Consider the following 56,571-nt stretch of genomic DNA (forward strand, 5'->3'; position numbering starts at 1 on the left):
CCAACGCCAGGGCGATGTTCTGCTTGAGGATACTCGACGTTTGCCGCGACAGACGAATGAATGCCGGAATCTTGCGCAGATCATCGTCCATCAGCGCCACGTCGGCAGTCTCGATTGCCGTGTCAGTGCCGGCTGCGGCCATGGCAAAGCCGATTTCGGCGCGGGCCAGGGCCGGGGCGTCGTTGATGCCGTCGCCGACCATGCCTACCCGGCGGCCTTGGCCGTAGAGGGTTTCAATGGCTTGCAGCTTGTCGGTGGGCAACAGATCGCCCTGGGCCTGATCGATGCCAACCTGCGCCGCAATCGCCTGGGCGGTGTGGGTGTTGTCGCCGGTGAGCATCAGGGTCTTGATGCCCAGCGCGTGCAGTTGCTGGATGGCTTCGCGGCTGCTGTCTTTTACCGTGTCAGCCACGGCGAACAACGCCAGCGGGCCGGACTTGTCGAGCAGCAACACCACGGACTTGCCTTGTTTTTCCAGGGCGAACAGCTTTTCTTCCAGCGCCGGCGAGCACAGGCCCAGGTCTTCCACCAGACGGTGGTTGCCCAAGTGGTAGGTTTCGCCGTTGATGTCGCCACGCACACCGCGACCTGGCAAGGCCTCGAAGTTATCCACAACGTGGCTTGGCAAGTTTTTATCCACAGCTGCCTTGGCGATGGCCAGCGACACCGGGTGGTCGGAGCGCCCGGCCAGGCTGGCCGCCAAGGCGGGTGCGCTGTCTTCGACGTTGGGGAACAGCGCCAGGTAATCGGTTTGCACCGGTTTACCGTGGGTGATGGTGCCGGTCTTGTCGAGGGCCAGGTAGTCGAGCTTGTAACCACCCTCCAGGTACACGCCGCCCTTGATCAGGATGCCTTTGCGCGCCGCAGCCGCCAGGCCGCTGACGATGGTCACCGGGGTGGAAATCACCAGGGCGCATGGGCACGCGACCACCAGCAATACGAGGGCGCGGTAGATCCAGTCGAACCACACGCCGGCCATGAACAACGGTGGGATAATCGCCACGCCCAAGGCAAACAGGAAGACTGCCGGGGTGTAGACCTTCGAGAAGCTGTCGACAAAGCGCTGGGTCGGCGCCCGTGCGCCCTGGGCCTGTTCCACCGCGTGAATGATGCGCGCCAGGGTCGAATTGTTCGCCGCTGCGGTGACCTTGTACTCAAGGGAACCGGCCTGGTTGATGGTGCCGGCGAAGACCTTATCGCCTACGGTTTTTTCAATCGGCAGGCTTTCGCCGGTGATCGGCGCCTGATCGATGGTGGATTGGCCGGCAGTAACTTCACCGTCCAGGCCTATGCGTTCGCCGGGTTTTACCCGCACGATCGCGCCCAATTCAATACTTTTTACCTCCTGTTCAAGCCACGAACCATCGGCCTGCTGCACCGTGGCCTGTTCCGGCGTCATTTGCATCAGGCCGCTGATGGCATTACGCGCACGGTCCAGAGACTTGGCTTCGATCAACTCGGCCACCGTAAACAGGAACATCACCATGGCCGCTTCCGGCCACTGGCCGATCAGGATCGCACCAGTTACCGCGATACTCATCAGCGCGTTGATGTTCAGGTTGAGGTTTTTCAGGGCGATCCAGCCCTTTTTATAGGTGGTGAGGCCGCCGCTGAGGATCGATACCAGCGCCACCAAGGCAATTACCCAGGTCGGTGCCACGCCCGTGAAATGCAACACTTCGGCGCCCAATGCACCTACGCCCGACACCGCCAACGGCCACCAATGTTTCTTGGCAGGCGGCGCGGCAGCAGGTGTCCCCTCTTCGATAGGGTCGGCTTGCATGCCGATGGATTTGATCGCCGCGATGATCGGCGCAGTGCTCGGCAGGTCATGGGTGACGCCGAGGATGCGGTTGATCAGGTTGAATTCCAGCTGCTGCACACCGGCAAGCTTGCCCAGTTTGTTCTGGATCAGCGTCTGTTCGGTGGGGCAGTCCATGGCTTCGATGCGGAAAGTGCTCAGGCGCGAGCCGGCCGTCGGCGCTTCGCTGAGCGTAACCACAGCAGGCGCTACCTTGCTGGAACAGCAGGAATCGCCATGGCTGCCATGCTCATGTTTTTTGACCGGGGTCAGCGTGGCGCCGTGGTCGTGGCTATGTTCGTGGCTATGGTCATGATCATGGTCGTGCTTGTGATCATGTTTTTTCGGGGTGTGGATGGAATCGCTCATTCTGTCGCGTCCGTAAAGGTGCCTGTTGCCAAGTAAAGACCCTGTAGCCACTATAGGGTCAAGCACCCATTTGGAGATTGCTGCGATGAAGATCGGTGAATTGGCCAAACTGACCGATTGTCAGGTGGAAACCATCCGTTATTACGAAAAAGAAGGCCTGCTGCCGCCCCCGGCGCGCACCGATGCCAATTATCGCGTGTACACCCAGGCGCACACCGAGCGGCTGATCTTTATCCGCAACTGCCGCAGCCTGGACATGACGCTTGAAGAAATCCGCAGCCTGCTGGGGCTGCGCGACAGCCCGCAGGACCAGTGCGAGAGTGTGAATGCGTTGATCGACGAGCATATCCACCATGTGAAAGCGCGGATCGATGGGCTGTTGGCGTTGCAGGCGCAATTGCTCGACCTGCGCCAACGCTGCGGCGGTGGGCCGGATCTGGACCAGTGCGGGATTTTGCAGCGGCTGGAGGTCAGCGGCAGTGTGGCGGCCAGCGAGGCTGAGCCTTCGCATGTGGGCAGAAGCCACGGGCATTAAGGTGTATACAAAACAACTGTGGGAGCTGGCTTGCCTGCGATAGCGGTGGATCAGAGGCATTTGTATCGCCTGATACTTCGCTATCGCAGGCAAGCCAGCTCCCACATAAGCCAGTTGCCACATTTTTGACCGAGGCGGTCTTTAGATGGCGACGTCAGCCTTGATGCTCGGATCGGCGTCGTAGCCCACAATCTCGAAATCTTCGAACTTGTAGTCGTAAATCGACGCCGGCTTACGCTTGATTACCAGTTCCGGCAGCTTCTTCGGCGTGCGCGCCAGCTGCGTACGGATCTGTTCCATATGGTTGCTATAGGCATGGGTGTCGCCGGTGGTGACGATGATCTCGTGCGGGATCAGGTCGCATTGCTGGGCCAGCATATGGGTCAGCAACGCCAGCGCGGCGGTGTTGTACGGCAGGCCGAGGAATACGTCGGAGCTGCGGATGTACAACTGCATCGACAGATGGCCGTCATGCACAAACGCCTGGTACAGCAGGTGGCACGGCGGCAGGGCTTGCTTGCCGTTGCGCGCGTTTTCCTGCGGGCTCTTGGTTTCGTCCGGCAGGTATTCGACGTTCCAGCCGTGGAACAGGATGCGACGGCTGTTGGGGTTGTTCTTCAACGTGTCGACCATGTAGTCGATCTGGTTGATGGTGCCGCCGTCCTTGGTTGGCCAGGCGGTCCACTGCTCGCCGTACACCGGGCCGAGGTCGCCGTCTTCGGTGGCCCATTCGTCCCAGATTTTCACGCCGTTTTCGTTCAGCCACTGGATGTTGGTATTGCCGCTCAACATCCAGATCAATTCGTTGGCGATGCTTTTGAAATGAAGCTTCTTGGTGGTCAGCAGCGGGAAGCCGTCGGCCAAGTTATGCCGATACTGACGGGCAAACACGGCTTTGGTGCCGGTGCCGGTGCGATCGCCCTTGGTCAATCCATTGGTCACGACGTCGTTCAGTAGTTCGAGATATTGCTTCATGTTTTTACCCGTATCAAAGAAGCCGAGGCTCGCAAAAGCCTCGGCATTCGAATTTAAAGCGCGGCGTTCTTGATGCCTTGCGGGCGATTGTAAGCCCACCACAGCAGGCCCAGGCCCGCCAGGATCATCGGCATGCTGAGAATTTGCCCCATGGTCAACCAGCCCCACGCCAGGTAGCCCAGCTGTGCATCCGGCACGCGGACGAACTCGACGATGAAGCGGAAGATCCCGTAGAACAACGCAAACATGCCGGAAACCGCCATGGTTGGGCGTGGCTTGCGCGAGAAGATATAAAGAATCAGGAACAGTGCCACACCTTCCAGAGCGAACTGGTAGAGCTGCGACGGGTGGCGTGGCAGTTGCGCCGGGTCGCTGAAGGGTGGGAACACCATGGCCCACGGCACGTCGGTCGGCTTGCCCCACAACTCGGCATTGATGAAGTTACCGATACGCCCGGCACCCAGGCCAATCGGCACGAACGGTGCGACGAAGTCCATCAGTTGGAAGAACGACTTGCCGTTGCGGCGGCCGAACCACCATGCGGCAATCATCACGCCGACAAAGCCACCGTGGAACGCCATGCCGCCCTTCCACACTTCGAAAATCAGCGTCGGGTTGGCGATATAGGCCGGAAGATCGTAGAACAGCACATACCCCAGGCGTCCGCCGACGATCACGCCCATCGACATCCAGAACACCATGTCGGAGAGCTTCTCCTTGGTCCAGGTCGGGTCGAAACGGTTCAGGCGCCGGGAAGCCAGCAGCCAGGCACCGCCGATGCCGATCAGGTACATCAACCCGTACCAATGGATTTGCAGCGGACCGATGGCCACGGCCACCGGGTTGATCTGCGGGTAAGGCAGCATTGCGACTCCTCGTTAAATCATTAGTCATGGCGCACCGGACCATGCCGGTGTGGGATTAAGCCTGCGTTACAGCCGCAATTTCAAATTAAGAAGGTTAGACACGCCCAATAGCCCGGCATGTTAACGGATGGAAGGCGCTCGGCCCAACTTCGATACGATGGATAGCCATCCGCTGTATGGGTAGAGTGAACAAAACACAAAGGGAACGCCTTATGTGCCTGATTGTTTTCGCCTGGCGGCCGGGCCACGCCCAGCCGCTGATCGTCGCGGCCAACCGTGATGAGTTCTACGCCCGCCCCAGCCTGCCGCTGGCTCAGTGGCCGGATGCGCCACATGTCTACGCTGGTCGCGACCAGGAAGCCGGTGGCACCTGGCTTGGGGTGAACGCCGAGGGGCGGTTTGCTGCCCTGACCAATATTCGCGACCCGCACCAGCCGCCTGCACGTAAGTCCCGAGGGGAGTTGGTGGCGCGATTTCTCAGTGGATCGCTGCCAATTGACGAATATTTGGCCGATGTTAACGGCCGTTCGATTGAATACTCCGGTTTTAACCTGCTGGTAGGCACGCGGGATGAGCTGTGGCATTACAACGCCAATGAGACCGAGCCGACGCGGTTGGAGGCTGGGGTTTATGGCCTGTCGAATGCCGGCCTGAATACGCCCTGGCCCAAATTGCTCAAGGCCAGGGCGGCGTTGGGTGAATTGCTGGAACACCCACAGCCGCAGGCCTTGCTGGAAATCTTGAGCGACCCGCAGACCGCACCATTTGCCGACTTGCCGGACACCGGCGTGGGCTTGGCGACCGAAAGCCTGCTCTCCAGCGTGTTTATCGCCAGCCCCAGTTATGGGACGCGGGCGAGTACGGCGTTGATTGTGAATGCCGATGGGACGCGGCAGATGGTGGAGCGCAGCTTTGGGCCACTGGGTGGGCGGCTGGGAGAGGTCGAACTGAACATTTGATGGCGCTTGGGCTGCCGTCATCGCAGGCAAGCCAGCTCCCACATTTTGAACTGTGAACACAGTCAAATGTGGGAGCTGGCTTGCCTGCGATAGCGGTCTAGAGGGTTTTTGCAGAAGCCGGGTTGATCATTCGCGTCAGCCCCAGGTTCTTCAGCGCCAGTTGCAGCGAGCTGTGGATAACTTGCGGGTTGTCGATGGTCATCAACTCGGCCAGCAGGTCCTTGGCCATGCTCAGCTCAACCTGACGCAACATCCACTTCACCTTCGGCAAGTTGGTGGCGTTCATCGACAGGCTATCAAAGCCCATTGCCATCAACAGCACCGCTGCCGCCGGGTCGCCGGCCATTTCACCGCAGATGCTCACCGGCTTGCCTTCGGCATGGGCGTCGCGCACCACATGCTGCAGGGCTTGCAGCACTGCCGGGTGCAGGTAATCGTAGAGGTCGGCCACCCGTGGGTTGTTGCGGTCCACGGCCAGCAGGTACTGGGTCAGGTCGTTGGAGCCGACCGAGAGGAAGTCCACTTGCCGCGCCAGTTCTTTGGCCTGGTACACCGCCGCCGGAATTTCGATCATCACGCCAATCGGTGGCATCGGCACGTCGGCGCCTTCGTCGCGTACTTCGCCCCAGGCGCGGTGGATCAGGTGCAGCGCTTCTTCCAGCTCGTGCGTGCCGGAGATCATCGGCAGCAGGATACGCAGGTTGTTCAGGCCTTCGCTGGCCTTGAGCATGGCGCGGGTCTGGACGAGGAAAATTTCAGGGTGGTCGAGGGTTACACGAATACCGCGCCAGCCAAGGAAGGGGTTGTCTTCCTTGATCGGGAAATACGACAGTGACTTGTCGCCGCCGATGTCCAGGCTGCGCATCGTCACCGGCAACGGGTGGAAGGCGGACAGTTGCTCGCGATAAATCGCCAGCTGCTCCTTCTCACTCGGGAAACGTTGGTTGATCATGAACGGCACTTCGGTGCGGTACAGCCCCACACCTTCAGCGCCGCGCTGTTGCGCTCGGGCCACATCGGCCAGCAAGCCGGTGTTGACCAGCAGCGGCACACGGTGGCCATCGAGGGTGACGCATGGCAGCTCGCGCAGCGAATCGAGGCCCAGCGCCAGTTGCTTCTCTTCTTCCACCACCTCGGCGTATTGCTTGCGCAGCAGCTCGCTGGGGTTGGTAAAGACTTCGCCACGATGGCCGTCGACGATCATGTCGATGCCGTCGACCTTGGAATACGGCAGGTCCACCAGGCCCATTACCGTCGGAATACCCATGGCCCGAGCCAGGATCGCGACGTGGGAGTTACCCGAACCCAGTACCGACACCAAACCCACCAACTTGCCCTCTGGTACTTCGCCGAGCATGGTGGCGGTCAGTTCTTCACTGATCAGGATGGTGTTGTCGGGGTAGACCAGGTTGGTGGTGCGGTCTTCCTGCAAGTAGGCCAGCAGACGGCGGCCGAGGTCGCGCACATCCGAGGCGCGCTCACGCAGGTAGGCGTCGTCCATCAGTTCGAAACGGTTGACGTGATCGGTGACCACCTGGCGCAACGCGCCCTGGGCCCACTGGCCGGTCTTGATCACGGTTTTGACTTCGTTACCCAGGGACGCGTCGTCGAGCATCATCTGGTACACGTCGAACAGCGCGCGCTCTTCGGGGCGCAGTTGCGTGGCCAGCTTGGTCGACAGGTTGCGCATGTCGGCGCGCACGCCTTCCAGGGCAGTCTTGAACAGTTTGATTTCAGCGTCGATGTCATCGACGGTCTTGTCCGGCACCACATCCAGGTCGGCTGGCGGCAGCATGACCACGGCCGTACCGACCGCAGCGCCCGGCGAACCTGGCACGCCGACGAACTTGGCTTCCTGGATGCCCTTGCCCTGACGGCCCAGACCACGAATCGAACCCGTCGCCTCAGCATGGGCAATAACCCCGGCGAGCTGCGCGCTCATGGTCACGAGGAAGGCTTCTTCGCCTTCATCGAACTGGCGGCGTTCTTTTTGCTGGATGACCAACACGCCGACAACGCGGCGGTGGTGAATGATCGGTGCGCCGAGGAACGAGGCGTAGCGCTCTTCGCCGGTTTCGGCAAAGTAGCGATAACGCGGGTGATCGGCCGCGTTTTCAAGGTTCAGGGGTTCTTCACGCGTCCCCACCAGGCCCACCAGACCTTCATTGGGCGCCATGCTGACCTTGCCGATCGAGCGCTTGTTCAAGCCCTCGGTGGCCATCAGCACAAAACGGTTGGTCTCTGGGTCCAGCAGGTAAACCGAGCAGACCTGGCTGCCCATGGCTTCCTTGACGCGCAACACAATAATCCCCAACGCCGCCTTGAGATCCTTGGCGGAGTTAACTTCCTGGACGATCTTGCGCAGCGTATTGAGCATGGCTCGGGGTCGAACTCCGTCGTCAGTCGCGCGCTAAAAGGCGCGGGGCAAGCTCTTTGAGAGCGCGACGATAAACCTCGCGCTTGAATGTCACCACCTGGCCCAACGGGTACCAATAGCTGACCCAGCGCCAGCCATCGAACTCCGGTTTACCGGTCAAATCCATTCGCACCCGCTGCTCGTTGGAGATCAGGCGCAAAAGAAACCATTTCTGCTTCTGGCCGATGCACAGCGGTTGGCTGTGGGTACGCACCAGGCGTTGCGGCAAACGATAGCGCAACCAGCCACGGGTACAGGCCAGAATTTGCACATCTTCGCGCTCAAGGCCGACTTCTTCATTCAACTCACGGTACAAGGCGTCTTCAGGGGTCTCGTCGGGGTTGATTCCGCCTTGAGGAAACTGCCAGGCATCTTGGTTGATTCGGCGAGCCCATAGCACCTGTCCGGCATCATTCGTAAGAATAATCCCGACATTAGGACGGAAACCATCGGGGTCGATCACGGCAACAACCTCGCAAACGCATGTCGCCGCATTGTTCCACAAAGGTTGTTCCAGCGGCAACGAGGCTTCTTACCTTATGTGCACTCTTGTGAAAAGACCGTATTCTGGACGCCTTTTTACAGACTTTTCAGCGAGTAACTGCAATGCGCCTGGCTTTATTCGACTTGGACAACACGCTTCTCGGCGGTGACAGCGATCACGCGTGGGGCGATTACCTCTGTGAGCGTGGGATTCTTGACCCGGTGGCCTACAAAGCCCGCAACGACGAGTTTTACCAGGATTACCTGGCCGGCAAGCTGGATAACGCCGCCTACCTGAACTTCAGCCTGGAAATCCTTGGCCGCACCGAGATGGCCCAGTTGGACGAATGGCACCGCGACTTCATGCGCGACTGCATCGCCCCACTGATGCTGCCGCTCGCCCTGGAACTGCTGGCCAAACACCGCGCCGCTGGCGACAAGCTGGTGATCATCACCGCCACCAACCGCTTCGTGACCGCGCCGATCGCCGAGCTGCTGGGGGTTGAAACCTTGATCGCCACTGAATGCGAGATGGAAAACGGCCGATATACCGGGCGCAGCACGGATATCCCGTGCTTCCGTGAAGGCAAAGTGACGCGCTTGAATCGTTGGCTGGAAGAAACCGGGTACAGCCTGGAAGACAGCTACTTCTATAGCGATTCGATGAATGATTTGCCGTTGCTGGAGCAGGTAGCGCATGCGGTGGCGGTGGACCCGGACCCGAATTTGCGTGCCGAAGCCGAGAAGCGTGGCTGGCCGGTGATTACCCTGCGTAGCTGATGACGCTATCGCAGGCAAGCCAGCTCCCACACTTTAGATGTATTCACAGATCAAAATGTGGGAGCTGGCTTGCCTGCGATGAAGCCGGCTCGGTCCCAAGCCCTAAACCGGCTTGGCCACCATCAAATAGAAAATCACCAGAAACGCCAGAAACGCCGGCCAGCCCAGGCCAAACCACCAGCGCATATAGGTCGCGGCCTTGATCGGCATCGCCGTGCCATCGCGCAGCGCCTGCTCCGCCATCTTGTGCACACGAATCTGCAGCCACACCACCGGCAGCCAGCAGACACCCGCCAGCACATACAACGCGAACGTCCACTGCAACCAGCTCTGCTGCATCGACCAGCCCGCCAAGTACATCAAGCCGATGCCACTCAACGGCTGAAAAACCGCCGTGGTCGTGGTAAATGCCCAATCCGCGAACACCAAGTGTTTGAAGGTGACCGCGATCACTTCCACCTTGCCGCTGCGCCAGGCGCGCAAGGCGTAATACGCCGAGCCCGCACCCAGGCCAAACAGGATGGTCGAGGACAGGATATGCAGGGTTTTCAACAGCAGGTAAGCGTTCATCGGCGGGGCTCGGTCGAAAAAGGTTCAGTCCAGAGAAGGTTCAGTCCAGAGGAGCCAAAGGGTCGCCACCATGAGTACCAGATTTTTGGCGACCGCCGCGTAAGGATCAAACCAGTAATGGGGCAGGACTATGCTGATAATCACGGTATAGCCGCCCATCAACAGTAATTGCAGGATCAGCGCCGACCTGCGCCAGCGCGCAACCAGCAACCCCAGGCCCAACAGGCCATCACACACCGCCCCGGCGATCACGGCCACTGTCGCCCAAGTGCCCTGCACACCGGCCTCGGCCATGATGCGCAGGCCCCAGGCGTAACCCGGCCCAACGCAAACCGCCGCCGTCCCCAGCCAGATCAGCACCAATACCGCCAGCATCAGCGGGCGAATGGTGCGCTGGCTGCTTTGGGCCGCCGTGGGCCAGCCTTGCAGGCGTGAGGCTAACGGCGCGGCGGTGTAGCCGCAGACCGACGCCAGCACCTCGGGGTCGGCGACGTTATCCCGCTGAGCCAGGGCAATGCTTTGTGAGTTCAAGGCGCGCCAGCCCAGGCGATCACCCAGCCAGCCGCCCAACCCCAGCAATGGCGCTTGCAGGTATCGGCCTGCGCGCCAGCCTTGAGCGACGCGCAGGTGATCAATGACTTGAGCGAGCCGCATCGGTGCTGGCCCCACCAACGGCAGTACCAATGATTCGGCAGGCCACTGGCGCAACACGGCCAGCACCGCGCCGACCAGGTCGTCGATATGCACCGGCTGCAGTTGAGCGTTGAGGTCCAGCAATGGAATCAGCGGCCAGGGCGACAGCCCCGCCAACCAGGCACTGCTGGCGCCCCCCTCGCCCACCACCAGCGAAGGCCGCAGCACCACGGCGGGTACGCCAAGGCTCAGCAGATAGTCGTCAGCAGCGCCTTTGCTGGCAAGAAATGGCACATCCGATTGCGCTGAGGCGCCGAGGGCAGAGATCTGCAACACTCGCACACCGTGATGGGCGGCCAGATCAAACAGCGCGCGGGCGCCCTGATCCTGGACGCGGCTCAGCTCGGCCGCATCCACGCTCAACAACCCCGCCGCATTGATGACTAAATCGACCGACTCAGGAAACACCCAGCAACCTGGGTCGGCAGCCAACCGGCCCAAATCCAGCGCCTGCCATTGCACCCCTGGCCAGCCCTGACTTCGAGGCTTGCGACACGTCGCGATCACACTGTGCCCAGCCTGCTGCAGGGCACGCAGCAAGTGGCCACCGACAAAGCCGGTGGCGCCGACAAGCAGAATATTCATGCGGTTAAACCGGCTTGGCGCCCATCAACCCGGCAATCGCTACAAACCCCACCAGGCTGACCACCGCCAGCACCAGGGTGAAATTCAGGTTGCCGCCACCGCCCAATCGCAGGCGATTAAGCCGCGCCACCAGCCAGAACCACGCCAGCGCCGCCACGGTGTAGAGAATGCTGGAGCCCAAAATCCAGGTTTGCCCCAGCGGCCAGCCGAGCAAATGCACCAGCCACCAGCCGGTGAACGGCATGCTCACCACGCACACCCCCATCAGCAACCACACGAACGCCCAGGGGCGTTGCACGGTAACCGTCGGGCCGGCGCTGCGTTTGCGCCAGGCCAGTACCGCCAGCCCGAGGCCGCTGAGCAACAGCAACACGGTGGCGGTGATGTGAATAACCTTGAGGGTGGTCAGCGTTTCCATGGTCTTGATTCCTTAAAAGGCCGCCCAGTCAGCGTAGTCGCTCAACCGAGGAACAGCTGGTAAGCCGGGTTTTCGCTTTCATCCCAATACGGGTAGCCGATTTCTGCCAACGCGGCCGGCACCAGGTGGCGCTCGTCTGTCGGCACTTGCAGGCCTGCGACCACACGGCCGTCGGCTGCGCCGTGGTTGCGATAGTGGAACATCGAGATGTTCCAGCGCCCGCCTAATTTGTTAAGAAAGTTGAACAACGCGCCCGGACGCTCGGGGAACTCGAAGCGAAACACCAGCTCGTCGCTGACTTTGGCTGCATGGCCACCCACCATATGGCGAATGTGCAACTTGGCCAGCTCGTTTTCGGTCAGGTCCAGCACCGGGAAACCCTGGCTTGTGAGGCTGGCGATCAACGCGCTGCGCGGGTCGTTTTCCGGGTGAGTCTGCACACCCACGAAGATGTGCGCCTCGCGGCCGGAGTGGTAGCGGTAGTTGAATTCGGTGATCTGGCGCTTGCCCACGGCCTCGCAGAACGCCTTGAAGCTGCCCGGTTGCTCGGGGATGGTCACGGCGATGATGGCTTCGCGGCCTTCACCCAGCTCGGCGCGCTCGGCCACATGGCGCAGGCGGTCGAAGTTGACGTTGGCGCCGGAGTCGATGGCCACCAGGGTCTGCCCGGTCACGCCACGGGTCTCCACGTATTTCTTGATACCCGCCACGCCCAGCGCACCCGCAGGCTCGGTGATGGAGCGGGTGTCGTCGTAGATGTCCTTGATGGCCGCGCAGATTTCGTCGGTGCTGACGGTGATCACTTCGTCTACATAGTCTTTGCAGATATCAAAGGTGTGCTGGCCGATCTGCGCCACCGCCACGCCATCAGCAAAGATGCCGACCGTTGGCAGCACCACGCGCTCGCCTGCGGCCATGGCGGCTTGCAGGCAGTTGGAGTCATCCGGCTCGACGCCGATGATCTTGATTTCCGGGCGCAGGTATTTCACATACGCCGCAATCCCGGCGATCAGCCCGCCGCCGCCCACGGGTACAAAAATCGCGTCCAAAGGCCCAGGGTGCTGGCGCAGAATCTCCATCGCCACGGTGCCCTGCCCGGCAATGGTGTGTGGATCATCGTAAGGGTGAATGTAAACGTAGCCTTTTTCGTCGACCAGTTTCAGCGAGTAGGCCAGGGCTTCCGGAAAGGAATCACCGTGCAGCACCACTTTGCCGCCACGCGAGCGCACGCCTTCGACCTTGATCTCCGGCGTGGTCTTGGGCATCACGATGGTGGCTTTCACCCCCAGCACCTTGGCCGCCAGGGCCAGGCCCTGGGCGTGGTTGCCCGCCGAAGCGGTGACCACGCCGCGCGCGCGTTCTTCGGCGCTCAGTTGGGTCAGCTTGTTGTAGGCACCGCGAATCTTGAACGAGAACACCGGCTGCAAGTCTTCACGCTTGAGCCAGACCTTGTTGCCCAGCCGCTCGGAGAGCTGGCGCGCGGTCTGCAAGGGGGTTTCTACGGCAACGTCGTAAACGCGCGAGGTGAGGATCTTTTTGACGTACTGTTCAAGCATCGGAAAGCATCACTGGGCGGGTTGGGCAGGGCCAAGGAGTCTAACCCAGCGTTTAGCCGGGCGACCACACGAATCCCGAGGTTTTGTTGGGTTATACTCGCCGCCCTCGATAATTCCCCGCCCGTTCCGGAGCCCGCATGACCCAGGATCAACTCAAACAGGCAGTGGCCCAGGCCGCCGTCGATTTAATCCTTCCTAAACTCGACGACAAAAGCATCGTCGGTGTCGGCACCGGCTCCACCGCCAACTGCTTTATCGATGCACTGGCCCAGCACAAGGGTGCCTTCGACGGCGCCGTAGCCAGCTCCGAAGCCACCGCCGCGCGCCTCAAGGGCCATGGCATTCCAGTGTATGAGCTCAACACCGTGAGCGACCTGGAATTCTACGTCGACGGCGCCGATGAAAGCGACGAGCACCTGAACCTGATCAAAGGCGGCGGCGCAGCCCTGACCCGCGAGAAGATCGTTGCGGCCGTGGCCAAGACCTTTATCTGCATCGCCGACGCCAGCAAGCTGGTGCCGGTGCTCGGCGCCTTCCCGCTGCCGGTGGAAGTCATCCCCATGGCCCGCAGCCACGTGGCCCGCGAGCTGGTGAAACTGGGCGGCGACCCGGTGTACCGCGAAGGCGTGTTGACCGACAACGGCAATATCATCATTGATGTGTTCAACATGCAGATCACCAACCCGGTGGAGCTGGAGACGCAGATCAATGCGATCGTTGGCGTGGTGACCAATGGCCTGTTCGCGGCGCGCCCGGCGGATGTGTTGCTGCTGGGTACTTCTGAAGGCGTTAAAACCCTCAAGGCCTAAAACTCAAGGCCTGGCTTTATGTGGGAGCTGGCTTGCCTGCGATAGCATCACCTCGGTCTGACTTAAAGACCGAGGCGTCTGCATCGCGGGCAAGCCCGGCTCCCACACAAGCCAGCTCCCACAGGAGGCCTCATCGTTTAGAAGATCCATGTAACAAAACCGCTACTTTTCGCAGCACCCCCGCCCAAAACCGTGCGCCATGTCACGGCATCCCACGCCGTTATTGGTATCAAATCCGTTACAAATGACAGCCAGGCGACCCAAGCGTTTAACAATGCGCCACTTCGCGCTCGCCCAGGGAATGAGGCGCGCATTGTGCAAAGGGTCTGAGCTGAAAAACTTCAATCACCTCAAGGAAGACCTTGTGATAAAGCCCCTCGCCCTCGCGATCAGCGTGGTCGGCAGCCTGCTGTCGGCGCAAACCCAGGCCTACGATTACGGCCAGCACGCCAATACCACCCTGGAAAAGCTGATCAACGATTACCCCGGCCGGTATCGCGGCACGGCCAATTTCGCCGGCGCGGCAGATTGGATGCAAAGCCAGATGGGTTCGGCCTACAGCCTCAGTCGACAGAACTTCACCTGGAACAACGGCACTCGCGCTGCGCAAAACGTGGTGGCCTATGCTGCGGGCACTAAACCGCAATACGTGGTGATTGGCGCGCACTTCGACACCTACTTCGGCCGCCCGACCTTGCAAGGCCTGGACGATAACGGCTCCGGCGCCAGCGTGCTGACCGAAGTGGCGAAGAACCTCGGCGGCTTGCAGCTGGAAAACGGCCTGCAAGTGGTCGCCTTCGGCGCCGAAGAGGAAGGCCTGCGCGGCTCCAAAGCCTTTGTCGATTCACTCAGCGCCAGCCAACGCGCGAATATGCTGGCGATGATCAACCTCGACAGCCTGATCACCGGCGACATGATGTACGCCCACGCAGGCCAGAACAGCACCGCCAACCCCGCGCTGGCATCGCTGCGCGAACACACCTTCCAGATCGCCAGGGAATTGAACATCCCGTTGTTCACCAACCCCGGCCTGGACCCGCAATACCCCAAGGGCACCGGCTGCTGCAGTGATGGCGAGCCGTTCGAACCGCTGAAGATCCCGATTCTGTATATCGAAGCCACCAACTGGGAGCTGGGCGATCTGGACGGCTACACCCAGACCAACAACCCGAAAATCCCCGGCGGCTCCACCTGGCACGACCCGGCAGAAGACAACAAAACCGTGCTGGCCAATGCCTTCGGCCAGGAACGCATCGACCAGCGCCTGCGCGATTACTCGCGCCTGCTCAGCCGCCTGGTGTTGGAACTGACCAACGCCGACCTGCTGGCCTCGACCGCTTCGGGTGGCGCCGTTGCGCGCAACATGCAGGACCACCTGCAACGCCAGCATCAGGCAATGGTGCGCCTGCATGATCGCCGTTGGTTGACCTTGCAAGCGGCCAGCCGCGAGGTCGGAAGCTTCGATGGCGAAATCGGCATGGACGGCGAATACACCCCGGACAGCGGCTTCGACAGCCCGCTCAACCGCGATGCCCGACGCCTGGGCGTACACGCCTTGGGCGACTATCAGCTCACCTCCAGCCTGAATATCGGCGCCAGCCTCAGCTACCTCAATGGTCGTGACAAGCTGCAGCAGCGCGGAAAACTCGACAGCGACACCTGGCAGGCCGCGGTCTATGCCTTGCTCAACGATGGCGGCCCAAGCTGGCTGGCGGGCGATTTGAGCATTGGCCATACGCGTTTTGAGGCCAAGCGCAACCTGCTGATCCAAGCCAATAGCGGCCCGGTGCTGCTCAATCAACAACTGAGCGGCAACACCGACGCACTGTCCCTAGGCGCACGCGTACTCGGCGGTTATGACTTCGACTTCGGCGCAATCAAAAGCGGGCCGTTTGCCGGCCTGGACTACAGCCATTCGCGTATCGACAAGTTCCACGAGAAACAGAACCTGCGCACCGCGCTGGAGTACGAAGAACAGTCTTTCGACTCCCTGGAAGCCAGCCTCGGCTGGCGCGTGCGCGGTGCCGTCGCCCTGCCCTATGGCTTGAGCCTGCTGCCATATGCCGACATCGCCTGGGTCAAGGAGCTGGCCGATGGCCGTCTCGATGACCTGCAATTGACCGCCCGCGCCGATGGCCAGGCGCGCACCGCCAAGCTGGGTTCAGTGGACAAAAGCTTTGGCCGCGCGCAAATCGGCAGCCAGTTGGCGATCACCCCGCAGTTGGGTGTGTACGCCGAGGTCAACAGCCGCCTTGGGCACGCCGAGGGCAGCCAGACCGGCTACTCCCTGGGCGTGCAATGGATGTTTTGATCAGGGCTTTTTGAACACGTAAAACAGGTTCGGCTCGCTGACCAGGTACAGCGAGCCCTCGTCATCCATGGCGATCCCTTCGGCCTGAGGCACGCGTTTTTTCAGGCCATGGCGCCCGTTGAGCAGGGAAAGACTGCTCAACGGGCGACCATCGATGTCCAGTTCCAACACCAGGAACGACTCATCCGACAGCGCCAGCAAATGCCCGCTGCGCTCGTCGTATTGCAGGCTCGACAGGTCGCGCACAAACAGCCCGGCATCGCGCTTGGGGTTGTTGATCACATGCACCGAGTAGGTTTTTTCCGGCTTGAAATGGGGAAACCCGTGCACCTCGTAAATCAGCATCGGGTCGCGCTCCTTGGCCACGAACAAGCGCTTGCCCACCGAGTCATAGGCCAGCCCTTCGAAACCCTTATTGCCGCCAAGGTGTACGCCCAAGGTCATCTGCTCCGCATCGGCGGCGTCGAGAAATTGGGTGTCGTCATTCACGTGCACCTTGATCAGCCGCTGCTGGGCTTCATCGCTGATTACATAAATGTTGTCGCTGATGAACTCCACCGCCTCGGCATCACCGAAGCCCACCAACGGGATACGCCGCAAAATCCTGCCGTCCAGCGACAATTCAATCAGCTCGGCGTTTTTGTTAGTCACCGTAAACAGGCTTTTGCGTATCGGGTCGTAAGTGAGGGCCGAGACATCATCGTCGAGCCCTTCGATGACCTTGGCTTCCAGGCTTACCCGGTAATCATTCAGGCCAATGGAGCGCTCATCGGCAGGATGGCGCCAGTGTTGAAGGTTGAACCAGGCCCGCTCGAACAAGCGAAAGTTCTGCGCGACCGCCCCGGCAATCACCAGGGCGAGCAGCAACAGGATAAAAAACGCGGGTTTGGGGCGGGCGAGTCGACGCATCAGGCAAGCTCAAAGTCAAAAAGTGGCGAATAAGTATCACGCCCGTCTGAATTTAAACTTAAACGCAGTCGACTGTCTGGCGAATGCCGCTGATAGCGAAGTATCCGACGTAATCGTCGGCTATTTCTGCTTCTCGAAACGATAGAACAGGTTGGGTTCGCTGACCATGTACAAGGTGCCGGCTTCGTCCATGGTGACGCCTTCGGCACGCGGGATGGTGTGTTTGAGGCCATTGAAGCCGCCGAGCAGGGTCATGAAGCTGACTTGCTCGCCCTGCGCGTCCAGCTCCAGCAGCAGGTGGGAATCGGCCGACAGCACCAGCAAATGCCCGGTGCGCGGGTCGACGGCCAGGGCCGAGAGGTTACGCATGTCCAGCTCGGTGCTGGCGATCTTCTGCTTATCGCCGGTCAGCGTGGCGCCATCGCTTTTCCAGGTGAACAACGCCGGTGGGCGCTCTTCCCCGAGCACGATCTGCTGGTTGCGCTTGTCCCAGGTCACACCTTCAAATGCCTTGTTCTGGTCCTTGGACGGGCCAAGGTCATAGTGCTTGAAGTCGGCATAGTTCAGTTGCTGGGTGCTGGCGTCGACGTTCACCACGCTCAAGGTGTGCATGCGCTCGTCGACAATGGCCATCAGGCCGTTTTCCATCACTGTCACGCCTTCCGGGTTGTTCCAGCCGTTGAGCGGCATCTTGCGCAACACATCGCCTTGCAGGTTCAGCTCAACCAGGAAAGGGTTTTTGCCCATCACGGAAAACAGGGTTTTGGTCTGCGGGTTGTAGGACAGGTCCGAAGCCTCGTCCTTTTCCATGCCGGGCAGCAATTTGCCATCGATCACCGCGTGGTAATCCGGCAGCCAGACGCTGGCCTGGCGTTCGGCCGGGGTTTCGAACCGCTCAGCGATCCACAGCACCCCACGGTCGTCCCAATGCATCGCCCAGGCAACGCCATACACAATGGCCCCGACCAGAAACAGCCAGGAATACCAGCGCAGGGCAAAACGTGAACGGGGCTTGGAAGTGAGGGTAGGCAGGGACACGGCCATTGAGCGCTTTTCCGCAGAGTCAGCTTTAGGTGATAGCACAGGATCAACAGGCCCGCGCGCAGGAGGCTGGGGATTATCCGGATGGCGTGTGAAAAAAATGCAAAACCAAGCGCGCGTAAACCAGTGTGGGGATTTGTGTGGGAGCTGGCTTGCCTGCGATGCAGACGACTCGGTCTTTCAGTTAGACCGAGGCGAGGCTATCGCAGGCAAGCCAGCTCCCACAGTTGATTGCATGCAGCCTTTAGCGAACGACGCTTTCGAAACGGCTACCGCCACCCAATTCCAGCACCAGCTCATCGCCCACATTCAACGGGCCTACACCGGCTGGAGTGCCGGTGAGGATCACATCACCCGCCTGCAGCGAGAAGCAGCCGGCCATGTGCTGGATCATCGGGACGATCGGGTTGAGCATCTGCGAGCTATTGCCGTCCTGGCGCACTTCGCCGTTGATGGTCAGGCGAATGCCGATGTCGGTCACGTCGGCAAAGGTGCTGCTGACCACAAAGGGGGCAATCACGGCGGCGCCGTCAAAAGACTTGGCGATTTCCCACGGCAAGCCCTTGGCTTTCAGCTCGGCTTGCTTATCGCGCAGGGTCAAATCCAGGGCCGGAGCGAAGCCGGAGATGGCATCCAGCACTTCTTCACGGCTGGGCTTGGTCGACAACGGTTTGCCGATCAACACCGCAATTTCCGCTTCGTAGTGCACCGAACCGCGCTCGGTCGGAATGGCGAAACCGCCTTCCAGCGCGACCACGCAACTGCCCGGCTTGATGAACAGCAACGGCTCGGTCGGCACCGGGTTGTCCAGTTCCTTGGCGTGTTCGGCGTAGTTACGCCCGATGCACACCACTTTGCCCAAGGGAAAGTGGATGTTGGTGCCGTCGACATACTTGTGCTGGTAGCTCATGAAACGACTCCTTCAGGGCGGTTAAACAGCGAAGATCTTGCCAGGGTTCATGATCCCGTTCGGGTCGAACACCGCTTTCACTGCTTTCATGTATTCGATTTCAACCGGGGAACGGCTGTAGGTCAGGTAATCGCGCTTGGTCATGCCCACGCCGTGTTCGGCAGAGATTGAGCCGTTGTACTTCTGGACGGTCTCGAACACCCACTTGTTCACGGTGGCGCACTTGGCGAAGAACTCATCCTTGCTCAGGTTTTCTGGCTTGAGGATGTTCAGGTGCAGGTTGCCGTCGCCGATATGGCCGAACCAGACGATTTCGAAGTCCGGGTAGTGTTCGCCGACGATCGCATCAATTTCCTTCAAGAACGCTGGCACTTTGGAGACAGTTACCGAAATGTCGTTCTTGTACGGCGTCCAGTGGGAAATGGTCTCGGAGATGTACTCGCGCAGTTTCCACAGGTTGTGCAGCTGGGTTTCGCTCTGGCTCATCACGCCGTCCAGCACCCAGCCCTGCTCTACGCAGTGCTCGAAGGTTTCCAGGGCGTGGTTGGCAACTTCTTCGGTGGTGGCTTCGAATTCCAGCAGCGCGTAGAACGGGCACTCGGTTTCAAAGGGAGCTGGCACATCGCCACGGCCCATGACCTTGGCCAGGGCTTTGTCGGAGAAAAATTCGAAGGCGGTCAGGTCCAGCTTGCTCTGGAACGCGTGCAATACCGGCATGATCGAATCGAAATCGGTGGTACCGAGCACCATCGCGGTGAGATTTTTCGGCGCACGGTCCAGGCGCATGGTGGCTTCGACCACAAAGCCCAACGTCCCTTCGGCACCGATAAACAGCTGGCGCATGTCGTAGCCGGTGGCGTTCTTGATCAGGTCGCGGTTCAGTTCCAGCACGTCACCCTTGCCGGTGACGACTTTCATGCCGGCCACCCAGTTGCGGGTCATGCCGTAGCGAATCACCTTGATCCCGCCGGCATTGGTGCCGATGTTGCCGCCGATCTGGCTCGAACCCGACGAAGCGAAGTCCACCGGGTAGTACAGGCCTTTTTCTTCGGCGACGTTCTGCAATTGCTTGGTGACCACACCCGGCTGGCACACGGCGGTGCGGTCGGTGAGGTTCACGTCGAGAATCTGGTTCATGTAGTCGAATGAGACGACCACTTCGCCATTGGCCGCCACCGCAGCGGCCGACAAACCGGTACGACCACCCGATGGCACCAGCGCCACCTTGTGTTCATTGGCCCAACGGACGATGGCTTGGACCTGCTCGATGGTCTTGGGAAAGACGATAGCGGTCGGCGCGGGGGCGAAGTGCTTGGTCCAATCCTTGCCGTAAGCCTCCAGGGAGTCTGCATCGGTCAGCACTTTGCCAGGCTCAACCAGGGTCTTCAGCTCATCAATCAGGGCAGGATGGGTCATCGACGGAACTCTCGAACAATTCATGGTCATCCTGAGAACGCTTCACGTCGCAGGAATGGGTGTTTAGCGGGGCACGTATGCTAGCATACCGCCCCCGCAGGACAGAGCCCAAGGGCGTTCTGCGGTGACGGCTTTCCTGCCGTCCGGGTCAGCTCTTGTGCACTGATTCAAGGCACTAACTGCTCGATTCCCTGCCATTTTTCTCCGGGATACAGGTTTACGCAGATGAGCAAGACTTCTCTCGATAAGAGCAAGATCAAGTTCCTTCTTCTGGAAGGCGTCCACCCATCGGCTGTCGACGTACTGAAAGCCGCTGGGTACTCCAGCATTGAGTACATCACCAGTTCTCTGCCGGAAGCCCAGTTAAAGGAAAAGATCGCCGACGCGCACTTTATCGGCATTCGCTCCCGCACTCAGCTGACCGAAGAGATCTTCGACCACGCCAAGAAACTCGTGGCTGTCGGCTGTTTCTGCATCGGCACCAACCAGGTCGACCTTAACGCTGCGCGCGAGCGCGGTATCGCGGTGTTTAACGCACCGTACTCCAACACCCGTTCCGTTGCTGAGCTGGTGCTGGCCGAGGCGATCCTGCTGCTGCGCGGCATTCCTGAGAAAAACGCTTCCTGCCACCGTGGCGGCTGGATCAAAAGCGCGGCCAACTCCTTCGAAATCCGTGGCAAAAAGCTGGGTATCGTCGGTTACGGCTCGATCGGCACGCAGTTGTCGGTGCTGGCCGAAGGCTTGGGGATGCAGGTGTTCTTCTACGACACCCTGACCAAGCTGCCATTGGGCAACGCCACCCAAGTGGCGAGCCTGACCGAGCTGCTGGGCATGTCCGACATCGTCACCCTGCACGTACCGGAAACCGCTGAAACCCAGTGGATGATCGGCGAGAAGGAAATCCGCGCCATCAAGAAGGGCGGCATCCTGATCAACGCGGCACGCGGCACCGTGGTTAAGCTGGACGCCCTGGCCGACGCGATCAAGGACAAGCACCTGATCGGCGCCGCTATCGACGTGTTCCCGGTAGAGCCACGCTCTAACGACGACATCTTCGAAAGCCCGCTGCGTGGCCTGGACAACGTGATCCTGACTCCGCACATCGGCGGCTCCACCGCTGAAGCTCAGGCCAACATCGGCCTGGAAGTGTCGGAAAAGCTGGTCAAGTACAGCGACAACGGTACCTCGGTGTCTTCGGTCAACTTCCCCGAAGTGGCGCTGCCGGCTCACCCTGGCAAGCACCGTCTGCTGCACATCCACCAGAACATCCCTGGCGTGATGATGGAGATCAACAAGGTCTTCGCAGAAAACGGCATCAACATCTCAGGTCAGTTCCTGCAGACCAACGAGAAGGTTGGCTACGTGGTGATCGACGTCGACGCCGAGTACTCGGACCTGGCGCAAGAGAAGCTGCAGCACATCAACGGCACCATTCGTAGCCGCGTGTTGTTCTAACGCTTTGAACGCTGCACAAAAAAGGGAGCCTTTCGGGCTCCCTTTTTTTGTCTGAACAAATCTTACTTGACGTTAACCGTGATGACTTTCGAGGCTACAGTCGGGTTGAACTGCATGTGCAGTTTGTCGCCAGCTACCAGTTGCAAGGTGTGCTTGCCTGGGGTGAGGGTCAGCTCGGTCTCGGTCTGGGCCTTGCCGTAGTGGATCACGGTGTCGGTGGCCGGGATCGGCACACTGGCGTCCGGCAGTTCTTTCTGGTCGATCAGCAGGTGGTGGTGGCCGGTGCCTGGGTCCTGGCTGGTCGCTGGCGCCAGTTTCAGGCCTTCCATACCGAACTTCACAGTGAAGGTTTTATCGACGGTGGCGCCGTCTTTTGGCGACACGATAAAGACTTTGGCGCCTTCCGGTGGTGCGCTGCGCGGGATACCGTCAGCGGCTGTGGCCAACATCGAAGCACCCAGCAAGAGGCTGGCCAGGGTTGCACGGGACAAAAGGGCTTTCATTCGCTTCTCCAGTTTTACGGTGAAATCTGTAGGGTTATGACAACTTCGCGACAAATTGCTGTCCAAGGCACTCAACACCATAGCAAGCGATGCTCAATGGCGCCTCGCACGCACAAATTCTTTAGGAGCGACCATGCGCTTTGTGCCTGGCCTTGTACTTTTACTGCCCCTGTTGAGCCCACTGGCTCACGCCGAACTGATCGATGACGTGTTTGATCGCGGCGAACTGCGCATCGCCCTGGAGGCCAACACCCCGCCGTACAACTTCAAGGACGGTGACAAGCTAACCGGTTTTGAAGTGGAGCTGGGTGAACAATTAGCCAAGGAAATGGAGGTTCGCCCCTCGTTCATCACTGTCGATGACGCCGACCTGTTGCCGGGTGTGGAAAGCGGCAAGTTCGACGTGGCCATCAACCATATCGCTATGACTGCCGCGCTGCAGGATCGGTTCGATTTCAGTGAGGCCTATAAGCAAACACCTGAGCTGGCCATTCCATTCCAAAAAGGCAACCCGGCATTCAAAAGCAGCCTGGACAATGCATTACAGCGGGTGAAGGCCGATGGTCGCTTGAAGGCGCTGACGCAGAAGTGGTTTGCACCTGAGTGAAACACCGTCGATGTGGGAGCTGGCTTGTGTGGGAGCCAGCTCCCACATTTGATCTGGGTTGAACCTCAAAGTTGTGCCAGGGCAATTGCCGCCTCAGGCAACTCCAGCTCACTGAACACCCGCACGCCATGGCGCTTGAGCAGCGCCGCCGTCACGCCCTCGCCGCTGACCTTCACGCCGCTGAAGGTGCCGTCATAGGTCAGCAGATTGCCGCAGGACGGGCTATTGGCCTTGAGAATCGCGATGCGGATGTTATGCCGCTGCGCCAACGCCAGTGCCTGGCGGGCGCCGTCGAGGAAGGCGGCGCTGAAGTCTTCGCCCTCGGCCGTCAGCACTTGCGCACGCCCTTCCCACACATCAATGCCCTGCCCGCCCGGGATCTCGGCGGAGGGACGCGGTGTCGGCAAACCGCCTGATACTTCCGGGCAAATCGCAACCACCCGGCCTTCGGCCTGCCAGGCCGCCAATTGATCGAAGGGGCCGCTGGCGCCACCGTCGTAGCGCACCTTGTGCCCGAGCAGGCAGCGGCTGATCAGAATCTTTTGCATGGTTAAAACGGCTCGTTACCGCGTCGGCGAAACCAGCCGGTCAGGGACAGGCGTTCGCGCGTGGCGGGCAGGACTTCGTGGGGCACCTCCCCGGACAGAAACACCACCAGGCTACCGCCGGTGGGCACCACATCGTATTCCACGCCGCCCTTGAGGTACATGCGCAACTGGCCGCCATGCTCAGGTAACCAGGCGTCATTCAAATAGACCACTGCCGAGACCATGCGCCGGTCATCGTCGCGAAAACGGTCCAGGTGCTTGAGGTAAAACGCCCCTGGCGGGTACATCGCGAAGTGGCTTTCGAAATCTTCCAGGCCCAGGAACAGGCTGCGGTTCATGGCCAGGCGCAGGCTGTCCATCACGCTCATGTAGCTCTCGCAGACAGCGGCGTCGCCCTCCTCCAGCCACTGGATATGGTCGCCGCGAATACCCTCGCGTATCTCCTGCGCCGGGCCGCGTCCTACAGCCGCCGGGGCCAATTCACCCTCAGCCGCACGTTTACGGCACTCAGCCGCCAACTCCAGGGTCAGAGCCTGGGGCAGGAAGCCGTTCTGCTGCGACCAACCTTTTTCGGCCAGGTCGTCGACAATGCGTTGCAGCAGCGGATGATCGAGGGATATTTGCATGGCGCGCATAGTATCCATACGCCTATGAATCCGACAGAGCCGCCGAGCGTCTGAACACACTTTAGTCAGGTGACTGATAGGATTTCTCGACAAATCCTACGCCCGACACGGACAATAGTGGCCGACTGACAGGAGTCCCTATGCGTCGTTTGTTTTTTTCCTTGCTGATGTTCTGCGTTTTGCCCGCCTGGGCAGACGGCCATGACCAGTTGTACAAGGTCGCCGGCTGGGCCGAACAACGTGCGCATTTTAATGACGCCCTGAGTGCCGCACAGCAACGCTATCGCAATAGCCTGCCGCCGGCGGTGTACCAGGCGCTGGTGGATAACAGCAATAAACGCTTCGCCGCCCAGGCCGTGGACCAGCGGGCCGAGGCGCAATTGCGCAAAAACCTGGCGGACCCGAAACCTGCCCTGGCGTTTTTCCAGTCGCCGTTGGGTCGCAAAATCGTTGCAGCTGAATTGCTGGCCACGCGCCGCGACCAGTTGGCAAAAAATGCCAAGGGCCTGCCGCACATCGAAGCCGACGCCACCCGCAGCCTGATCATCGGCCACCTGGCCCAGGCGCTGCCGGCCCGTGAAGCCGGCGCAGAAGTCAGCCTGGCGATTGCCGGCGTAGCAGCCGACAGTTTGAGCCAGATGATTCCCGGCCTGTTGGGCGGCGGTCAGGCGCAAGGCATGTTGAACGGCCAACGTGAGCGGCTGATGCAGCAGATCGGCAATGACCTGAACAACACGCTGCTGTACGTCTACCGAGATTTGTCCGACCCGGAACTGGAAGAATTCGCCACGTTTGCGGAGTCACCTGAAGGTCGGGCGTATTACAAGGCGGCGCTGGCCGCGATTCGCGCCGGACTTGCAGTAGGTCAAAGCACTTCCAGCCTGACGCAATAAGTAATGTGGAAACAGGCTTGTGTGGGAGCTGGCTTGCCTGCAATGGCGGCGTGTCAGTTAACACCGCTATCGCAGGCAAGCCAGCGCCCACATTTGAACGGTGTTACTTCAGATGATCCGTCAGGAATTTGAAGTACTCTTCGCGAATCTCGGGAATCTCATTGGCCAAGTGATGCCGACCACGCGGCAGCATCAGCACCTGCGGCTGGTCGAACTTGCTCCGCAGCACCTGCAAGTTGTGCTGCCAGTCCACCGTCATATCTTCCTCTCCCTGCACGATCACCGGCCGCCGTGGGCTTTGCGGCGCAGCTTCGATGCGTTTGATCCAACGCGCCAGCGCGCCCACCCACGCGGTCGGCAGTTGGCGCGGCTGCAACGGGTCGGCTTCCAGAAAGGGTTTGAATTCAGGATCGTGGGTGTTCTCGCTGAACCGCCGCGCAATGCCGTTGACGAACGGGCGCAGCAGGTAATAGCTGACCTGCGACCAACCCCATGCACGCGGCCGTACCAGGGGCGAGAGCAGGAAGGTCTTGCCCTGGGCCGGGCTGTCGGCGCCGTGGTTGAGCAAATGGTCCACCACCACCGCGCCGCCGGTGCTTTGCCCGAACAGGTGCCACGGTTGCGGCAGTTGCAAGCTGTGGGCCTGCGCAAACAGCGCCTGCACCACGTCCTGGTACACCGCAAAATCGTCAATGCTGGCGCGCTCGCCACTGGAAAGACCGTGGCCCGGCAAGTCGCAGGCGATCACCACAAAACCTTGATCCAGCGCCCAGTCCACCACATGCCGGTACAGGCCCATATGGTCGTAGAAGCCGTGGTACATGAACATTGTCGCCACCGGCGCAGACGGCCACCACACCTGCGCTACCACCTGGAAGCCATCCACTTCAAAACGGCCCAAACGGCTCACGACGGGTACTTTGCGCGCCGCCAGGTCCAGCCCATAGAAACGCTGGTAGACCCGCGCCTCGGCGCTGAGCGGTTGCGCATCCACCAGTGGCCGCAAGCTCTCGCGCAGATGATCGGGGTCAAAACTCACAGGCATAAAGGCTTCCAGACTGACGGTGAAGATGAATATCGAGCTGCGATATTCATCTGTCAGGGCAAGCATGGCAAGCTACGCGACCTTCGAGGATAGTTCCGAATGCGACAACCCTACCGCTCCGCCTTGTTTGCCGGCCTGCTGTTGGTCATCTGCGCCGGCGTGCTGTGGGCGGCTTATGACTGGTTCCAGGGCCGCTATTTGCGCGCATTCAGCGAACACACCGCGGTGTTTTCCGGTGATGCCCTGCGCCTGCCCGCCGAACTGGCAGGCCCAGGCCCGATTCGCCTGGTGCACTTCTGGGACCCGGCCTGCCCCTGCAACGTCGGCAACCAGCAGCACCTGGGCGAACTGATCGAGCAATACGCTCCCCAGGGCGTCGAGTTCTATGCCCTGCAAAAAGCCGGCAGCCACGGCCAACTGCCCGACAATTTGCGCAAAATGAAACCGCTCAATGCCCTGCTCGGCGCCGACCAAGTGCCGGCGACTCCGGCCGTAGGCATTTGGGATCGCAGCGGCAAACTCGCGTACTTCGGGCCGTACAGCGAAGGGCTGACGTGCAATTCGAGCAACAGCTTTATCGAGCCTATCCTCAAAGCCCTGGAGGCCGGGCGCGAAGTCGATGCCACCCACACCCTGGCGGTGGGCTGCTACTGCCAGTGGAGCAAGGCGTCAAACTGAACGCTGGCTGTTTGACCGGCAAACTCCGATAACCTGGCCGGCAGGCTCCTGTATTGTAAGCGTCCAGTGACATTGCAAGCATACGCGAGACTCCATGAGCCAGTTAACCATCATCCTCTGGATGCTCAACGTTATCGTCGATACGTCCGGCCAACTGGCGTTCAAAGCCGCCGCCTCGGCCAGCGCCGAGCATGACGGCCTCGCCCACTGGAAACACATGCTCAAGCGCCCGTGGATCTGGCTGGGGGTGATCTGCTATGTCTTCGAATTCGTGTTGTGGCTGGCGTTCCTGACGCTGGTGCCGTTGTCGGTCGGCGTGATGCTGGGTTCGATCAACATCGTGGTGATCATGATTGCCGGGCGTTTCCTGTTCAAGGAAAGCCTGAGCAAATGGCGGTTGATCGGCATCATGCTGATCGCCTGTGGCGTGACCGTCGTAGGGTTTGAATGATGAAACGTTTTTATATCCTGGGTTTTCTCGCGCTGATCATTTTCGACACCTTGGCGCAGGTCAGTTTCAAGTTTGCCTCAGTGCATGCTGAACCGTTGACCATGGACGTCGCGTGGCTGGCCCGGGTGTTTGGCGCACCGTGGATCTACGGCGCCTTTGTCGGCTATATCGGCGCGTTTTTTACCTGGATGACCTTGCTCAAATACGCGCCGGTAGGCCCGGCGTTTGCGGCCTCGCACCTGGAGTTGATCAGCGTGACGCTGATCTCGGTCTGGCTGTTCGATGACACCCTGACCTGGCCGAAAATCATCGGCGGCGCACTGATCATCGCGGGCATCCTGTGCCTGGCGCGCAGTGAAGACAAAGAGAGCAAAACCGTCGAGGCCGAACCTTCGCAGCCTCTGGTGTCATGAACAAAGAAATCCCGCCCACCGCCGGCCTGCCCTTGCGCGGGCGGGATTTGCTCAGTTTATCGGGCGACCTCGCCCAGTCGCTGGCCCGCCAGTTTTCGATTCCACGGCCTGCACTGCCCTGCTCCGGCACCGCCGCGCTGATCATCGCCCTGCGCGTGTTGCAGCAACGCATGCCCGGCCGCACCCGGCTGATTGTGCCGGCGTACACCTGCCCGCTGGTGGCATTGGCCGCGCATTACTGCCCGCCGTTGCGTGTGGTGCCCTGTGATTTGCAGCCCGGCAGCATTGACCTCGACGAGCAACACCTCAAGCAGCTGTGCGACGACAGTACCCTGGCCGTGGTGGTCACCCACCTGGCCGGGCGCGTGGCGGATGTGGACGCCGCCAAGCGTATTGCCGAATCAGTCGGTGCCGCCGTCATCGAAGACGCCGCACAAGCCCTCGGCGCCCTCGACGATGGCCGCAGCGTCGGGCTCAAAGGCGATGTGGGGTTTTTCAGCCTGGCGCTGGGCAAAGGCCTGACCACGGCCGAAGGCGGCGTGCTGTTCAGCCGCGACCCGGTGCTGCATCAGGCATTGCACCGCCAGTGCGCGCAGGACCTGCCCTTGAGCCTGCGCTGGGAGCTGCAACGCAGTGCCGAACTCTGGGGTTACGCGCTGCTTTACCAACCGCGCGGCTTGCACTACGTGTATGGCAAGGCGTTGCGCACGGCGCTGGCACAGGGTGATGAAGTGGCCGCCGTGGGTGATGATTTTTCGGTCAACGATATCCCGCTGCACCGCCTCGGCGGTTATCGGCAAAAGGTCGGTGCCGCCGCACTGGCGCGCTTGCCCGACTACTTGCAACAAGGCCGTACCCGCGCCTTACGCCGGGCGGCGCGCTTGAATGACTTACCCGGCGTCGCGGTGATCATGGACCGGCTGGGGCAGCAAGGCACCTGGCCGTTTTTGATGGTGCTGATGCCGTCTGCACAGGCGCGTGATGCCGCCATGGCGAAATTGTGGACGGCCGGGCTGGGCGTGACGCGCCTGTTTATCCACACCTTGCCGGACTACCCCGCCGTCGCCCCTTTGCTGCAACCGGGCGGCGACATTAGCCAGGCCCAGGCATTTGCCAGCCGCACACTGTCGATCAGCAACAGCCATTGGCTGACGGACGAACACTTCGAACGCGTATTCGCCCAGCTAAAAGCTATTGTCGCCACCCCTGATTGATACGCGCCACCAGCCGGCCATTCAGCTCGTTCTGCTGCTGTTGCCAGATCTGCACCTGCGCCGGCGGCAGTTCTTCCTGGCCATCGGAGGCACTCAACCAGCGTTTGAACTTGCTCTCATAGTGGTAAGCCGAGACATCGCCGGTGATGTCCGCTCCGATGATCCGGCCCTGGCAAGCGTCGATCAGGTCGTTCAAATGCTGCTCCAGAAACTCGCCCTGGTCCCAATTGGTGTTGACCACTTCGGGGCTCAGCACGTCTTTGTCGATGGACAGGTAAACCGGCAGTGAACGGTCGAACTGCGCGAGGAACGCACGCATCAGCTCATCGGCGTTGCCGAACGCACGGTTGCTGCGCCCGGCGCCGATCCAGTTCATCCAGCGCGTGTCGACGTTGACGTTCCAGTAAGTCAGCTTGCGCTTGAGCAGCGGCGACCAGTGATTCTCCCAGGCATGGCCCAGGCCGATATCCTGGGAACCGATGCCCAACACATGCACATGCTCGACCTGTGGCAAACGGCTGGCCCAGTAAACCCATGAGCCACAATGGATGCCGAACGGGTAGCGCATGTTGTCAGGGTGGTTGTCGCAAATGATCAGTTGGAATTTCTGCTGCGTCGGCAGGCGGTTCAACAGCAGCTGGCTGAGGTGGTGATAATCGCCGCTGCCGGTGAACACACAGCCGTAATCGCTGGGCATCTGCGCGTGCAGGGCGGTTTCCAGCTCCTTGAACTGCGCCCAGCGGCAACCGAAGCGGATTTTTTCCTGCCAGGCCTGCATGGGCAAGGTGATCGCGCCGGGAATATCACTCACGGCACTGTCGAAATCGAGGATCAGCGGCGCGCGGTCCTGGCTCATTCGGGTTTCTCCTGCTGCCACTGTGCATCGCTTTCAAAGTGATGACGGAAACGGTTGCCGAGCTTGCGCAGCAGCGGGTTGCGGATCCAGACCAGATGACGGGTGAAGGTAAAGTCGGCGCCGAGGCTGGCCTTGACCTGCGGGTCGGTCCAACCCGCCACATAAAATTTCAGCCCATTGGCCACGGCGTATTCCAGGTTCACAAACCAGCTGACGAAGTACAGGTTGAATTCCAACGCTTGTGGGTAGTTGAGCCCGATGTACTTGTCGAGCAGCTTGTCGCCCTCTACGTAGCACAGGTTGTAGCCGATCAGTTCGTCGCAGTGCCAGTAGCAGAACACCCGCCCGTTGCTGGCGGCGTCCTGCAACAAGCTGCGGAAAAACGCCGGGGTCAGCAGGTCAAAGTGAATCTCGCTCTGGTCGTACACCGCCTTGTACAGGCTGTACAACTGCGCAAGCCACGCCTCATCGTTGAAGCGCGCATCGCCAGTGTCCAGGACTTCCACCCGCAACGCCTCGCGGCTGCGCAGTTTGCGTCGGATATTGCGTCGACGGCTGTGGGACAAACGCGCCAGGTACTCGTCGATGGTGCTGAAGTTGATCGGCACATAGGCCAGCGCCTGGCCTTCGAGGCAGATAAAGCCGCGCCGGGTACAGTCCTCGATCAAGGCTTGGGCGTAGCGGTTGTCTGCATCGCTGAGCAGCGGCGAGTCACAGGGCAGATCTTTGACGACTGTGAGTTTGCGCTGCGGCGCGCACTCTTCTTGCAGCCACTGCGCGAGGTCCTGGGGTGGCACGTTGCGGGGCAATGGCGAATATTCGCTGACCGTGGTGCCGACAAAGCAGCTGTCGATACGCAGCCACGCATTCCAAAGACCAAACCCGGGCCAGCCGCGCACACGGTTCACGAACTCGTCTTCAGCCGTCGTCAGCAGGTCAAATGGCGTGAAGAAGTACGGCAGGCCCTGGGCGGACAGCCGGGCGTCAAAGCCCTCCGGCGGGAGCTGCAAAAACCGGCCGATCAACGAGGGCGCTTCCAGGCAGCACGCGTAGGCAACCTCGGGGCGGCTGGAGTCTGGGGTAGGTTGCGTGGCGCAAGTCATGGAAAAAAGCTCAAAGATGACCGGCGCAATAGTAGCGTATTCGACACATTCGGCACTTGAACCTCGGCTGTCGCTGCGGCATATCAGCATTTCCCGCAGTTCTCGCCAAACCGATTAGACTCCGTTGACCTTCAAGGTGACTGACTCAAGGACCGTCCATGAAACGCAGCCTGACCGTGCTCGCTATCCTGATTGCCGCCCTCTTGGCCGGCGCCGGCTGGTATGTGTACAGCAAGCAACCGACCCGCCAGGGCACCGAGACACTGGCCAACCTGCAAGGCGCGGTCACGGTGCGCTATGACGACCGTGGCGTGCCGCACATTCGCGCCGAGAACGAGACCGACCTGTACCGCGCCCTGGGCTATGTGCATGCCCAGGACCGGCTGTTCCAGATGGAAATCATGCGGCGCCTGGCCCGTGGCGAGCTGGCCGAGGTGCTGGGGCCGAAGGTGCTGGAGACCGACAAGCTGTTTCGCAGCCTGCGCATTCGCGAGCGCGCCTTGAGTTACGTCGAGCACATGGACCACGACTCGGCAGCCTGGAAGGCCTTGCAAGCCTACCTGGATGGCATCAACCAATATCAGGACAGCCACGCCAGCCCCGTGGAGTTTGACGTGCTGGGCATTCCTAAACGACGGTTTACCGCCGAGGACACCATCAGTGTTGCCGGGTATATGGCCTACAGCTTTGCGGCCGCGTTTCGTACCGAGCCGCTGCTGACTTACGTGCGCGACCAGCTCGGCAGCGACTACCTGAAAGTCTTCGACCTCGACTGGCAACCCAAGGGCGCCCTCAACCTGGCCGCCAGTGACTGGAAATCCCTTGGCGCCCTCGCCGCATTGAGCGATAAGGCCCTGGCTGACAATGGCTTGCCGCAGTTCGAAGGCAGCAACGCCTGGGCCATCAGCGGCAGCCGCACCAAAAGCGGCAAACCGTTGCTGGCCGGTGACCCGCATATCCGTTTCTCGGTGCCGTCGGTGTGGTACGAGGCGCAATTGTCGGCGCCGGGTTTTGAGCTGTACGGCTATCACAACGCACTGGTGCCGGTGGCGTTCCTGGGACATAACCTGGATTTCGGCTGGAGCCTGACCATGTTCCAGAACGATGACCTCGACCTGATCGCCGAAAAGGTCAACCCGGACAACCCCAACCAGGTCTGGTACCACGGCCAATGGGTCAACATGACCAGCAGTGAACAGCAGATTGCGGTCAAGGGCCAGGCGCCGGTGACGCTCACCCTGCGTCAGTCGCCCCACGGTCCGATCATCAATGACGTGCTGGGCGAGAATGCCGGCAGCACGCCGATTGCCATGTGGTGGGCGTTCCTCGACACCGAAAACCCGATCCTCGAAGGTTTCTACGAACTCAACCGCGCCGACACCCTGGCCAAAGTGCGCGCCGCCGCTGCCAAGGTTTCAGCGCCGGGCCTGAATATCGTGTGGGCCAATGCCAAGGGCGATATCGGCTGGTGGGCGGCGGCGCAGTTGCCAATCCGCCCGGCCGGCGTGAACCCGGCATTCATTCTCGACGGCAGCACCGCCCAAGCCGACAAGCTGGGCTTCTACCCGTTCAGCGCCAACCCACAGGAAGAAAACCCGGCCCGTGGCTATGTGGTGTCGGCCAACGCCCAGCCGGCCTCGCCCACTGGCATGGAGATTCCTGGTTACTACAACCTCGCCGACCGCGGCCAGCAGTTGAACACGCAGTTGAGCGACAAAAGCGTGAAGTGGGACGTGAACAACAGCCAGGCCTTGCAATTGGGCACCACCACCGCCTACGGCCCACGCTTATTGGCGCCGCTGTTGCCGGTGCTGCGTGAAGTGGTCAAGGACCCGGCACAGTTGAAACTGGTGGAGCAGCTTGCAAGCTGGAAAGGCGACTACCCGCTGGACTCCACCAGCGCCACGCTGTTCAACCAGTTTCTGTTCAACCTCACCGACGCGGCCTTCCACCCGAAACTGGGCGACGCGATGTTCAAAACCCTGATCACCACGCGGGTGATCGACGCCGTACTGCCACGCCTGGCCGCCTCGGCGGACTCGCCATGGTGGAACGGCAAGCGCGCGGACACGGTAAAACTCGCCTGGGACAACAGCCTCGCGCACCTCAAGGCCACCTTTGGCGATGACCCGTCGCAATGGCAGTGGGGCAAGGCCCATACCCTGACCCATGGGCATCCGTTGGGCATGCAGAAGCCACTGGACAAGATTTTCAACGTCGGCCCATTCCCGGCGCCCGGCACCCACGAAGTTCCGAATAACCAATCGGCCATGATCGGCCCTGCGCCGTGGCCCGTGACCTATGGCCCGTCGACCCGGCGCCTGATCGACTTTGCCGACCCGGCCCATGCATTGACCATCAACCCCGTGGGGCAAAGCGGGGTGCCGTTTGACTCGCACTATGGCGACCAGGCGGAAACCTATATCGAGGGTGGGTACGAGCAGGCGCATTTCAGTGAGGAAGAGGTGACGGCGAATACCCGTGGCACGCTGAAGCTGTTGCCTGCCCGGTAACAGCCTGTAAACCCGATCAATGTGGGAGCTGGCTTGTGTGGGAGCTGGCTTGCCTGCGATAGCATCAACTCGGTCCATCAGGCAGACCGAGTTGATGCTATCGCAGTTAGTCTGTGTTCGCCCGCATCCGCCCCGGCGCCTCGCCATAGGTTTCCTTGAACTTCTTGCTGAACGCCGCCTGGGACTGGTAACCCACCTGCGCCGCGATATCCAGCAGGCTCAGGCGCGACTGGCGCAGCAGGTTGAATGCCAGCTCCATGCGCAGCTGCGTCAGCAGCACCCACGGCGACACGCCCGCGACTTTCACAAACGCCCGCATGAAGGTGGCCCGCGACATGGTGGCGGCTGCCGCCAGGCTGTCGATGGTCCACTCATGGCCGGGCTCGGCCAGCATCGCCTGCCAGGCTTTGCTCAGGCGCTTGTCGGCGAGCAAAGCGAAGGTGCCCGCCACCGGCGCCTGGCGGGTCAGCCAGGTGCGCAGGATCAGAGTGAACAAGGCCGACGACAGCGCGTCGATAAACGAGCGTGCGCCCAGTTGCTGGCCGTCCGCTTCGCTGCGCAGTAAAGCAATCAACGCGGCCAACTGCCCATCGCCCTGCCACTCACGGCTGGACACCACCAGGTAGTCCGGCAACGCACTGAACAACAACGACTGGCGGTTGTAGTGAAAGTTGCCGCAGAGCATATCCACGTCCGGCTGCTCTCCTCCCAGGCGGTGGATCGGCAACAGGCCGCCCTCGATGACGGTCTGCGCCACCGGCTTGACCCGCGCGCCCTGGCTGCGTACCAGGTGCGTCGCGCCACCGGGCATCAACAGGATGTCGCCCTCCTCCAGCGTCACCTGCTGGCCGCCCGACAACTCGGCGTGGCAGGTGCCCGCCAGCACAATGTGATACGGCGCCACGCCCAGCGGCTCAGGCTCGTGGTCCATGGCCCACGCGCCCTGGAACTGGCAGCGCAGGTCCAGGCTGCCGCGCAGGTTGGCCAACGCAATCAGGGTGTCGATAGAGTTCATTTGCGAGCATCGGTCAAAAAGGTGAGTGGATCGAACAAAAGCGCCAAACCTGAACCGCGCAGACTGGCTTCACACCCAACCCGTTCAGGAGTTACCGCAATGTTCAATAACTGGTCCAACTTGCTTGCTAACGTAAACAAAACCTTTGGCGCGCTGGGCAAGAGCAACCCGAAGATGGTCAAAGCCTACATGGCGCTGGGCGAGGCTGCCGAGGAAAACCAAGTACTCGACGCCAAGACCCGTGAGCTGATTTCCATCGCCGTGGCCATCACCACGCGCTGCGACGGCTGTATCGCCGCGCATGCCGACGCGGCGATCAAGGCCGGCGCGACCCGAGAAGAAGTTGCCGCCACCCTGGCCACCGCCATCTCGCTGAATGCCGGTGCTGCGTACATCTATTCGCTGCGCGCGCTGGAAGCCTACGACACGCTCACACCGGCGCCGCAAAGTTAAGCCGGAACTGTTGCGGCGTCACGCCCAGCCGGCGGTTGAACACACTGCGCATGTGCTGGGCGTCACGGAAACCGCATTGATAGGCCACAGTCTTGAGCGGTGCGGGGCTGCTTTCGAGCATCACCCGCGCCGCGTCCACTCGCGCCCGCTCGACAAACTCGGCAGGCGTTATGCGCGCCTCACGAGCAAACACCCGAGAGAAATTACGCGCACTCATGTTGGCCGCCTTGGCCAGATCGGCAATGGTCAAATCCCCGGTCAAGTTCGCCAGTACGTAAAGCTGCACCAACGCCACCGCCGAAGTGCTTTCGGCGTGAGGCGTGAGGAACGGGCTGAACTGCGACTGCCCGCCCGAGCGCTGGGTGAACACCACCAGTCGCTTGGCCACGCTCAGCGCAACTTCCGGGCCGTGATCCTGGGCCAGCAGGTACAGCGACAGGTCGATGCCGGCCGTGACGCCCGCCGAGGTGTAGAGATTACCGTCCTGCACGTAGAGACGGTCGGCATCCACCTGGGCCGAGGGGCACAGGCGCGCCAGGTCGGCGGCATCGTTCCAGTGCGTGGTGACGGTTTTGCCATCGAGCAACCCGGCGCGCGCCAGCATGAAGGCGCCATTGCAGATCGAGCCAAAGCGCCGTGCGCGGGCGGCGGCACCGCGCAGCCAATCATCAAACTGGGCGCCGAAATCCTCGAAGGGCAGCTGAGGGCCACCAGCGACCAGCAGCAAGTCGTAGGCTTGCAGGGCTTCGGGGTAATGCCGATGGGCCTGCAATGAAAGGCCGTTAGAGGCGGCCATCGTACCGTGGCCCAGGCCGATCACTTCAAGCTGATAATGGTCTTCGGGCAGCAGGAAACGGTTGGCCTCGCAGAACACATCCATGGGGCCGGTCACGTCCAGTGACTGGACGCCGGGGAAGATCAGGATGGCGACGGTTTTGCCCATGAACAACACACCTTCTACTGGAGGAACATAAACCCCTGTGGGAGCTGGCTTGCCTGCGATGGCCTCCCCTCAGTCTAACTGACAGACCGAGTCGTCAGCATCGCAGGCAAGCCGGCTCCCACATTTGACCGCATGTGGCTTGATATCGAGCCACATTGGCCGACATCGCACCCTCGCCGCGATAGCCCCATCGCGGGCACGCGACCAGACTTCACTCATCGGCGCCACCCCCGGCGCTTTGTTGAGGAGAACGACCATGAGCAACTCCATCGCAGGCATCCAGATCCCGGACAGCGCCCTGGCCAAGGCCACCACCGAATACATCCGCGACGTCGAGTCCGACTTGCTTTACCACCACTCGCGCCGGGTGTTTCTGTTCGGTGCGTTGAGCGGTGAGCGCAAGCAACTGGCCTACAACCCGGAACTGCTTTACGTCGGCGCGATGTTCCACGACCTGGGCCTGGTCGAAGGCCATCGCAGTAACAACGAGCGTTTCGAAGTGGACGGCGCCAACGCGGCGGCCGCATTCCTCAAGCCTTACGGGCTGAGCGATGACGATATCGAACAAGTCTGGCTGTCGATCGCCCTGCACACCACGCCGGGTGTACCGCAGCACTTGCGCCCGACCGTGGCGCTGGTGACCGCTGGTGTCGAGATGGATGTGCTGGGCATGGACTACGCCGCCTTTTCCAGCGTGCAGCGCGAAGCCGTGGTGCATGCGCATCCACGCGGCGAAGGGTTCAAGGAATGCATCATCTGCGCGTTTGCCGACGGCTTGCGTCATCGCCCGCAGACCACGTTTGGCAACGTGAAGACCGATGTGCTGGTGGATCAGGAGCCGGGGTTCAAGCCGATGAATTTTGTCGAGGTGATTCGCAAGTCGCCGTGGGCTGCATAGCTGACTTGAAATGCAATCAAATGTGGGAGCTGGCTTGCCTGCGATAAGGCCATGTCAGTCGACTCATCCTTCGACTGACACACCGCTATCGCAGGCAAGCCAGCTCCCACATTGTTTACGTGTTGCGCCAGTTAGACCGGCGCAGGCGCCCGGCGCTTGTCCGGTTGCTGCCAACCGTCCGCCGCCGCTTCTTCGATGGCTTGTTGGATCGCCTTCTTGCGCATCTCTTCGGCCCGACGGCTGAAGAACCACACCAGGAAGGTCACCAGCGACACCGCCAGCAGAATCAAACTGGCCACGGCGTTGATCTCGGGTTTAACCCCCAGACGTACTGCCGAGAACACTTCCATCGGCAACGTAGTCGAACCCGGCCCCGACACGAAGCTGGCCAGTACCAGGTCGTCCAGCGACAGCGCGAACGACATCATGCCGCCCGCTGCCAGGGACGGCGCGATCATCGGGATGGTGATCAGGAAGAACACCTTCCATGGCCGAGCGCCCAAGTCCATCGCCGCTTCTTCGATCGACAGGTCCAGCTCACGCAAGCGCGCCGACACCACGACCGCCACATACGCGGCACAGAACGTTGTGTGAGCGATCCAGATGGTGACGATGCCACGTTCCTGGGGCCAGCCAATCATCTGCGCCATCGCCACGAACAGCAGCAACAGCGACAGACCGGTGATCACCTCGGGCATCACCAATGGCGCGGTCACCAGGCCGCCGAACAGCGTGCGGCCCTTGAAGTGACTGATACGGGTCAGCACGAACGCCGCCAGCGTACCCAATGCCACCGCCGCAACGGCGGTGTAGCAGGCGATTTCCAGCGAGCGCGCCACCGAGCCCATCAACTGGGTGTTGTCCAGCAAGCCCACGTACCACTTGATCGACCAACCGCCCCACACCGTCACCAGTTTGGATTCGTTGAACGAGTAGATCACCAGGATCAGCATCGGCAGGTAGATAAACAGCAACCCCGCCACCAGCATGAAACTCGAGAAACTGAAGCGCTTCATATCTTGCCCTCCATCTCTTTGGCTTGGCTGCGGTTAAACAGGATGATCGGCACGATCAGGATCGCCAGCATCACCACCGCCAGGGCAGACGCCACCGGCCAGTCACGGTTGTTGAAGAATTCTTGCCACAGCACTTTACCGATCATCAGGGTTTCCGGGCCGCCGAGCAGTTCAGGAATCACGAACTCGCCCACTACCGGAATGAACACCAGCATGCAGCCGGCGATGATGCCGTTCTTGGACAGCGGCACGGTGATTTTCCAGAAGCTGTTGAAGGTGCTCGAACCCAGGTCCGATGCGGCTTCCAGCAGGCTCTGGTCATGTTTGACCAGGTTGGCGTACAGCGGCAGGATCATGAACGGCAGGTACGAATAGACCACGCCGATATACACCGCAATGTTGGTGTTGAGGATCTGCAGCGGCTCGTTGATCAGCCCGATGGACATCAGGAAGCCGTTGAGCAACCCGTTGTTGCTGAGGATGCCCATCCACGCATACACGCGGATCAGGATCGCGGTCCAGGTCGGCATCATGATCAGCAGCACCAGCACGGTCTGCATCTCTTTGCGCGCGCTGGCAATGGCGTAGGCCATCGGGTAGCCGATCAACAGGCACAAGATCGTGCTGAAAAACGCCATCTTCAGCGAGCCCAGGTAGGCGGCGATGTACAGCTCATCGTCGCCGAGCATCGCGTAGTTGCCCAGGTTGAGCACCAATTGCAGCTTTTGCTCAACGAAGGTGTAGATCTCGGTGTAAGGCGGGATCGCCACGTCGGCTTCGGCAAAGCTGATCTTCAGGACGATGAAGAACGGCAGCGCAAAAAACAGGAACAGCCAGAGGAAAGGGATCCCGATGACCACATGCCGGCCACCGGGTGTTATTCGTTGCAGTTGGCGTTTGAACTTCTTCATGTTCATGAGCGAAGTACCACGCCGCTGTCGTCTTCCCACCACACGTACACCTGGTCACCCCAGGTTGGGCGCTGGCCACGGCGTTCGGCGTTGGCCACGAAGGACTGCACCAGCTTGCCGCTTGGCAGTTCCACGTAGAACACCGAATGGCCGCCCAGGTAGGCGATGTCGTGCACCTTGCCGCTGGACCAGTTGTGCTCGCAGGTCGGCATTTCGGTGGTGACCAGCAGCTTTTCCGGGCGGATCGCGTAGGTCACCGACTTGTCTTCCACCGAGGTGGCGATGCCGTAGCCCACGTAGATGTCGCGGTCCAGGTCCGGGCACTTGAGCACCGCGTGGCCTTCGGCGTCGTCCACCACTTGGGTGTCGAAAATGTTCACGTTGCCGATGAACTCGCACACCAGGCGGCTGGTTGGGGTTTCGTAGATGTCGATCGGGCTGCCGATCTGCGCGATCCAACCCAGGTGCATGATCGCGATGCGCTCGGCCATGGTCATGGCCTCTTCCTGGTCGTGGGTCACCATCACGCAAGTCACGCCGACGCGCTCGATGATTTCCACCAGTTCCAGCTGCATCTGCGAACGCAGCTTTTTGTCCAATGCGCCCATCGGCTCATCGAGCAGCAGCAGTTTCGGGCGCTTGGCCAGGGAACGTGCCAACGCCACACGCTGGCGCTGGCCACCGGACAGTTGGTGCGGCTTGCGCTTGGCGTACTGGCTCATCTGCACCAGCTTGAGCATCTCGGCCACGCGGGCGTCGACTTCAGCCTTGGGGATCTTGTCCTGTTGCAGGCCGAAGGCGATGTTCTGCGCCACGGTCATGTGTGGGAACAAGGCGTAGGACTGGAACATCATGTTGATCGGCCGCTCGTAGGGCGGCATGTCGGTGATGTCCACACCGTCGAGGTAGATGCGACCTTCCGTTGGGCGCTCGAAGCCTGCGAGCATGCGCAGCAGGGTGGATTTGCCCGAACCCGAGCCGCCGAGCAAGGCGAAGATCTCGCCTTTTTTGATTTCCAGGGACACATCGTCCACGGCAATCGTCTCGTCGAACTTCTTCGTGACCCGGTCGATTTTGACCAACACCTTTTTCGGTGTCTGGTCGCCCTCGAGGGCTTTCTTATAGGCGCCGGAGGCAACTGCCATTTACGAAACTCCCAACAAAATTTGAGGTTCGCCCAAGACGGGCAAAACCTTGGATAGTTTGAGCTTTACTTGCCCGTCTTGACCTTGGTCCAGCTACGGGTCATTAAACGTTGCACTTTCGGGGGTAGCTCGAAGTTGACGAACGTCCGGTCGAGAACCGCCTGCGGTGGGTAAACCGCTGCGTCAGTGCGTATCGATTGCTCCATCAGTTTGTCCGCGCCTGGGTTAGGGTTGGCGTAACCGACTTGATCACTGACCTGAGCGATCACCTCAGGTTGCAGTAAATAGTTGATGAAGGCGTGGGCCTCTTTGACGTTGGTGGCGTCCTTGGGAATCGCCAGCACGTCAAACCACAAATTGCCGCCTTCTTTGGGAATCGTGTAGGCGATGTTCACGCCTTTGCCAGCCTCGGCCGCACGGGCCTTGGCCTGGAACACATCACCGGAGAAACCGGCTGCCACGCAAATGTTGCCGTTGGCCAGGTCCGAGATGTATTTGGAAGAATGGAAATAGGTCACGTAGGGCCGCACTTTGAGCAGCTTCTCTTCGGCCTTCTTGTAGTCTTCAGGGTTGGTGCTGTTGGGGTTCAGGCCCATGTAGTTGAGCACCGCCGGCAGCATTTCATCGGCCGAGTCCATGAACGAAACGCCACAGGTGGCGAGCTTCTTCATGTTCTCCGGCTCGAACAGCACGGCCCAGGAGTCGATATGGTCGACGCCCAGCACTTCTTTGACTTTATCGACGTTGTAGCCAATGCCGTTGGTACCCCACAGGTACGGCACGGAATACTGGTTACCTGGATCGTTCTTTTCCAGGCGCTTCAGCAGCGCCGGGTCGAGGTTGGCATAGTTTGTCAGCAATGACTTATCGAGCTTCTGGAACGCGCCAGCCTTGATCTGCTTGCCGAGAAAATGGTTGGACGGCACCACCACGTCGTAACCGGTACGACCGGCGAGCAACTTGCCTTCCAGGGTTTCGTTGGAATCAAACACGTCATACACGGGCTTGATGCCTGTCGCCTTTTCAAAGTTGGCCAGGGTGTCCGGGCCAATGTAGTCCGACCAGTTATAAATATGCACCGTCGGTGCGGCCTGCACGCTCACAGCCAGCGTGATACCTGCACCCACCAGCATGGCTTTGCGAAATAAAGAAATTGGCAAGTGGAGGTCCTCTTAAATAGTTGGGCCTTAAAGTTGTTGCCCGGCAACAAAACCGGCGCGCAACTTACCCTCGATAAACCGATCCGGCAAAACTTTCTGTCATTTAATTTTTGTGAACGGGTTTGTGCAGGAGCGGGCAAGCCCGCTCCCACAGGTTTCAACGTTTATTTACCCGATTTGATCTTGGTCCAGCTGCGTGTCATTTCACGCTGGGTTGCAGCCGGCAAGTCAGCAATGGCGTAGAGCTTGGCCTGCACATCGGCTGGCGGGTAGATGCCCGGGTCGCTGGTGATGTCTTTGTCGACCAGTGCGGTAGCCTTCTCGTTACCGTTCGGGAATCGCACGCTGTTGGTGATCGAGGCCATGACTTCCGGCTTGAGCAGGTAGTTCATGAACTTGTAGGCTGCGTCGACGTTTTCGGCATCTTTAGGGATGGCGACCATGTCGAAGAAGCTGCCGGCGCCTTCTTTCGGAATGTCGTAGGCCACTTTGACCTTGCCACCGGCTTCAGCCGCGCGGGACTTGGCCTGCTGGATGTCACCCGAGTAACCCACGGCTACGCAGATGTTGCCGTTGGCCAGGTCCGAGATGTACTTGGACGAGTGGAAGTAGCCGATCGATGGACGCAGCTTGAGGAACAGGTCTTCAGCTTGCTTGAGGTCAGCTTTCTTCTGGGTGTCGGTCGGCAGGCCCAGGTAGTGCAGTGCCACCGGGAGCATTTCGGTTGGCGAATCAAGGAAGCTCACACCACAGCTTTTCAGCTTGGCGATGTTTTCAGGCTTGAGCAGCACGTCCCACGAGTCGATCTTGTCGATACCCAGTGCAGCCTTGACCTTCTCCGGGTTGTAGCCGATGCCGATCGAGCCCCACATGTACGGGAAGGCGTGCTTGTTGTCCGGGTCGCTGATCGACACGGCTTTGAGCAGGGATTTATTCAGGTTGTCGTAGTTAGTCAGCTTGGACTTGTCCAGCTCCTGATAGACACCGGCCTTGATCTGCTTGGCGAGGAAGTTGTTCGACGGCACGACGATGTCGTAACCGGACTTGCCTGCCAGCAACTTGGCTTCGAGGGTCTCGTTGCTGTCAAAAACGTCGTACACCACCTTGATGCCCGACTCTTTTTCAAAGTTGGCGATGGTGTCCGGTGCAATGTAGTCGGACCAGTTGTACACATGCAGGACTTTATCGTCTGCCTGGGCCGCGCCCGCCATTGCGCCCAACAGGGACAAGGCGAGGAGGGTCTTGCCAGCGTTCTTCAAACCTAATGCCTTCATTTGGTGATGCTCCAATTTTTCTTTTTTGGGCCACGTTCTTACAGTGTTAAGCGGCCCGTCTAAAGGGCAACAAAACAGGGCGACAGTCTGGCAAGTTCCGAGGCCGGCTTTCAACCAAAGCCTCATTTATAGCTGCTCAGAATGCAGCGCCCGAAAGCCGCTGCGTTCTGAGCCTAGCACTTAGCCCTGCAATGCCGCCAAAGTCAGGTCCAGGCAGTGGCGAGCCTTGGTCACCAGCTCGTCGATTTCCGCGTTGCTGATCACCAGCGGCGGCGAAATGATCATGGTGTCGCCCACGGCGCGCATGATCAGGCCATTCTCGAAGCAGAACGTGCGGCAGATCATGCCCACACCACGGCCTTCGTAACGTTTGCGCGTGGCCTTGTCCTGCACCAGCTCAATCGCCCCGAGCATGCCCACACCGCGCACTTCACCCACCAGCGGGTGATCAGCCAGTTCCCTCAGACGTTTCTGCAAATACGGTGCCGCTTCTTCGTGCACACGCTTAATGATTTTTTCATCGCGCATGATGCGGATGTTTTCCAGGGCCACGGCGGCGGCCACCGGGTGACCGGAATAGGTGAAGCCGTGGTTGAAATCGCCGCCTTCGTTGAGCACGGCAACCACGTCGTCGTGCACGATCAGGCCGCCCATGGGGATGTAACCCGAGGTCAGGCCTTTGGCGATGGTCATCATGTGCGGCTTGAGGTCGTAGAAATCACTGCCAAACCACTCACCGGTGCGGCCAAAACCGCAGATCACTTCGTCGGCGACGAACAGGATGTCGTACTTGGCGAGGATTTCCTTGATGCGCGGCCAGTAGGTCTCAGGCGGCACGATCACGCCACCGGCACCCTGGATCGGCTCGGCAATAAAGGCCCCGACGTTGTCCACGCCCAGCTCCAGAATCTTTTCTTCCAACTGGTTGGCAGCCCAGATCCCGAACTCTTCCGGGCTCATGTCGCCGCCTTCGCCATACCAGTACGGCTGGGCGATGTGGGTGATGCCCGGAATCGGCAGGTCGCCCTGTTCATGCATATAGGTCATGCCGCCCAGGCTCGCGCCGGCCACGGTGGAACCGTGGTAGCCATTCTTGCGGCTGATGATGGTTTTCTTGTTCGGCTGGCCCTTGACCGCCCAGTAGTGGCGGACCATGCGCAGCATGGTGTCGTTGCCTTCGGAGCCGGAACCGGTAAAGAACACGTGGTTCATGCCGGCAGGCGCGACATCGGCAATGACTTTGGCCAACTCCAGCACCGGCGGGTGCGCGGTCTGGAAGAACAGGTTGTAGTACGGCAATTCTTTCATCTGCTTGGCGGCGGCGTCAGCCAGTTCATCGCGACCGTAACCGATCGCCACGCACCACAGGCCGGCCATGCCGTCGAGGATCTTGTTGCCTTCGCTGTCCCACAGGTAAACGCCGTGGGCTTTGGTGATGATCCGTGGGCCTTTCTCTTTCAATTGCTTGAAGTCGCTGAACGGCGCCAGGTGGTGATCATTGCTCAAGGCTTGCCATTCACGGGTTTGCGGGTTGTTGCTGGACATACCGGTCTCCTAGACTTTTCGGTGAAGGGCGCGCAGGTTGCCCCGCGCGCCCGGCGCATCAGACGGCGAAGAGCAGGAATTCCCGCTCCCACGAACTGATCACGCGCTTGAAGTTTTCATGCTCGGCCCGCTTGACCGCGACGTAGCCTGTGATGAATTTCTGCCCCAGGTACTTCTCGATGGTCTTGCTGTTTTCCATGCGCTCCAGGGCGTCTTCGATGGTCAACGGCAGGCGCAGGTTGCGGCGCTCGTAACCACGACCCACTACAGGTGCGCTGGGGTTATGGCCTTCGACCATGCCGATGTAGCCACACAGCAAGCTGGCGGCAATCGCCAGGTACGGGTTGGCATCGGCGCCTGGCAGGCGGTTTTCGACACGGCGGTTCTGCGGGCCGGCATCCGGTACACGCAGGCCCACGGTGCGGTTCTCTTCGCCCCACTCCACGTTAACCGGCGCCGAGGTGTCGGGCAGGAAGCGGCGGAACGAGTTCACGTTGGGGGCAAACAGCGGCAGCAATTCAGGGATGAATTTCTGCAGGCCGCCAATGTGGTTCAGGAACAGCTGGCTCATGGTCCCGTCTTCATTAGAGAAGACGTTCTTGCCGGTGGCGATGTCGATGATGCTCTGGTGCAAGTGCATCGCGCTGCCCGGCTCGCCGGTCATCGGCTTGGCCATAAAGGTGGCGGCCACGTTGTGCTTGAGCGCGGCTTCACGCATGGTGCGCTTGAACACCAGAATCTGGTCGGCCAGGGACAAAGCATCGCCGTGACGGAAGTTGATTTCCATCTGCGCCGTGCCGTCCTCGTGAATCAGCGTGTCGAGGTCCAGCTCCTGCAATTCGCACCAGTCGTAGACGTCTTCGAACAACGGGTCGAATTCGTTGGCGGCTTCTATAGAGAAGGATTGACGGCCCGTCTCCGGGCGACCGGAACGGCCAATCGGCGGTTGCAACGGGAAGTCCGGGTCTTCGCAGCGCTTGGTCAGGTAGAACTCCATCTCCGGCGCCACGATCGGCTGCCAGCCCCGGTCGGAATAGAGCTTGAGTACCTTCTTGAGCACGTTGCGCGGCGACAGCTCGATGGGGTTGCCTTGTTTGTCGTAGGTGTCGTGGATCACCTGGGCGGTGGGCTCGATGGCCCAAGGCACCAGGAATACCGCGTTCTGGTCGGGGCGGCAGATCATGTCGATGTCGGCCGGGTCGAGCAATTCGTAATAGATGTCGTCTTCGACATAGTCGCCGGTCACGGTCTGCAACAGAACGCTCTCGGGCAGGCGCATGCCTTTTTCGGCGATGAACTTGTTGGTCGGCGAGATCTTGCCCCGGGTGATGCCCGTGAGGTCGCCAATCATGCATTCGACTTCTGTGATCTTGTGGTCTTTCAACCAATCGGTGAGCTGGTCGAGGTTGTTACTCATAAATGCCTCTGGGCTGTGTTTCCTGACATCCATTAAAGGTCAGGCGTTGGTTGACGCAGCATCCGCGTCGCGTTGCATCGCCCGCTTTCGACAAGCCGAGCCAAAGGCCTGGAAGATCGCGAGGTAGTGCGGGTTAGAGCTTACCTGCCATTCGGGGTGCCATTGCACTCCTAAAGCAAAAGCCTTGCCCGACGTGTAAGAAAAAGCTTCGATCAACCCATCGGGTGCGGTCGCTTCGACCTGCATACCCGGCGCCAGGCGATCAACGCCCTGGCTATGAATCGAGTTGACCTGGATCGTCGGCGGCAAACCCAGGCCTGCCAATACCCCATTGGGGGTAATCGCCACGGCGTGCGCCGGGCCGTACTGGACTTCCAGCGGCTGGGTCTCGTCTTCGCGGTGATCCATCATGCCCGGTACTTCATGAACCTTCTGGTGCAGGCTGCCGCCGAACGCCACGTTCATTTCCTGAAAGCCACGGCAGATGCCCAGCACCGGCACGCCGGCCGCAATCGCGGCGCGCAGCAACGGCAGGGTGGTCTGGTCGCGTGCAGAATCATGAGCAGTCCCGGGCGCGCTGGCCGGACCATCGTAGTGAAAGGGTTCGATATTGGACGGGGAGCCGGTAAAGAGAATGCCATCCAGGCCGTCAAGAATATTGGCCGGGTCGAGCAGATCACCCAAGGATGGAATGATCAATGGCAAGCCCTTGGCAGCGACTGCGACTGCACGGACGTATTTGTCGCCACTGATGTGATAAGCATGCAAACCGACCTGTTTGGAGCAGGCGGTGACGCCGATTAACGGCAGGCGAGACATGAAGCACCCCGGTATTATTGCTGTTATGGGTTTGAATCGAGCTTAGCCTTGTTCATTTTTTTACACAACACCCCCGTAAAAAATACAACACGGCCCGCTTTAGCCTGCTAGTCCCAAGCCCTTCAAACCCAAAAAACCGCCCCAAAAAGCCCCAAAAAAGGCCTCAAGGCGCTTTTTTAGGGCAAAAAAGGCCTCGCTTGACTTCGGCATGCCGTTCGGGTTGACTGAAACCAGAAAAGATCAATGATTGATATTTTTAACAACAAAGGTGTTGCATCATGTCGGTACCCCCGCGTGCCGTTCAGCTTAACGAAGCGAACGCGTTCCTTAAGGATCATCCTGAGGTTCTGTACGTAGACCTTCTAATTGCGGATATGAATGGTGTGGTGCGCGGTAAGCGCATCGAACGCACCAGCCTCCACAAGGTTTACGAGAAGGGCATTAACCTGCCTGCCTCTTTATTTGCCCTGGATATCAACGGCTCGACGGTGGAAAGCACCGGCCTGGGTCTGGACATCGGTGATGCTGACCGAATCTGTTATCCAATCCCCGACACCCTGTGCAATGAACCCTGGCAAAAGCGCCCAACCGCGCAACTGCTGATGACCATGCACGAACTTGAAGGTGAACCTTTCTTCGCCGATCCTCGCGAAGTGCTCCGCCAAGTTGTAAGCAAATTTGACGACCTCGGTCTGACCATCTGCGCCGCCTTCGAGCTTGAGTTCTACCTGATCGACCAGGAGAACGTGAACGGCCGCCCACAACCGCCCCGCTCGCCGATCTCCGGCAAACGCCCGCACTCGACACAGGTGTACCTGATCGACGACCTCGACGAATACGTCGACTGCCTCCAGGACATTCTGGAAGGTGCCAAAGAGCAAGGCATCCCGGCTGACGCCATCGTCAAGGAAAGTGCCCCGGCGCAGTTCGAAGTGAACCTGCACCACGTCGCCGACCCGATCAAGGCCTGCGACTACGCGGTACTGCTCAAGCGCCTGATCAAGAACATCGCCTACGACCATGAGATGGACACCACCTTCATGGCCAAGCCTTACCCAGGCCAGGCAGGCAACGGTTTGCACGTACACATCTCCATTTTGGACAAGGACGGCAAGAATATTTTTGCCAGCGAGGATCCCGAGCAGAACGCCGCATTGCGTCACGCGATCGGCGGTGTGCTCGAGACCCTGCCCGCCCAAATGGCGTTCCTGTGCCCCAACGTCAACTCCTACCGTCGTTTCGGCGCACAGTTCTACGTGCCGAACTCGCCGTGCTGGGGCCTGGATAACCGCACTGTGGCCATTCGCGTACCCACCGGCTCGTCCGATGCCGTGCGTATCGAACACCGCGTGGCCGGTGCCGACGCCAACCCGTACCTGCTGATGGCTTCGGTCTTGGCGGGCGTGCACCACGGTCTTACCAACAAGATCGAGCCTGGCGCTCCAGTGGAAGGCAACAGCTACGAGCAGAACGAACAGAGCCTGCCGAACAACCTGCGCGATGCATTGCGTGAGTTGGACGACAGCGAGGTGATGGCCAAGTACATCGATCCTAAATACATCGATATCTTCGTCGCCTGTAAGGAAAGTGAGCTGGAAGAGTTTGAACACTCCATCTCCGACCTTGAGTACAACTGGTATCTGCATACGGTGTAAGCCGTTGCTGCTTTAAAAAATGCCGCAGGCTTTATGGCCTGCGGAATTTTTTTGAGTTTATTCCGGTAGACCGCGTTGTATTCATCGCAGGCAAGCCAGCTCCCACACTTGAATGCGTTCACAGATCAAAGTGTGGGAGCTGGCTTGCCTGCGATGAGGCCCTGGCAGACAACACACCCTCCTGCTCATACAATGCGCTCTGCCTTGTAGGAGACTTCCATGCCCACCCGCCCCGCCGCCACTCGCAAACCCCGCGCCCGCAGCCAGGCCCGGATCGATGCGATCCTCGACGCCGCCCGCACCTTGCTGGCGAGCGAAGGCGTGGCGAGCTTGTCGATCTACAGCGTGGCCGAACGGGCGCAGATCCCACCGTCGTCGGTGTATCACTTTTTCGCCAGCGTGCCGGCGCTGCTGGAGGCATTGACCGCCGATGTCCATGCCGCTTTCCGCGCGGCGATCCAGGCCCCCATCGAGCATGATTCACTCAAGGTGTGGCGCGACCTGTCCTCTATCGTCGAGCAACGCATGCTCAGCATCTACAGCAACGACGCGGCCGCACGCCAGTTGATCCTGGCGCAGCACGGGCTTGCCGAAGTGACCCAGGCGGACCGTCAGCATGATTTGGAGCTGGGGGATTTAATGCTTGACGTGTTCAACCGCCACTTCGAAGTGCCGACCTTGCCCACCGACGTGGACGTGTTCGCGTTGGCGCTGGAGTTGAGCGACCGCGTGTACGCGCGCTCGGTGCATCAGCATGGGCAGATTACGCCGCGCATGGCCGAAGAAGGGATGCGGGTGTTTGATGCGTATGTGGGGCTTTATTTGCCGGCGTATTTGCCCAAGCGCTGATCGTTCCCACGCTCTGCGTGGGAATGCCGCCTGGGACGCTCCGCGTCCCGCCTGCATTGCGGTGACGCAGAGCGTCACGGGATGCATTACCACGCAGAGCGTGGGAACGATCAGTGGAGTGATCACAACTTGGCGATCGACACCTCGGTGGACTTCACAAAGGCAATCACTTCGCTGCCAATCACCAGTTCCAGCTCTTTGACCGAGCGAGTCGTGATCACCGAAGTCACGATGCCGGACGCGGTCTGCACGTCGATTTCCGACAGCACGTCGCCTTCGACGATTTCCTTGATGGTGCCTTTGAACTGGTTACGTACGTTGATGGCTTTGATAGTCATGATGGTTTTCCTCTATGCGTTATTGAGCCCAACGCAATTGCGTAGGCAGCGGTGAAACAGGTTCAGGTTCCGGCGGTGAGCCTGGCAGCGACAGCACCCGGTTAAGCACTTCAGCTTCCAGCGCGGCCAGGCGATGTGAGCCACGGGCACGCGGGCGTGGCAGATCGACGATCAGGTCGAGGCCGATTTCGCCGTCTTCAATCAGAATCACGCGGTCAGCAATCGCCACGGCTTCGCTGACATCATGGGTGACCAGCAACACGGTGAAGCCGTGCTTCTGCCAAAGATTTTCGATCAGTTGCTGCATCTCGATGCGGGTCAGGGCGTCCAGCGCCCCCAACGGCTCATCGAGCAGCAACAGGCGCGGCTGGTGAATCAACGCGCGAGCCAAAGCCACGCGTTGCTTCTGGCCACCGGACAAGGCCGCCGGCCACTCATTGGCGCGCTCGGCCAAACCCACTGCCTCCAACGCTTCCAATGCCTTGGGACGCCAGTTGCCTTTAAGGCCCAGGCCCACGTTGTCGATGATTTTTTTCCACGGCAGCAAACGCGCTTCCTGGAACATCAACCGCGTGTCTTCAATCGCCTCGCTCAACGGCGCGGAGCCGGCCAGCAGCTCGCCGCCACTGGCTTTATCCAGGCCTGCGAGCAGACGCAGCAAGGTACTTTTGCCGCAGCCGCTGCGGCCGACCACGGCCACGAACTGACCGGCCGGAATGTGCAGATCAATCTCTTTGAGTACTTCCCGCGCACCAAAGGCCTTGCGCAATTTGCGCACCGCCAGCGGGATGCCCTTGAGCAGGCGCGGAGGTTGTTGAGCGGTCATGCCGCACCTCCTTTATTCACTTGGTAAGCCGGATGCCAGCGCAGCCACACACGTTCCAGGCCACGCGCCGCGAGGTCGGCGAGCTTGCCGAGGATGGCGTAGAGCACAATCGCCAGTACCACCACGTCGGTTTGCAGGAATTCGCGGGCGTTCATCGCCAGGTAACCGATGCCGGAACTGGCCGAGATGGTTTCCGCCACGATCAGCGTCAGCCACATAAAGCCCAGGGCGAAGCGCACGCCCACCAGAATCGAAGGCAACGCGCCCGGCAGGATCACTTGCCAGAACAGGCTGAAACCGGACAAACCGTAGCTGCGCGACATCTCCACCAGCGCCGGGTCGACGTTGCGGATGCCGTGGTAGGTATTCAGGTAAATCGGGAACAGCGTGCCGAGGGCGACCAGGAAAATCTTCGCGGTCTCGTCAATGCCGAACCACAAAATCACCAGCGGAATCAACGCCAGGTGCGGCACGTTGCGGATCATCTGCACCGAGCTGTCCAGCAGGCGCTCGCCCCACTTCGACAGGCCGGTGATAAAGCCCAGGGCCAAACCGATGCTGCCACCGATCACAAAGCCCAGCCCGGCACGCCAGCCGCTGATGGCCAGGTGCGTCCAGATTTCGCCGCTGCGTACCAGGTTGACGCCCGCTTCGATCACGGCGCTGGGCGCCGGCAGAATGCGCGTCGACAACCAGCCCGCCGACACCGACAACTGCCACACCGCCAGCAGTAAAATCGGCAGCACCCAGGGCGCAACACGATGACTTAATTTTTCAAAATCCATAATGGCGCCTCAGCTCTGCGACGCAGCTTTGGGAAGAATGTCGTTGGCGACCATTTCGCCGAACGGGCTGACGTAACCGGCGCTTTTTGGCAGCTCGGGACGCTCGATATCCAGGTGCGGGAACAACAGCTCGGCAACCCGATACGACTCTTCCAGGTGTGGGTAACCGGAGAAGATAAAAGTGTCGATGCCCAGCGCGGCGTATTCCTTGACCCGCGCCGCAACGGTTGGGCCGTCACCCACCAGTGCGGTGCCGGCACCGCCGCGCACCAGGCCGACACCGGCCCACAGGTTGGGGCTGACTTCGAGGTTGTCGCGGTTGCCACCGTGCAAAGCGGCCATACGCTGCTGGCCAACCGAGTCGAAACGCGCCAGGGATGCCTGGGCGCGGGCGATGGTTTCGTCATCCAGATGGGAAATCAGTTTGTCGGCGGCTTTCCACGCTTCATCGTTGGTTTCGCGCACGATGACATGCAGGCGAATACCGAAGCGCACGGTGCGCCCAAGTTTTGCTGCCTTGGCCCGCACCTGCTCGATCTTTTCCGCGACGGCGGCCGGTGGTTCGCCCCAGGTCAACACCATTTCCACCTGTTCGGCTGCCAGGTCCTGGGCGGCTTCAGACGAGCCACCGAAGTACAGCGGCGGACGTGGCTGCTGGATCGGCGGGTAAAGCAATTTGGCGCCTTTGACACTGATGTGTTCGCCGTCGTAATCCACGGTTTCGCCTTCCAGCACACGGCGCCAGATGCGGGTGAATTCCACCGAGGCCTGGTAGCGCTCTTCGTGGCTGAGGAACAAGCCATCGCCAGCCAGCTCTTCCGGATCACCGCCGGTGACCAGGTTGAACAAAGCCCGCCCGCCGGACAAACGGTCCAGGGTCGCGGCCTGACGCGCCGCCACCGTCGGGGAGATGATGCCGGGGCGCAGCGCGACAAGGAATTTCAGTCGCTGGGTTACCGGGATCAGCGAGGCGGCGACCAGCCACGAGTCTTCACAGGAGCGGCCGGTAGGAATCAGCACCCCGCCGAACCCCAGGCGGTCAGCCGCCTGGGCCACTTGCTGCAGATAACCGTGATCGACGGCGCGGGCGCCTTCGGCGGTGCCAAGGTAATGGCCGTCGCCGTGGGTAGGCAGGAACCAGAAAATATTGAGGCTCATGGAGTTGTCTCCTGAAGAAGTCGGATTACGGCGCTGTGGCGACGGCGGCGGATGGAGTCCAGATCACGTCCTTGATGCTCAAGGGTTTGGGGATCAATTTGAGCTGGTAGAAGGTGTCGGCGATTTTCTGCTGGGCGGCGACCACTTCCGGGGTCAGGAACAGCGCGCCGTAGCCTTGGCGCTTGACCGAGGTCAGGGTGATGTCCGCCGGCAAGCCGAGCAGTGGCGCGACTTGTTCGGTTACTTCCTGAGGGTTGGCCTTGGACCATTCGCCCACTGCGCGCACTTCTTCCACCAGCGCCTTGATCACGTCCGGGTGCTGCGTGGCGTAGGGCTTGGTGGCCAGGTAGAACTGGTGGTTGTCGGCAATGCCGGTGCCGTCACGCAGGGTGCGCGCTTGCAGTTGTTTCTCGGCGGCTGCCTGGTACGGGTCCCAGATCACCCAGGCATCGACGCTGCCACGCTCGAACGCGGCGCGGGCATCGGCGGGTGGCAGGAAGATGGTGTGCACGTCGGTGTATTTGAGGCCGGCATCTTCCAGGGCACGTACCAACAGGTAGTGCACGTTGGAGCCTTTGTTGAGCACGATTTTCTTGCCCTTGAGCTCGGCCACCGATTTGATCGTCGAATCCTTGGGCACCAGGATCGCTTCACTGGTCGGCGCGGGTGGCTCATAGGCGACGTAGAGCAAATCTGCACCCGCCGCCTGGGCGAACACGGGCGGCGTTTCGCCGGTGACACCAAAGTCGATCGCACCGACGTTCAGGCCTTCGAGCAACTGCGGGCCACCGGGGAATTCGGTCCATTGCACTTGCACGCCCTGGGCGGCCAGGCGTTTTTCCAGCGAGCCCTTGGCTTTGAGCAGCACCAGCGTGCCGTACTTCTGATAACCGATCCGCAACGTCTCGGCGGCCTGGGCTTGAACAATGGCGCCGAAGGACACAGCCGCAGCAAACAGTGCGACCAGACCACGACGCAAGATGACAGTGCGCATGGCGCTCTCTCCAAATAATGCGATGAGGGGGTTGGCTGCACCTGCTTGGCCGTTGGCGGCTGAGTAAGGTGAGTACTACAAATTTCGGTACGGCTTAAATGCTCCAGCGAGCACTCAACAAACGTTCATTCAACACATTGGGGTCCAGCGGTTTGGGGCGACGGGCCATGGCGCCATAAAGCGTCTCCAGGGCCTCGTGCAGTCGCTGCTCAAGCACCGGCACCAGTTGCGCCTGGGCACTGCCTTCGGCGTAAGCGATCTGGCTGTCTTCGGCAAAGATGCCGTGGAGCAGTTCCTGGGCCTTGAGGGCCGAGAGCACCGGCTTCAAGGCGTAGTCCACCGCCAGCATGTGGGCGATGCTGCCGCCGGTGGCCATTGGCAACACGATCTTGTGGGCCAGGGCGCGCTCGGGCAGCAGGTCGAGTACGGTTTTCAGCGCGCCGGAAAACGAGGCCTTGTACACCGGCGTGGCGATGGCCAGGCCGTCGGCATTGGCGATTTGCTGCAACAGATCGATGACTTTGGGGCTGTCGAAGCGGGCGTGCAGCAAGTCTTCGGCGGGGAAGTCCCGTATCTGATAACTCACCACTTCCACGCCTTTGTCTTGCAGCCACTGACGGGTTTTTTCCAGCAAGACCCCGGAGCGCGAACGCTGGCTGGGGCTGCCTCCAAGTGTTACGACCAGCATGCAGGTATTCCTTGGGCAAGTGTCGGCGGTTCGCTGGGTGGCGATGTCGCCAAGATGGAACAGACCCTATCAGCATATTTATATATCTTAAAATCTTATTTTTTCATTTGTTTATTCTATAAATGCATATGGAGAATATAAATCTCAAGACGAAAAAAAAGGCCGTCGAAACGGCCTGAAAACCCCTGCTATGTGAGACTGGAAATACCGACAAATGTGGGAGCGGGCTTGCTCGCGAATGCTGACTTTCAGTTGATGCATCTTTGAATGACACACCGCTTTCGCGAGCAAGCCCGCTCCCACATTTAGTTCTGCGTTAACGGTTAGGCTGTGGGGTTAGCCGCAAGTACGGCTTCACCGCACGGTAGCCCTTCGGAAAGCGCTGCTTGATCTCTTCCTCGTCCTTGAGCGACGGCACAATCACCACTTCATCGCCGTCCTGCCAGTTGGCGGGCGTGGCGACCTTGTGGTTGTCGGTCAGCTGCAACGAGTCGATGACCCGCAGGATTTCGTGGAAGTTACGGCCGGTGCTGGCCGGGTAAGTGATGGTCAGGCGGATCTTCTTGTTCGGGTCGATCACGAACAAGGAACGCACGGTGAGCGTGTCACTGGCATTCGGGTGGATCAGGTCGTAGAGGTCCGACACCTTGCGATCGGCATCGGCCAGGATCGGGAAGTTGACGACGGTGTTCTGGGTTTCGTTGATGTCTTCGATCCACTTGTGGTGCGAGTCCACCGGGTCGACCGACAGGGCAATGGCCTTGACGCCACGCTGCGCGAATTCGTCCTTGAGCTTGGCGGTAAAGCCCAGCTCCGTGGTGCACACCGGAGTGAAGTCCGCGGGATGGGAAAACAACACGCCCCAGCTATCGCCCAGCCATTCGTGGAAACGAATCTTGCCGGCGCTGGAATCCTGTTCAAAGTCGGGGGCGATGTCGCCCAGTCTTAGGCTCATGGTGTGGCTCCTGGTGAGTGCTTATGGAGCCCACTGTGCATGGGTTAGGAATTATTTAAAAAGAATAAATATCGATTTATCTAGACGATAAAGGAATATTAAAAATCTGTTCATTGGACTTGGGAACGGGCGAGGATCAACATCCATCACAAGGTTCGAGAAGGCCTTGAGACGCTGTACAAAGAGGGGTTTCAGGAAGGGCTTGCGGGGGTTGAGCCCGACTTGAAAAGCAAGACACCTTGCCCGGCGTTGCGCCGGGCAAGGTTTACAGTCTTACAACAGCTTCACACTACTAGAACAGTGGCAGCGAGTAGCTGACGATCAGACGGTTTTCGTCCTGGGAACGGGTGTTCGCCAGGTCGGTACGCCACATCGCGTTTTTCCAGGCCACGCCGAGGTTTTTCAGCGGGCCTTCTGGAATCACGTAGGCAACGGTGATGTCGCGTTCCCACTCGGACTGGCCAGTGGTTTCAGTACGTGCGTTAGTGTTCGCGATGGTGTCGATGTTGCTACCTTTGAGGTACACAACGCCAGCCGTCAGGCCAGGTACGCCAACCTTGGCGAAGTCATAAGCGTAACGAGCTTGCCAGGTACGCTCGCCAGCACGGGCGAACTTCTGGATCTGCATGTCGGTAGTGATGTAAGCCGACGAGCCGTCACCTTGGTTCAGCCAAGGGAAGTCGCTGCTGCCATTGCTGACTTGGTAACCGCCACCAAAGGTGTGGCCGGCCACGGAGTACAGGAAAAGTCCGCTGTACAGGTTGTTGTCGACTTTACCCTTACCGGCACGGAAACCGTTGTAGTTACCGCTGGTGTAGTAGGCAGCCGTATTACCGTTCAGGCCGTCGTCAGAACTGTTGAAATAACGCAGGTCAGACTTCAATACGCCCGGGCCGATCGACCAGTTATGGGTCAGACCCAGGAAGTGCTGCTTGTAGAAGTCTTCCAGGTTGCCGTAGTAGTACTGTGCGGTCAGATCTTTGGTGAGCTTGTAGTCACCACCGGCATAGTAGAACTTGTTGACGAACTTGCCTGCGGTGTAGTTCGAGCCACCGTTGGCACCACCCAGCGACAAACCTTCGTTGTTGCTGGAGTTACGGCCTTTGGCATGCTCAATCTGACCGGCAACCAGGGTCAAATCCTTGATGTCGTTGGTAGTGATCTGGCCACCCTGGAAGGTTTGCGGCAGCATACGACCATCGTTGGTCACGATAACTGGCAGCTTAGGCTGCAACGTACCCAGTTTCAGTTCGGTTTGGGAGATCTTCACCTTACCGGTCACACCGAGGCTGGCGAAATCGTTGACCGCGCGATTGCCGTCGCTTGGGAACACAGTACCGCCGGACGAAGTACCGGTGATGTTACCGCTGGTGCCGCGGCCAGAATCGAGGCGCACGCCGTACAGGCCGATTGCGTCAACGCCGAACTGAACCGTGCCTTGGGTATAGCCCGAAATGAACCGCAGATCGAAGCCTTGGCCCCATTCTTCGTTCCTGGACGGGTCTGCAGCACCATCACGGTTATCCGTGTTGATGTAGAAGTTACGCAGGCCCAGTGTGGCCTTACTGTCTTCGATAAAACCGGCAGCGCCTGCTTGCTGAGCGATTGCGCCCAGGGTCACAGCCAACGCCAAGGTGGACTTCTTCATGTACCGCTCCTCTCATTTCTAATTTTTGTATTTCTTTGGTCTCGGGTCTGACGCCCTCGATCCACAGATGCGCGATTAGCGCCAGATAGTGACTACCAAGTCAATCGTAACCTTGTGTGTCTACTACCTTCGTCTAACCGCAGTTGATTTGGTCCCTGCAGGGTAATGAGTTTTTCATACACCCAAAAAGAATTGTTTCATTCTTTTTCATACGATTCAGGAATAAGCCTCAGCAGGCAGTGAGTCGATCAGCATAGATCAACCGCTCCATAAGCTAATTCCTAAAGGGTATTTACCAGCCTTTTTTTAGATCGATTAGTGTGATCGTACTGTTGCATACGTCACCCACGATCAAAAAGGCGACGCCATCATGGCCAAACGCACATCCTCCCGTCAATTTGTTACAGTTTTTGTGTCACTAATACTTTCTTTTGGTGTCAAAGCCGCCGATTTGACCATCGGCTATCAAACCGGCATCGACCCCAGCAAAGTCCCCCAGGCTGACGGCCTCTATGAAAAGGCCATCGGCGAGAACATCGCCTGGCGCCGTTTCAACAGCGGCCCTGAAGTGGTCACCGCTATCGCCTCCGGCGATGTGCAAATCGGCAATCTCGGTTCCAGCCCCCTTGCAGCAGCGGCGTCACGTAATCTACCGATCGTGGCGTTTATCGTATCGGCGCAGATCAACACTTCTGAAGCCCTGGTGGTACGCAACGGTAGTGGCATCGACAAACCCGCAGACCTGGTGGGTAAAACCATCGCCACCCCGTTC

Annotated in this window: 55 protein-coding genes (2 of these 55 running past the window's edge); 18 read left to right on the top strand and 37 right to left on the bottom strand. The window is 60.1% G+C overall.

The window, feature by feature from the left end; all coding sequences use genetic code 11:
- Positions 1–2,170, bottom strand: partial view of a heavy metal translocating P-type ATPase gene (locus tag HU759_RS28990; protein WP_138450121.1) — the 5' portion only. 125 nt of this gene lie to the left of the window's left edge; the window shows 2,170 of its 2,295 coding nt (coding positions 1–2,170); it begins with the start codon at positions 2,168–2,170; its stop codon lies off the left edge, out of view.
- A gap of 85 nt (positions 2,171–2,255) precedes the next feature.
- Here HU759_RS28990 and cadR point away from each other — a divergent pair, with 85 nt between their 5' ends.
- Entirely contained in the window at positions 2,256–2,705 is a 450-nt protein-coding gene (gene cadR, locus HU759_RS28995; protein WP_017139495.1) for a Cd(II)/Pb(II)-responsive transcriptional regulator, read from the top strand.
- Between the two features lie 141 nt (positions 2,706–2,846).
- Here the strand turns inward: cadR and HU759_RS29000 are convergent, their stop codons facing one another.
- Together HU759_RS29000 and lgt are read right to left on the bottom strand one after the other, a co-directional pair.
- Positions 2,847–3,680, bottom strand: coding sequence for a thymidylate synthase (locus HU759_RS29000; protein ID WP_138452860.1), 834 nt, complete (start codon positions 3,678–3,680; stop codon positions 2,847–2,849).
- A 53-nt stretch (positions 3,681–3,733) separates the two neighbouring features.
- Positions 3,734–4,546 carry a prolipoprotein diacylglyceryl transferase gene (gene lgt, locus HU759_RS29005; RefSeq protein WP_056857664.1) on the bottom strand — a complete coding sequence of 271 codons (813 nt, stop codon included), beginning with the start codon at positions 4,544–4,546 and terminating at the stop codon, positions 3,734–3,736.
- A gap of 212 nt (positions 4,547–4,758) precedes the next feature.
- On the opposite strand from lgt, the gene HU759_RS29010 reads away from it, so the two are divergent.
- Positions 4,759–5,505 (top strand): NRDE family protein, encoded by a 747-nt coding sequence (locus HU759_RS29010; protein WP_170036782.1) that lies wholly within the window; start codon positions 4,759–4,761, stop codon positions 5,503–5,505.
- 97 nt (positions 5,506–5,602) lie between these two features.
- Here HU759_RS29010 and ptsP read toward each other — a convergent pair whose 3' ends face one another.
- On the bottom strand, positions 5,603–7,882 hold the full coding sequence (gene ptsP, locus HU759_RS29015; RefSeq protein WP_017139499.1) for a phosphoenolpyruvate--protein phosphotransferase: 2,280 nt from the start codon (positions 7,880–7,882) through the stop codon (positions 5,603–5,605).
- Positions 7,883–7,904: 22 nt separating this feature from the next.
- Positions 7,905–8,384, bottom strand: coding sequence for an RNA pyrophosphohydrolase (locus HU759_RS29020; RefSeq protein ID WP_003176750.1), 480 nt, complete (start codon positions 8,382–8,384; stop codon positions 7,905–7,907).
- Between the two features lie 143 nt (positions 8,385–8,527).
- Between HU759_RS29020 and HU759_RS29025 the strand changes: the two genes are divergently transcribed.
- A complete protein-coding gene (locus HU759_RS29025) occupies positions 8,528–9,184 on the top strand; it encodes an HAD family hydrolase (protein ID WP_017139501.1) in 657 nt (218 codons plus the stop codon).
- 102 nt (positions 9,185–9,286) lie between these two features.
- On the opposite strand, the gene HU759_RS29030 is transcribed toward HU759_RS29025, so the two are convergent.
- Genes HU759_RS29030 through ilvA form a run of 4 tightly spaced genes read right to left on the bottom strand, consistent with a single transcriptional unit; the run spans position 9,287 to position 13,006 of the window.
- Positions 9,287–9,754 (bottom strand): DUF2269 domain-containing protein, encoded by a 468-nt coding sequence (locus HU759_RS29030; protein ID WP_017139502.1) that lies wholly within the window; start codon positions 9,752–9,754, stop codon positions 9,287–9,289.
- Positions 9,755–9,778: 24 nt separating this feature from the next.
- On the bottom strand, positions 9,779–11,032 hold the full coding sequence (locus HU759_RS29035; protein WP_170036780.1) for an SDR family oxidoreductase: 1,254 nt from the start codon (positions 11,030–11,032) through the stop codon (positions 9,779–9,781).
- A 4-nt stretch (positions 11,033–11,036) separates the two neighbouring features.
- Positions 11,037–11,450, bottom strand: coding sequence for a DUF2269 family protein (locus HU759_RS29040; protein WP_170036778.1), 414 nt, complete (start codon positions 11,448–11,450; stop codon positions 11,037–11,039).
- A 41-nt stretch (positions 11,451–11,491) separates the two neighbouring features.
- Entirely contained in the window at positions 11,492–13,006 is a 1,515-nt protein-coding gene (gene ilvA, locus HU759_RS29045; protein WP_017139505.1) for a threonine ammonia-lyase, biosynthetic, read from the bottom strand.
- A 137-nt stretch (positions 13,007–13,143) separates the two neighbouring features.
- On the opposite strand from ilvA, the gene rpiA reads away from it, so the two are divergent.
- Together rpiA and HU759_RS29055 are read left to right on the top strand one after the other, a co-directional pair.
- Positions 13,144–13,815 (top strand): ribose-5-phosphate isomerase RpiA, encoded by a 672-nt coding sequence (gene rpiA, locus HU759_RS29050; RefSeq protein WP_005792336.1) that lies wholly within the window; start codon positions 13,144–13,146, stop codon positions 13,813–13,815.
- 364 nt (positions 13,816–14,179) lie between these two features.
- Complete coding sequence (locus tag HU759_RS29055) at positions 14,180–16,126, top strand: autotransporter domain-containing protein (protein ID WP_170036776.1); 1,947 nt, start codon at positions 14,180–14,182, stop codon at positions 16,124–16,126.
- Here the strand turns inward: HU759_RS29055 and HU759_RS29060 are convergent, their stop codons facing one another.
- The 4 genes from HU759_RS29060 to HU759_RS29075 all read right to left on the bottom strand — a co-directional run bounded on the left by HU759_RS29060 (position 16,127) and on the right by HU759_RS29075 (position 20,402).
- Positions 16,127–17,035 (bottom strand): SdiA-regulated domain-containing protein, encoded by a 909-nt coding sequence (locus HU759_RS29060; RefSeq protein WP_017139507.1) that lies wholly within the window; start codon positions 17,033–17,035, stop codon positions 16,127–16,129. It lies immediately after the preceding gene.
- 120 nt (positions 17,036–17,155) lie between these two features.
- A complete protein-coding gene (locus HU759_RS29065) occupies positions 17,156–18,079 on the bottom strand; it encodes an SdiA-regulated domain-containing protein (protein WP_017139508.1) in 924 nt (307 codons plus the stop codon).
- Between the two features lie 241 nt (positions 18,080–18,320).
- Positions 18,321–18,986, bottom strand: coding sequence for a fumarylacetoacetate hydrolase family protein (locus HU759_RS29070; protein ID WP_017139509.1), 666 nt, complete (start codon positions 18,984–18,986; stop codon positions 18,321–18,323).
- Between the two features lie 21 nt (positions 18,987–19,007).
- Positions 19,008–20,402 (bottom strand): FAD-binding oxidoreductase, encoded by a 1,395-nt coding sequence (locus HU759_RS29075; RefSeq protein WP_017139510.1) that lies wholly within the window; start codon positions 20,400–20,402, stop codon positions 19,008–19,010.
- A 225-nt stretch (positions 20,403–20,627) separates the two neighbouring features.
- Between HU759_RS29075 and serA the strand changes: the two genes are divergently transcribed.
- A complete protein-coding gene (serA, locus tag HU759_RS29080) occupies positions 20,628–21,857 on the top strand; it encodes a phosphoglycerate dehydrogenase (protein ID WP_017139511.1) in 1,230 nt (409 codons plus the stop codon).
- A 62-nt stretch (positions 21,858–21,919) separates the two neighbouring features.
- On the opposite strand, the gene HU759_RS29085 is transcribed toward serA, so the two are convergent.
- Entirely contained in the window at positions 21,920–22,360 is a 441-nt protein-coding gene (locus HU759_RS29085) for a DUF4399 domain-containing protein (RefSeq protein WP_017139512.1), read from the bottom strand.
- Between the two features lie 133 nt (positions 22,361–22,493).
- On the opposite strand from HU759_RS29085, the gene HU759_RS29090 reads away from it, so the two are divergent.
- Positions 22,494–22,967 carry a transporter substrate-binding domain-containing protein gene (locus HU759_RS29090; protein ID WP_017139513.1) on the top strand — a complete coding sequence of 158 codons (474 nt, stop codon included), beginning with the start codon at positions 22,494–22,496 and terminating at the stop codon, positions 22,965–22,967.
- A 65-nt stretch (positions 22,968–23,032) separates the two neighbouring features.
- Here the strand turns inward: HU759_RS29090 and HU759_RS29095 are convergent, their stop codons facing one another.
- Both HU759_RS29095 and HU759_RS29100 read right to left on the bottom strand, forming a co-directional pair.
- Positions 23,033–23,515 (bottom strand): DUF523 domain-containing protein, encoded by a 483-nt coding sequence (locus tag HU759_RS29095; RefSeq protein WP_017139514.1) that lies wholly within the window; start codon positions 23,513–23,515, stop codon positions 23,033–23,035.
- 2 nt (positions 23,516–23,517) lie between these two features.
- Entirely contained in the window at positions 23,518–24,150 is a 633-nt protein-coding gene (locus HU759_RS29100; RefSeq protein ID WP_170037059.1) for a 2OG-Fe(II) oxygenase, read from the bottom strand.
- 131 nt (positions 24,151–24,281) lie between these two features.
- Between HU759_RS29100 and HU759_RS29105 the strand changes: the two genes are divergently transcribed.
- Positions 24,282–25,034 carry a DUF2059 domain-containing protein gene (locus HU759_RS29105; protein ID WP_138449639.1) on the top strand — a complete coding sequence of 251 codons (753 nt, stop codon included), beginning with the start codon at positions 24,282–24,284 and terminating at the stop codon, positions 25,032–25,034.
- 103 nt (positions 25,035–25,137) lie between these two features.
- Here the strand turns inward: HU759_RS29105 and HU759_RS29110 are convergent, their stop codons facing one another.
- Entirely contained in the window at positions 25,138–26,079 is a 942-nt protein-coding gene (locus HU759_RS29110; RefSeq protein WP_170037056.1) for an alpha/beta hydrolase, read from the bottom strand.
- A gap of 99 nt (positions 26,080–26,178) precedes the next feature.
- On the opposite strand from HU759_RS29110, the gene HU759_RS29115 reads away from it, so the two are divergent.
- The 4 genes from HU759_RS29115 (at position 26,179) to HU759_RS29130 (ending at position 28,835) form a co-directional block, all read left to right on the top strand.
- The gene (locus tag HU759_RS29115) at positions 26,179–26,757 is read left to right on the top strand and encodes a DUF6436 domain-containing protein (RefSeq protein WP_017139518.1); all 579 of its coding nucleotides are present in this window, start codon (positions 26,179–26,181) and stop codon (positions 26,755–26,757) included.
- A 94-nt stretch (positions 26,758–26,851) separates the two neighbouring features.
- Complete coding sequence (locus tag HU759_RS29120; protein ID WP_026013873.1) at positions 26,852–27,208, top strand: EamA family transporter; 357 nt, start codon at positions 26,852–26,854, stop codon at positions 27,206–27,208.
- Positions 27,208–27,621, top strand: a complete 414-nt coding sequence (locus HU759_RS29125; protein WP_017139520.1) for an EamA family transporter — start codon at positions 27,208–27,210, stop codon at positions 27,619–27,621. The genes HU759_RS29120 and HU759_RS29125 overlap by 1 nt, the downstream gene beginning before the upstream one ends.
- Entirely contained in the window at positions 27,618–28,835 is a 1,218-nt protein-coding gene (locus tag HU759_RS29130) for a DegT/DnrJ/EryC1/StrS family aminotransferase (protein ID WP_170036774.1), read from the top strand. The genes HU759_RS29125 and HU759_RS29130 overlap by 4 nt, the downstream gene beginning before the upstream one ends.
- On the opposite strand, the gene HU759_RS29135 is transcribed toward HU759_RS29130, so the two are convergent.
- Both HU759_RS29135 and HU759_RS29140 read right to left on the bottom strand, forming a co-directional pair.
- Positions 28,813–29,691, bottom strand: coding sequence for a hypothetical protein (locus tag HU759_RS29135; protein WP_017139522.1), 879 nt, complete (start codon positions 29,689–29,691; stop codon positions 28,813–28,815). The two genes, HU759_RS29130 and HU759_RS29135, sit on opposite strands and share 23 nt — an antisense overlap.
- A complete protein-coding gene (locus tag HU759_RS29140) occupies positions 29,688–30,794 on the bottom strand; it encodes a GNAT family N-acetyltransferase (protein ID WP_170036772.1) in 1,107 nt (368 codons plus the stop codon). The genes HU759_RS29135 and HU759_RS29140 overlap by 4 nt, the downstream gene beginning before the upstream one ends.
- 158 nt (positions 30,795–30,952) lie before the next feature.
- Between HU759_RS29140 and HU759_RS29145 the strand changes: the two genes are divergently transcribed.
- Positions 30,953–33,307 carry a penicillin acylase family protein gene (locus tag HU759_RS29145; RefSeq protein ID WP_170036770.1) on the top strand — a complete coding sequence of 785 codons (2,355 nt, stop codon included), beginning with the start codon at positions 30,953–30,955 and terminating at the stop codon, positions 33,305–33,307.
- 106 nt (positions 33,308–33,413) lie between these two features.
- Here HU759_RS29145 and HU759_RS29150 read toward each other — a convergent pair whose 3' ends face one another.
- On the bottom strand, positions 33,414–34,322 hold the full coding sequence (locus tag HU759_RS29150) for an AraC family transcriptional regulator (RefSeq protein ID WP_170036768.1): 909 nt from the start codon (positions 34,320–34,322) through the stop codon (positions 33,414–33,416).
- Positions 34,323–34,421: 99 nt separating this feature from the next.
- On the opposite strand from HU759_RS29150, the gene HU759_RS29155 reads away from it, so the two are divergent.
- Positions 34,422–34,775, top strand: coding sequence for a carboxymuconolactone decarboxylase family protein (locus tag HU759_RS29155; RefSeq protein WP_017139526.1), 354 nt, complete (start codon positions 34,422–34,424; stop codon positions 34,773–34,775).
- Here HU759_RS29155 and HU759_RS29160 read toward each other — a convergent pair.
- Positions 34,753–35,718 (bottom strand): GlxA family transcriptional regulator, encoded by a 966-nt coding sequence (locus HU759_RS29160; RefSeq protein ID WP_170036766.1) that lies wholly within the window; start codon positions 35,716–35,718, stop codon positions 34,753–34,755. The genes HU759_RS29155 and HU759_RS29160 overlap by 23 nt on opposite strands.
- Positions 35,719–35,974: 256 nt before the next feature.
- Between HU759_RS29160 and HU759_RS29165 the strand changes: the two genes are divergently transcribed.
- Entirely contained in the window at positions 35,975–36,616 is a 642-nt protein-coding gene (locus tag HU759_RS29165; RefSeq protein WP_053258547.1) for an HD domain-containing protein, read from the top strand.
- Positions 36,617–36,747: 131 nt separating this feature from the next.
- On the opposite strand, the gene HU759_RS29170 is transcribed toward HU759_RS29165, so the two are convergent.
- The 8 genes from HU759_RS29170 to HU759_RS29205 form a co-directional block, all read right to left on the bottom strand.
- Positions 36,748–37,632 carry an ABC transporter permease subunit gene (locus HU759_RS29170; protein ID WP_056860728.1) on the bottom strand — a complete coding sequence of 295 codons (885 nt, stop codon included), beginning with the start codon at positions 37,630–37,632 and terminating at the stop codon, positions 36,748–36,750.
- Entirely contained in the window at positions 37,629–38,549 is a 921-nt protein-coding gene (locus HU759_RS29175; RefSeq protein WP_017139530.1) for an ABC transporter permease subunit, read from the bottom strand. The genes HU759_RS29170 and HU759_RS29175 overlap by 4 nt, the downstream gene beginning before the upstream one ends.
- Positions 38,546–39,688 carry a polyamine ABC transporter ATP-binding protein gene (gene potA / locus HU759_RS29180; protein ID WP_003195240.1) on the bottom strand — a complete coding sequence of 381 codons (1,143 nt, stop codon included), beginning with the start codon at positions 39,686–39,688 and terminating at the stop codon, positions 38,546–38,548. The genes HU759_RS29175 and potA overlap by 4 nt, the downstream gene beginning before the upstream one ends.
- Positions 39,689–39,753: 65 nt before the next feature.
- Complete coding sequence (locus tag HU759_RS29185; RefSeq protein WP_017139531.1) at positions 39,754–40,848, bottom strand: polyamine ABC transporter substrate-binding protein; 1,095 nt, start codon at positions 40,846–40,848, stop codon at positions 39,754–39,756.
- 164 nt (positions 40,849–41,012) lie between these two features.
- Positions 41,013–42,107 carry a polyamine ABC transporter substrate-binding protein gene (locus tag HU759_RS29190; protein ID WP_058421218.1) on the bottom strand — a complete coding sequence of 365 codons (1,095 nt, stop codon included), beginning with the start codon at positions 42,105–42,107 and terminating at the stop codon, positions 41,013–41,015.
- A 195-nt stretch (positions 42,108–42,302) separates the two neighbouring features.
- Positions 42,303–43,667: an aspartate aminotransferase family protein gene (locus HU759_RS29195; protein WP_099550304.1), complete on the bottom strand. Its 1,365-nt coding sequence runs from the start codon at positions 43,665–43,667 to the stop codon at positions 42,303–42,305.
- Positions 43,668–43,725: 58 nt separating this feature from the next.
- Positions 43,726–45,084 (bottom strand): glutamine synthetase family protein, encoded by a 1,359-nt coding sequence (locus HU759_RS29200; protein ID WP_017139534.1) that lies wholly within the window; start codon positions 45,082–45,084, stop codon positions 43,726–43,728.
- A 39-nt stretch (positions 45,085–45,123) separates the two neighbouring features.
- A complete protein-coding gene (locus HU759_RS29205) occupies positions 45,124–45,903 on the bottom strand; it encodes a gamma-glutamyl-gamma-aminobutyrate hydrolase family protein (RefSeq protein WP_017139535.1) in 780 nt (259 codons plus the stop codon).
- Between the two features lie 278 nt (positions 45,904–46,181).
- Between HU759_RS29205 and HU759_RS29210 the strand changes: the two genes are divergently transcribed.
- Together HU759_RS29210 and HU759_RS29215 are read left to right on the top strand one after the other, a co-directional pair.
- A complete protein-coding gene (locus tag HU759_RS29210) occupies positions 46,182–47,558 on the top strand; it encodes a glutamine synthetase family protein (protein ID WP_003213894.1) in 1,377 nt (458 codons plus the stop codon).
- Between the two features lie 219 nt (positions 47,559–47,777).
- A complete protein-coding gene (locus HU759_RS29215) occupies positions 47,778–48,407 on the top strand; it encodes a TetR/AcrR family transcriptional regulator (RefSeq protein ID WP_169987989.1) in 630 nt (209 codons plus the stop codon).
- A gap of 122 nt (positions 48,408–48,529) precedes the next feature.
- On the opposite strand, the gene HU759_RS29220 is transcribed toward HU759_RS29215, so the two are convergent.
- From HU759_RS29220 to HU759_RS29255, 8 genes are all read right to left on the bottom strand, one after another.
- Entirely contained in the window at positions 48,530–48,745 is a 216-nt protein-coding gene (locus tag HU759_RS29220) for a TOBE domain-containing protein (RefSeq protein ID WP_003213899.1), read from the bottom strand.
- A gap of 19 nt (positions 48,746–48,764) precedes the next feature.
- The gene (gene ssuB, locus HU759_RS29225) at positions 48,765–49,571 is read right to left on the bottom strand and encodes an aliphatic sulfonates ABC transporter ATP-binding protein (RefSeq protein WP_017139537.1); all 807 of its coding nucleotides are present in this window, start codon (positions 49,569–49,571) and stop codon (positions 48,765–48,767) included.
- Positions 49,568–50,356 (bottom strand): aliphatic sulfonate ABC transporter permease SsuC, encoded by a 789-nt coding sequence (gene ssuC / locus HU759_RS29230; protein ID WP_017139538.1) that lies wholly within the window; start codon positions 50,354–50,356, stop codon positions 49,568–49,570. The genes ssuB and ssuC overlap by 4 nt, the downstream gene beginning before the upstream one ends.
- Before the next feature lie 9 nt (positions 50,357–50,365).
- The gene (gene ssuD / locus HU759_RS29235) at positions 50,366–51,514 is read right to left on the bottom strand and encodes an FMNH2-dependent alkanesulfonate monooxygenase (protein ID WP_017139539.1); all 1,149 of its coding nucleotides are present in this window, start codon (positions 51,512–51,514) and stop codon (positions 50,366–50,368) included.
- A 25-nt stretch (positions 51,515–51,539) separates the two neighbouring features.
- Positions 51,540–52,508, bottom strand: a complete 969-nt coding sequence (locus tag HU759_RS29240) for a sulfonate ABC transporter substrate-binding protein (RefSeq protein ID WP_138454184.1) — start codon at positions 52,506–52,508, stop codon at positions 51,540–51,542.
- 94 nt (positions 52,509–52,602) lie between these two features.
- Positions 52,603–53,196, bottom strand: coding sequence for an NADPH-dependent FMN reductase (ssuE, locus tag HU759_RS29245; RefSeq protein WP_170036764.1), 594 nt, complete (start codon positions 53,194–53,196; stop codon positions 52,603–52,605).
- 316 nt (positions 53,197–53,512) lie between these two features.
- Entirely contained in the window at positions 53,513–54,151 is a 639-nt protein-coding gene (locus HU759_RS29250) for a peroxiredoxin (protein WP_017139542.1), read from the bottom strand.
- Between the two features lie 292 nt (positions 54,152–54,443).
- Positions 54,444–55,799 (bottom strand): OprD family porin, encoded by a 1,356-nt coding sequence (locus tag HU759_RS29255; RefSeq protein WP_017139543.1) that lies wholly within the window; start codon positions 55,797–55,799, stop codon positions 54,444–54,446.
- Positions 55,800–56,169: 370 nt separating this feature from the next.
- Here HU759_RS29255 and tauA point away from each other — a divergent pair, with 370 nt between their 5' ends.
- Positions 56,170–56,571 carry the 5' portion of a taurine ABC transporter substrate-binding protein gene (gene tauA / locus HU759_RS29260; protein WP_169987991.1) on the top strand. It continues 585 nt past the right edge of the window, so 402 of the gene's 987 nt are visible here — the first part of the coding sequence; the start codon lies at positions 56,170–56,172; the stop codon falls past the right edge of the window.

Source organism: Pseudomonas sp. OE 28.3 (assembly GCF_014268205.2).
GTDB classification, from domain to species: domain Bacteria; phylum Pseudomonadota; class Gammaproteobacteria; order Pseudomonadales; family Pseudomonadaceae; genus Aquipseudomonas; species Aquipseudomonas edaphica.

Bases quoted from the DNA above. Each gene is read 5' to 3' on its own strand.
- cadR (WP_017139495.1), top strand. From the start codon at position 2,256: ATGAAGATCGGTGAATTGGCCAAACTGACCGATTGTCAGGTGGAAACC.
- HU759_RS29000 (WP_138452860.1), bottom strand. From the start codon at position 3,680: ATGAAGCAATATCTCGAACTACTGAACGACGTCGTGACCAATGGATTG.
- lgt (WP_056857664.1), bottom strand. From the start codon at position 4,546: ATGCTGCCTTACCCGCAGATCAACCCGGTGGCCGTGGCCATCGGTCCG.
- HU759_RS29010 (WP_170036782.1), top strand. From the start codon at position 4,759: ATGTGCCTGATTGTTTTCGCCTGGCGGCCGGGCCACGCCCAGCCGCTG.
- ptsP (WP_017139499.1), bottom strand. From the start codon at position 7,882: ATGCTCAATACGCTGCGCAAGATCGTCCAGGAAGTTAACTCCGCCAAG.
- HU759_RS29025 (WP_017139501.1), top strand. From the start codon at position 8,528: ATGCGCCTGGCTTTATTCGACTTGGACAACACGCTTCTCGGCGGTGAC.
- HU759_RS29030 (WP_017139502.1), bottom strand. From the start codon at position 9,754: ATGAACGCTTACCTGCTGTTGAAAACCCTGCATATCCTGTCCTCGACC.
- HU759_RS29035 (WP_170036780.1), bottom strand. From the start codon at position 11,032: ATGAATATTCTGCTTGTCGGCGCCACCGGCTTTGTCGGTGGCCACTTG.
- HU759_RS29040 (WP_170036778.1), bottom strand. From the start codon at position 11,450: ATGGAAACGCTGACCACCCTCAAGGTTATTCACATCACCGCCACCGTG.
- ilvA (WP_017139505.1), bottom strand. From the start codon at position 13,006: ATGCTTGAACAGTACGTCAAAAAGATCCTCACCTCGCGCGTTTACGAC.
- rpiA (WP_005792336.1), top strand. From the start codon at position 13,144: ATGACCCAGGATCAACTCAAACAGGCAGTGGCCCAGGCCGCCGTCGAT.
- HU759_RS29060 (WP_017139507.1), bottom strand. From the start codon at position 17,035: ATGCGTCGACTCGCCCGCCCCAAACCCGCGTTTTTTATCCTGTTGCTG.
- HU759_RS29065 (WP_017139508.1), bottom strand. From the start codon at position 18,079: ATGGCCGTGTCCCTGCCTACCCTCACTTCCAAGCCCCGTTCACGTTTT.
- HU759_RS29070 (WP_017139509.1), bottom strand. From the start codon at position 18,986: ATGAGCTACCAGCACAAGTATGTCGACGGCACCAACATCCACTTTCCC.
- HU759_RS29075 (WP_017139510.1), bottom strand. From the start codon at position 20,402: ATGACCCATCCTGCCCTGATTGATGAGCTGAAGACCCTGGTTGAGCCT.
- serA (WP_017139511.1), top strand. From the start codon at position 20,628: ATGAGCAAGACTTCTCTCGATAAGAGCAAGATCAAGTTCCTTCTTCTG.
- HU759_RS29085 (WP_017139512.1), bottom strand. From the start codon at position 22,360: ATGAAAGCCCTTTTGTCCCGTGCAACCCTGGCCAGCCTCTTGCTGGGT.
- HU759_RS29090 (WP_017139513.1), top strand. From the start codon at position 22,494: ATGCGCTTTGTGCCTGGCCTTGTACTTTTACTGCCCCTGTTGAGCCCA.
- HU759_RS29095 (WP_017139514.1), bottom strand. From the start codon at position 23,515: ATGCAAAAGATTCTGATCAGCCGCTGCCTGCTCGGGCACAAGGTGCGC.
- HU759_RS29100 (WP_170037059.1), bottom strand. From the start codon at position 24,150: ATGCGCGCCATGCAAATATCCCTCGATCATCCGCTGCTGCAACGCATT.
- HU759_RS29105 (WP_138449639.1), top strand. From the start codon at position 24,282: ATGCGTCGTTTGTTTTTTTCCTTGCTGATGTTCTGCGTTTTGCCCGCC.
- HU759_RS29110 (WP_170037056.1), bottom strand. From the start codon at position 26,079: ATGCCTGTGAGTTTTGACCCCGATCATCTGCGCGAGAGCTTGCGGCCA.
- HU759_RS29115 (WP_017139518.1), top strand. From the start codon at position 26,179: ATGCGACAACCCTACCGCTCCGCCTTGTTTGCCGGCCTGCTGTTGGTC.
- HU759_RS29120 (WP_026013873.1), top strand. From the start codon at position 26,852: ATGAGCCAGTTAACCATCATCCTCTGGATGCTCAACGTTATCGTCGAT.
- HU759_RS29125 (WP_017139520.1), top strand. From the start codon at position 27,208: ATGAAACGTTTTTATATCCTGGGTTTTCTCGCGCTGATCATTTTCGAC.
- HU759_RS29130 (WP_170036774.1), top strand. From the start codon at position 27,618: ATGAACAAAGAAATCCCGCCCACCGCCGGCCTGCCCTTGCGCGGGCGG.
- HU759_RS29135 (WP_017139522.1), bottom strand. From the start codon at position 29,691: ATGAGCCAGGACCGCGCGCCGCTGATCCTCGATTTCGACAGTGCCGTG.
- HU759_RS29140 (WP_170036772.1), bottom strand. From the start codon at position 30,794: ATGACTTGCGCCACGCAACCTACCCCAGACTCCAGCCGCCCCGAGGTT.
- HU759_RS29145 (WP_170036770.1), top strand. From the start codon at position 30,953: ATGAAACGCAGCCTGACCGTGCTCGCTATCCTGATTGCCGCCCTCTTG.
- HU759_RS29150 (WP_170036768.1), bottom strand. From the start codon at position 34,322: ATGAACTCTATCGACACCCTGATTGCGTTGGCCAACCTGCGCGGCAGC.
- HU759_RS29155 (WP_017139526.1), top strand. From the start codon at position 34,422: ATGTTCAATAACTGGTCCAACTTGCTTGCTAACGTAAACAAAACCTTT.
- HU759_RS29160 (WP_170036766.1), bottom strand. From the start codon at position 35,718: ATGGGCAAAACCGTCGCCATCCTGATCTTCCCCGGCGTCCAGTCACTG.
- HU759_RS29165 (WP_053258547.1), top strand. From the start codon at position 35,975: ATGAGCAACTCCATCGCAGGCATCCAGATCCCGGACAGCGCCCTGGCC.
- HU759_RS29170 (WP_056860728.1), bottom strand. From the start codon at position 37,632: ATGAAGCGCTTCAGTTTCTCGAGTTTCATGCTGGTGGCGGGGTTGCTG.
- HU759_RS29175 (WP_017139530.1), bottom strand. From the start codon at position 38,549: ATGAACATGAAGAAGTTCAAACGCCAACTGCAACGAATAACACCCGGT.
- potA (WP_003195240.1), bottom strand. From the start codon at position 39,688: ATGGCAGTTGCCTCCGGCGCCTATAAGAAAGCCCTCGAGGGCGACCAG.
- HU759_RS29195 (WP_099550304.1), bottom strand. From the start codon at position 43,667: ATGTCCAGCAACAACCCGCAAACCCGTGAATGGCAAGCCTTGAGCAAT.
- HU759_RS29200 (WP_017139534.1), bottom strand. From the start codon at position 45,084: ATGAGTAACAACCTCGACCAGCTCACCGATTGGTTGAAAGACCACAAG.
- HU759_RS29205 (WP_017139535.1), bottom strand. From the start codon at position 45,903: ATGTCTCGCCTGCCGTTAATCGGCGTCACCGCCTGCTCCAAACAGGTC.
- HU759_RS29210 (WP_003213894.1), top strand. From the start codon at position 46,182: ATGTCGGTACCCCCGCGTGCCGTTCAGCTTAACGAAGCGAACGCGTTC.
- HU759_RS29215 (WP_169987989.1), top strand. From the start codon at position 47,778: ATGCCCACCCGCCCCGCCGCCACTCGCAAACCCCGCGCCCGCAGCCAG.
- HU759_RS29220 (WP_003213899.1), bottom strand. From the start codon at position 48,745: ATGACTATCAAAGCCATCAACGTACGTAACCAGTTCAAAGGCACCATC.
- ssuB (WP_017139537.1), bottom strand. From the start codon at position 49,571: ATGACCGCTCAACAACCTCCGCGCCTGCTCAAGGGCATCCCGCTGGCG.
- ssuC (WP_017139538.1), bottom strand. From the start codon at position 50,356: ATGGATTTTGAAAAATTAAGTCATCGTGTTGCGCCCTGGGTGCTGCCG.
- ssuD (WP_017139539.1), bottom strand. From the start codon at position 51,514: ATGAGCCTCAATATTTTCTGGTTCCTGCCTACCCACGGCGACGGCCAT.
- HU759_RS29240 (WP_138454184.1), bottom strand. From the start codon at position 52,508: ATGCGCACTGTCATCTTGCGTCGTGGTCTGGTCGCACTGTTTGCTGCG.
- ssuE (WP_170036764.1), bottom strand. From the start codon at position 53,196: ATGCTGGTCGTAACACTTGGAGGCAGCCCCAGCCAGCGTTCGCGCTCC.
- HU759_RS29250 (WP_017139542.1), bottom strand. From the start codon at position 54,151: ATGAGCCTAAGACTGGGCGACATCGCCCCCGACTTTGAACAGGATTCC.
- HU759_RS29255 (WP_017139543.1), bottom strand. From the start codon at position 55,799: ATGAAGAAGTCCACCTTGGCGTTGGCTGTGACCCTGGGCGCAATCGCT.